The organism is Sessilibacter sp. MAH3 (assembly GCF_054658275.1).
Window position 1 is genome coordinate 1 of sequence record NZ_BAAGIE010000028.1, and the last position, 54,681, is coordinate 54,681.

Annotated in this window: 46 protein-coding genes; 28 read left to right on the forward strand and 18 right to left on the reverse strand. The window is 44.9% G+C overall.

From position 1 onward, the window contains the following. The first annotated feature begins 126 nt into the window (after window positions 1-126). Both ACYQ2C_RS15065 and ACYQ2C_RS15070 read left to right on the forward strand, forming a co-directional pair. Entirely contained in the window at window positions 127-318 is a 192-nt protein-coding gene (locus ACYQ2C_RS15065) for a hypothetical protein (RefSeq protein WP_460051887.1), read from the forward strand. Next, the gene (locus ACYQ2C_RS15070) at window positions 308-457 is read left to right on the forward strand and encodes a hypothetical protein (protein WP_460103938.1); all 150 of its coding nucleotides are present in this window, start codon (window positions 308-310) and stop codon (window positions 455-457) included. Before ACYQ2C_RS15065 ends, ACYQ2C_RS15070 begins: the two co-directional genes overlap by 11 nt. Window positions 458-743: 286 nt before the next feature. Here the strand turns inward: ACYQ2C_RS15070 and ACYQ2C_RS15075 are convergent, their stop codons facing one another. Both ACYQ2C_RS15075 and ACYQ2C_RS15080 read right to left on the reverse strand, forming a co-directional pair. Further along, the gene (locus tag ACYQ2C_RS15075) at window positions 744-1,118 is read right to left on the reverse strand and encodes a methylglyoxal synthase (RefSeq protein WP_460103939.1); all 375 of its coding nucleotides are present in this window, start codon (window positions 1,116-1,118) and stop codon (window positions 744-746) included. A gap of 19 nt (window positions 1,119-1,137) precedes the next feature. After that, window positions 1,138-2,166, reverse strand: a complete 1,029-nt coding sequence (locus ACYQ2C_RS15080; protein WP_460103940.1) for a LacI family DNA-binding transcriptional regulator — start codon at window positions 2,164-2,166, stop codon at window positions 1,138-1,140. Between the two features lie 290 nt (window positions 2,167-2,456). Here ACYQ2C_RS15080 and zwf point away from each other — a divergent pair, with 290 nt between their 5' ends. The 10 genes from zwf (at window position 2,457) to ACYQ2C_RS15130 (ending at window position 14,828) form a co-directional block, all read left to right on the forward strand. Next, a complete protein-coding gene (gene zwf, locus ACYQ2C_RS15085) occupies window positions 2,457-3,890 on the forward strand; it encodes a glucose-6-phosphate dehydrogenase (RefSeq protein WP_460103941.1) in 1,434 nt (477 codons plus the stop codon). 17 nt (window positions 3,891-3,907) lie between these two features. Next, window positions 3,908-4,624, forward strand: a complete 717-nt coding sequence (pgl, locus tag ACYQ2C_RS15090) for a 6-phosphogluconolactonase (protein WP_460103942.1) — start codon at window positions 3,908-3,910, stop codon at window positions 4,622-4,624. Window positions 4,625-4,637: 13 nt separating this feature from the next. Continuing rightward, window positions 4,638-6,464, forward strand: coding sequence for a phosphogluconate dehydratase (gene edd, locus ACYQ2C_RS15095; RefSeq protein WP_460103944.1), 1,827 nt, complete (start codon window positions 4,638-4,640; stop codon window positions 6,462-6,464). A gap of 1 nt (window position 6,465) precedes the next feature. After that, entirely contained in the window at window positions 6,466-7,473 is a 1,008-nt protein-coding gene (gene glk / locus ACYQ2C_RS15100; protein WP_460103945.1) for a glucokinase, read from the forward strand. A gap of 13 nt (window positions 7,474-7,486) precedes the next feature. After that, window positions 7,487-8,116 carry a bifunctional 4-hydroxy-2-oxoglutarate aldolase/2-dehydro-3-deoxy-phosphogluconate aldolase gene (locus ACYQ2C_RS15105; RefSeq protein WP_460103946.1) on the forward strand — a complete coding sequence of 210 codons (630 nt, stop codon included), beginning with the start codon at window positions 7,487-7,489 and terminating at the stop codon, window positions 8,114-8,116. Window positions 8,117-8,382: 266 nt separating this feature from the next. Continuing rightward, the gene (gap, locus tag ACYQ2C_RS15110; protein ID WP_460103947.1) at window positions 8,383-9,402 is read left to right on the forward strand and encodes a type I glyceraldehyde-3-phosphate dehydrogenase; all 1,020 of its coding nucleotides are present in this window, start codon (window positions 8,383-8,385) and stop codon (window positions 9,400-9,402) included. A gap of 31 nt (window positions 9,403-9,433) precedes the next feature. Continuing rightward, window positions 9,434-10,867 (forward strand): pyruvate kinase, encoded by a 1,434-nt coding sequence (pyk, locus tag ACYQ2C_RS15115; protein WP_460103948.1) that lies wholly within the window; start codon window positions 9,434-9,436, stop codon window positions 10,865-10,867. 67 nt (window positions 10,868-10,934) lie between these two features. Then, window positions 10,935-12,581 (forward strand): glucose-6-phosphate isomerase, encoded by a 1,647-nt coding sequence (gene pgi / locus ACYQ2C_RS15120; protein ID WP_460103949.1) that lies wholly within the window; start codon window positions 10,935-10,937, stop codon window positions 12,579-12,581. Continuing rightward, window positions 12,559-13,632, forward strand: coding sequence for a carbohydrate kinase family protein (locus ACYQ2C_RS15125; RefSeq protein WP_460103950.1), 1,074 nt, complete (start codon window positions 12,559-12,561; stop codon window positions 13,630-13,632). The genes pgi and ACYQ2C_RS15125 overlap by 23 nt, the downstream gene beginning before the upstream one ends. Before the next feature lie 152 nt (window positions 13,633-13,784). Continuing rightward, window positions 13,785-14,828, forward strand: a complete 1,044-nt coding sequence (locus ACYQ2C_RS15130) for a LacI family DNA-binding transcriptional regulator (RefSeq protein ID WP_460103951.1) — start codon at window positions 13,785-13,787, stop codon at window positions 14,826-14,828. An 18-nt stretch (window positions 14,829-14,846) separates the two neighbouring features. Here ACYQ2C_RS15130 and ACYQ2C_RS15135 read toward each other — a convergent pair whose 3' ends face one another. Next, window positions 14,847-15,812 carry a family 43 glycosylhydrolase gene (locus ACYQ2C_RS15135; RefSeq protein ID WP_460103952.1) on the reverse strand — a complete coding sequence of 322 codons (966 nt, stop codon included), beginning with the start codon at window positions 15,810-15,812 and terminating at the stop codon, window positions 14,847-14,849. Window positions 15,813-16,034: 222 nt separating this feature from the next. On the opposite strand from ACYQ2C_RS15135, the gene ACYQ2C_RS15140 reads away from it, so the two are divergent. Then, window positions 16,035-17,267, forward strand: a complete 1,233-nt coding sequence (locus ACYQ2C_RS15140; RefSeq protein ID WP_460051865.1) for an MFS transporter — start codon at window positions 16,035-16,037, stop codon at window positions 17,265-17,267. A gap of 151 nt (window positions 17,268-17,418) precedes the next feature. After that, entirely contained in the window at window positions 17,419-19,896 is a 2,478-nt protein-coding gene (locus tag ACYQ2C_RS15145; RefSeq protein WP_460051863.1) for a TonB-dependent receptor, read from the forward strand. A 245-nt stretch (window positions 19,897-20,141) separates the two neighbouring features. Here the strand turns inward: ACYQ2C_RS15145 and ACYQ2C_RS15150 are convergent, their stop codons facing one another. Continuing rightward, complete coding sequence (locus tag ACYQ2C_RS15150) at window positions 20,142-20,801, reverse strand: FMN-binding negative transcriptional regulator (protein ID WP_460103953.1); 660 nt, start codon at window positions 20,799-20,801, stop codon at window positions 20,142-20,144. Between the two features lie 49 nt (window positions 20,802-20,850). Then, window positions 20,851-21,132, reverse strand: a complete 282-nt coding sequence (locus tag ACYQ2C_RS15155) for a hypothetical protein (RefSeq protein WP_460103954.1) — start codon at window positions 21,130-21,132, stop codon at window positions 20,851-20,853. 435 nt (window positions 21,133-21,567) lie between these two features. Here ACYQ2C_RS15155 and ACYQ2C_RS15160 point away from each other — a divergent pair, with 435 nt between their 5' ends. Next, window positions 21,568-23,541 carry a methyl-accepting chemotaxis protein gene (locus ACYQ2C_RS15160; protein WP_460103956.1) on the forward strand — a complete coding sequence of 658 codons (1,974 nt, stop codon included), beginning with the start codon at window positions 21,568-21,570 and terminating at the stop codon, window positions 23,539-23,541. 84 nt (window positions 23,542-23,625) lie between these two features. Here ACYQ2C_RS15160 and ACYQ2C_RS15165 read toward each other — a convergent pair whose 3' ends face one another. From ACYQ2C_RS15165 to ACYQ2C_RS15195, 7 genes are all read right to left on the reverse strand, one after another. Next, window positions 23,626-24,714 carry a tryptophan 7-halogenase gene (locus tag ACYQ2C_RS15165; RefSeq protein WP_460103957.1) on the reverse strand — a complete coding sequence of 363 codons (1,089 nt, stop codon included), beginning with the start codon at window positions 24,712-24,714 and terminating at the stop codon, window positions 23,626-23,628. Then, on the reverse strand, window positions 24,707-26,521 hold the full coding sequence (locus ACYQ2C_RS15170; RefSeq protein ID WP_460103958.1) for a LodA/GoxA family CTQ-dependent oxidase: 1,815 nt from the start codon (window positions 26,519-26,521) through the stop codon (window positions 24,707-24,709). The genes ACYQ2C_RS15165 and ACYQ2C_RS15170 overlap by 8 nt, the downstream gene beginning before the upstream one ends. A gap of 25 nt (window positions 26,522-26,546) precedes the next feature. Then, window positions 26,547-27,752, reverse strand: coding sequence for a ferritin-like domain-containing protein (locus ACYQ2C_RS15175; protein WP_460103959.1), 1,206 nt, complete (start codon window positions 27,750-27,752; stop codon window positions 26,547-26,549). A 1,070-nt stretch (window positions 27,753-28,822) separates the two neighbouring features. Then, window positions 28,823-31,177 carry an efflux RND transporter permease subunit gene (locus ACYQ2C_RS15180; protein WP_460051852.1) on the reverse strand — a complete coding sequence of 785 codons (2,355 nt, stop codon included), beginning with the start codon at window positions 31,175-31,177 and terminating at the stop codon, window positions 28,823-28,825. Beyond that, window positions 31,177-32,262: a WD40/YVTN/BNR-like repeat-containing protein gene (locus ACYQ2C_RS15185; protein WP_460103960.1), complete on the reverse strand. Its 1,086-nt coding sequence runs from the start codon at window positions 32,260-32,262 to the stop codon at window positions 31,177-31,179. The genes ACYQ2C_RS15180 and ACYQ2C_RS15185 overlap by 1 nt, the downstream gene beginning before the upstream one ends. 372 nt (window positions 32,263-32,634) lie before the next feature. After that, window positions 32,635-33,090 carry a GNAT family N-acetyltransferase gene (locus tag ACYQ2C_RS15190; protein ID WP_460051849.1) on the reverse strand — a complete coding sequence of 152 codons (456 nt, stop codon included), beginning with the start codon at window positions 33,088-33,090 and terminating at the stop codon, window positions 32,635-32,637. 261 nt (window positions 33,091-33,351) lie between these two features. Then, on the reverse strand, window positions 33,352-35,373 hold the full coding sequence (locus tag ACYQ2C_RS15195) for an oxidoreductase (protein WP_460103963.1): 2,022 nt from the start codon (window positions 35,371-35,373) through the stop codon (window positions 33,352-33,354). Window positions 35,374-35,516: 143 nt separating this feature from the next. Here ACYQ2C_RS15195 and ACYQ2C_RS15200 point away from each other — a divergent pair, with 143 nt between their 5' ends. The 6 genes from ACYQ2C_RS15200 (at window position 35,517) to ACYQ2C_RS15225 (ending at window position 38,680) form a co-directional block, all read left to right on the forward strand. Next, window positions 35,517-36,119 (forward strand): TetR/AcrR family transcriptional regulator, encoded by a 603-nt coding sequence (locus ACYQ2C_RS15200; RefSeq protein WP_460103965.1) that lies wholly within the window; start codon window positions 35,517-35,519, stop codon window positions 36,117-36,119. A 551-nt stretch (window positions 36,120-36,670) separates the two neighbouring features. Continuing rightward, on the forward strand, window positions 36,671-37,120 hold the full coding sequence (locus ACYQ2C_RS15205) for a hypothetical protein (RefSeq protein WP_460103966.1): 450 nt from the start codon (window positions 36,671-36,673) through the stop codon (window positions 37,118-37,120). A 100-nt stretch (window positions 37,121-37,220) separates the two neighbouring features. After that, a complete protein-coding gene (locus ACYQ2C_RS15210) occupies window positions 37,221-37,499 on the forward strand; it encodes a hypothetical protein (protein ID WP_460103967.1) in 279 nt (92 codons plus the stop codon). A gap of 64 nt (window positions 37,500-37,563) precedes the next feature. Beyond that, window positions 37,564-37,842, forward strand: a complete 279-nt coding sequence (locus tag ACYQ2C_RS15215) for a DUF4160 domain-containing protein (RefSeq protein WP_460103968.1) — start codon at window positions 37,564-37,566, stop codon at window positions 37,840-37,842. Window positions 37,843-37,852: 10 nt separating this feature from the next. Then, window positions 37,853-38,134 carry a DUF2442 domain-containing protein gene (locus ACYQ2C_RS15220; RefSeq protein ID WP_460103970.1) on the forward strand — a complete coding sequence of 94 codons (282 nt, stop codon included), beginning with the start codon at window positions 37,853-37,855 and terminating at the stop codon, window positions 38,132-38,134. A 108-nt stretch (window positions 38,135-38,242) separates the two neighbouring features. Next, the gene (locus ACYQ2C_RS15225) at window positions 38,243-38,680 is read left to right on the forward strand and encodes a hypothetical protein (protein WP_460103971.1); all 438 of its coding nucleotides are present in this window, start codon (window positions 38,243-38,245) and stop codon (window positions 38,678-38,680) included. Window positions 38,681-39,466: 786 nt separating this feature from the next. On the opposite strand, the gene ACYQ2C_RS15230 is transcribed toward ACYQ2C_RS15225, so the two are convergent. Both ACYQ2C_RS15230 and ACYQ2C_RS15235 read right to left on the reverse strand, forming a co-directional pair. Further along, window positions 39,467-40,810 carry a DUF1329 domain-containing protein gene (locus ACYQ2C_RS15230; protein ID WP_460103972.1) on the reverse strand — a complete coding sequence of 448 codons (1,344 nt, stop codon included), beginning with the start codon at window positions 40,808-40,810 and terminating at the stop codon, window positions 39,467-39,469. 56 nt (window positions 40,811-40,866) lie between these two features. Then, window positions 40,867-42,774: a DUF1302 domain-containing protein gene (locus ACYQ2C_RS15235; RefSeq protein WP_460103973.1), complete on the reverse strand. Its 1,908-nt coding sequence runs from the start codon at window positions 42,772-42,774 to the stop codon at window positions 40,867-40,869. A gap of 330 nt (window positions 42,775-43,104) precedes the next feature. Between ACYQ2C_RS15235 and ACYQ2C_RS15240 the strand changes: the two genes are divergently transcribed. The 5 genes from ACYQ2C_RS15240 to ACYQ2C_RS15260 all read left to right on the forward strand — a co-directional run bounded on the left by ACYQ2C_RS15240 (window position 43,105) and on the right by ACYQ2C_RS15260 (window position 49,139). Next, window positions 43,105-44,169 carry an AraC family transcriptional regulator gene (locus tag ACYQ2C_RS15240; protein ID WP_460051838.1) on the forward strand — a complete coding sequence of 355 codons (1,065 nt, stop codon included), beginning with the start codon at window positions 43,105-43,107 and terminating at the stop codon, window positions 44,167-44,169. 171 nt (window positions 44,170-44,340) lie between these two features. After that, a complete protein-coding gene (locus tag ACYQ2C_RS15245) occupies window positions 44,341-46,119 on the forward strand; it encodes an acyl-CoA dehydrogenase (RefSeq protein ID WP_460103975.1) in 1,779 nt (592 codons plus the stop codon). A gap of 25 nt (window positions 46,120-46,144) precedes the next feature. Beyond that, window positions 46,145-47,797, forward strand: a complete 1,653-nt coding sequence (locus ACYQ2C_RS15250) for an electron transfer flavoprotein-ubiquinone oxidoreductase (RefSeq protein WP_460103982.1) — start codon at window positions 46,145-46,147, stop codon at window positions 47,795-47,797. An 88-nt stretch (window positions 47,798-47,885) separates the two neighbouring features. Further along, window positions 47,886-48,563, forward strand: coding sequence for an AHH domain-containing protein (locus ACYQ2C_RS15255; protein ID WP_460103977.1), 678 nt, complete (start codon window positions 47,886-47,888; stop codon window positions 48,561-48,563). 9 nt (window positions 48,564-48,572) lie between these two features. Next, complete coding sequence (locus ACYQ2C_RS15260; RefSeq protein ID WP_460103978.1) at window positions 48,573-49,139, forward strand: hypothetical protein; 567 nt, start codon at window positions 48,573-48,575, stop codon at window positions 49,137-49,139. Window position 49,140: 1 nt separating this feature from the next. Here the strand turns inward: ACYQ2C_RS15260 and ACYQ2C_RS15265 are convergent, their stop codons facing one another. Continuing rightward, window positions 49,141-49,530: a hypothetical protein gene (locus tag ACYQ2C_RS15265; protein ID WP_460103979.1), complete on the reverse strand. Its 390-nt coding sequence runs from the start codon at window positions 49,528-49,530 to the stop codon at window positions 49,141-49,143. Between the two features lie 26 nt (window positions 49,531-49,556). Beyond that, window positions 49,557-50,075 carry a Panacea domain-containing protein gene (locus tag ACYQ2C_RS15270; RefSeq protein ID WP_460103980.1) on the reverse strand — a complete coding sequence of 173 codons (519 nt, stop codon included), beginning with the start codon at window positions 50,073-50,075 and terminating at the stop codon, window positions 49,557-49,559. 822 nt (window positions 50,076-50,897) lie between these two features. Between ACYQ2C_RS15270 and ACYQ2C_RS15275 the strand changes: the two genes are divergently transcribed. Continuing rightward, window positions 50,898-51,584 carry a prolyl oligopeptidase family serine peptidase gene (locus tag ACYQ2C_RS15275; protein ID WP_460103981.1) on the forward strand — a complete coding sequence of 229 codons (687 nt, stop codon included), beginning with the start codon at window positions 50,898-50,900 and terminating at the stop codon, window positions 51,582-51,584. A 70-nt stretch (window positions 51,585-51,654) separates the two neighbouring features. Here the strand turns inward: ACYQ2C_RS15275 and ACYQ2C_RS15280 are convergent, their stop codons facing one another. Continuing rightward, a complete protein-coding gene (locus ACYQ2C_RS15280; RefSeq protein WP_460051828.1) occupies window positions 51,655-52,023 on the reverse strand; it encodes a 2Fe-2S iron-sulfur cluster binding domain-containing protein in 369 nt (122 codons plus the stop codon). Between the two features lie 417 nt (window positions 52,024-52,440). On the opposite strand from ACYQ2C_RS15280, the gene ACYQ2C_RS15285 reads away from it, so the two are divergent. Further along, window positions 52,441-53,589, forward strand: coding sequence for an FAD-dependent oxidoreductase (locus ACYQ2C_RS15285; RefSeq protein ID WP_460051826.1), 1,149 nt, complete (start codon window positions 52,441-52,443; stop codon window positions 53,587-53,589). Between the two features lie 248 nt (window positions 53,590-53,837). Here ACYQ2C_RS15285 and ACYQ2C_RS15290 read toward each other — a convergent pair whose 3' ends face one another. Continuing rightward, window positions 53,838-54,569, reverse strand: a complete 732-nt coding sequence (locus ACYQ2C_RS15290; RefSeq protein ID WP_460051825.1) for an NUDIX hydrolase — start codon at window positions 54,567-54,569, stop codon at window positions 53,838-53,840. Window positions 54,570-54,681: the final 112 nt, after the last annotated feature.

The window sequence follows — 54,681 nt, forward strand, 5'->3', positions numbered from 1 at the left end:
ATATTAGATTATTCATTGATAAACGGTATTCTCAAATAATAATCTAAATATTTTTAGGTTAATCAGAGGTTCCTATAGATTTAATAATTAAGAAAAGCATTATTACATAATGAAATTTGACTAAATGTGAATTTTAACAAAGATAAAGCTCTTTTTGATGCTCAAAAGCGTCTTGATGCGCGCCTAAAAGAAATTAATAAAAGGCATGAAAAAGGCATAGAGAACAGTACGGAAGAGCCTGATAGAATTCAATCGGGAAAATCACTAGATGAATTAGAAATTCGTCGTATTCAAAGGGAGCAGGAAGATGAAAACTAAAACAGTCTCAAGTTACGATATTCGAAAAGCTCTTGATGCTGCAATGAAACATGTTGATGCTAAAGAAGAAAGAATACGTAACAACACTGTTTCTGCGATTGCAAAGCGGAAAGTAATTCGCAACGGTAAATCCCTCTAAGGGCTTAAATGCTCTCTTCCCGACATACTTCAGATACCTCTGATTAAAGCGCGATTTAGTCAGAGGATAAAGATTTAAAATTTCTTCAAAATCTAAGTTGCTTATCGTTTTTGAAATTGATAACACATTTTTACATGGCTAGCAGTCGCTATTAATCAGAAGTTATTTATAAATAAAAAGCGTATTTTAATTTGCCTTTCTGTATGGTTTTTTTTTCGTAATTATTAGTCTGGCAGTTTGTTGATAATAATCATTATAAGGTTGTATTTGTTAAACCTTTTGATTTTTACGGCAGTAGGCTTTTTAGGGCATCGGCGCTTGCTGCGTTGCAGGCAAAGGGTACGTTGTAAAGAATGGCCAGTCTTAATAAGGCTTTTACGTCTACGTCGTGGGGATGCGGTGATAAAGGATCGATAAAGAATACCATTGCGTCTAAACGAGCTTCACAAATGGCCGCGCCGAGTTGTTGATCGCCGCCAAGGGGACCGCTTTTTAAGCGTGTTACGTTAAGTTGCGGGCATTTTTCTTGAATTAAACCGCCGGTAGTTCCTGTTGAAAGAATCGAAAGGTCTTTTAATTGGTGTTGATTTTTTTCAACCCAGCTTACTAGCTCGGGTTTTTTTTCGTCGTGGGCTACAAAGCCGATGGTTTTAATGGTCATGTTTTGGCTGCTCTGTTATTTATTTTATGTTTGCAACGGAATTTCGAAGAATTATCTTGTACGGGCATAACCCCGAGATTTTTTCTGGTGCTTGTTTTCGTATTGTTGCAATTAATGCATCGGCGCAGTTTCTTGCAATTTCTCGGGCCGGTAGTCTAACGGTGGTCAGTGGTGGCCAAAGGCGTTCAGCGGTGGGGCTGTCGTCAAAGCCAACGATGGATAAATCCTTCGGTAGGGTTAATCCTTGGGATAATGCGTATTGCATAGCGCCTGCGGCCATGGCGTCGTTGCAGGCGAATATGGCGGTGGGTGGATTGGGTAGTGCGAGCCATTGCTCGCAGCTGCCTTTACCGGATTTAAAATCAAAAATCCCGCGATGGCGGTAGGTATCGGGGCACGAAAATCCCGCCTCGGCCATAGCGTCTTCATAACCTTGCAAGCGCAAATAGGCGGCACCGTGGCTTGGATCGCCGCTGATAATGGCGATTTTTTCATGACCAAATTCAATTAGATGTCTGACTAATTCCCGAGCTGCGGCGCGCTCATCGATTCCGGTAAAGGGTGCGTTTGATGCGCTAGGGTCGCCCGGTTGCAAGCGGGCGAATGGCAACTGTTGTTGATCTAATGCCTGAATTAACGCTTGTGTGTCGCACATTGGCGGGGTTAATAAAATCCCATCGACCTTGCGCGATTCATACAATGCGAGCAACTCGCGAGTTAAGTGTGGATCGGTGTGATCGCAGGGATGAATAATTAATTCATAGCCCCATTTTTTGCAGGCCTCTAAAGCGCCAGATTGAGCATCAAATATGTAACTTGGGCTTGCGTTGGAATACACCAGTGCAATGTTAAACGTCAGGTTTCCGGCGAGACTTCTTGCGAAGTTGCTCGGTTGATAATTTAGCGCTTTGGCTGCGGTAAGCACTTTGTTAAGGGTGCTGGCACGGACGTTAGGTTCTTGGTTGATGACTCTCGATACTGTTTTGATCGAGACTTCAGCCAAGCGTGCAACGTCGCTGATGGTGGCTTTTTTTGATTCGTTTTCCATGAATGATAAATTTTCTAGGGTGGTTTAGGGCCTATTAACAGCGTTAGCGCAAATGCTCAGCCCAAAGCGTTGCGCCTCGATCGGGAGGTTTCCGGTGTAACCGAAACAGCCTGATGTATGTTAACCGGATCTAGAAAGTACTGCTCATTGACAGCGTTGTCAATTGAGAATAGGATGACAACGCTGTCATTACCATTGTGTGAAGATTAAATCGTTGCACAACGTGATTTATAAAGAATAACAATAGAACAATGAATCGCTGCGCCAGGCAGACTCAAGCGGAAAACATTATGAGAAGTGAAGCCGATATTATCGTATTCGGAGGTTTAGGAGATTTATCACTACGCAAGTTAATCCCCTCGCTGTACCGCAGCGTGGTTGCCAATCAACTGTCGGCGAACAGTCGAATTATTTTGGTTTCCCGAGAAGATGTCAGCCAACAACAGTGCCTTGAGCGAGCTGAAGCATCCCTGCGTGCGCACTTAAATGATGAGGAATTTGAGTCGAGTCACTGGAGCACGTTTTCCCAGCGGTTGTCATACTGTTTTCTCGATCTCGCGATCTGCGATGAGCGTTGGGATTCACTCAAAGAGCTCATTGGCAATGACGAAAGCCGCACACGAGTGTTTTATTTTGCCATTCCACCGGGCTTGTACGGTGACGTCTGTGCGCATCTTTCCAGTTGCCAACTGCTCAATAAAAATACCCGAGTGGTGGTCGAAAAACCCTTGGGTTACGACCGAGAATCCGCTGACTCCATTAATTCTCGAATCGCCGAGTTTTTGCCTGAAGAATCCATCTATCGAATCGACCATTATCTCGGTAAAGAAACCGTACAAAATCTAATGGCGTTGCGCTTTGGCAACGTTTTATTCGAGCCGCTGTGGGATTGTAAACGCATCGATAACGTGCAAATTACCATTGCCGAAACCGTGGGTTTAGAAGGCCGAGTCTCTTTTTACGATCGCGCCGGCGCTCTTCGAGATATGGTGCAAAATCATTTGTTGCAGATGATGTGTCTGCTGACTATGGAGCCGCCCACCAAGCTCAATGCTGATAATATTCGTGCGGAAAAATTAAAAGTATTGAAATCACTGCGCACTATCGATGCATCCAACGTTGCCGAAGACACAGTTCGCGGTCAGTACGGGCCTGGTGTGGTTGGCGGTAAAGTGGTGCCTGGCTATCAGGATGAACTCGGCGGAGCCAGCAGCACTGAGACCTTTGTCGCCATTCGCGCTCATATTGATAACTGGCGTTGGGCAGGGGTACCGTTTTATTTGCGCACCGGTAAACGTTTGGCCGAGCGTTTTGCGGAAATCGTCATTAACTACAAACCGGTCACTCACTGCGTGTTTGAACCCGATGCCGGGCCACTGCAACCGAATCGGTTGGTGATTCGTTTACAGCCCGATGAGCGCATTCAACTCACCTTAATGACTAAAGAATTGAATCGCCAAGGGATTCGTTTGAAACCGGCAACTCTTAATCTCAATTTTGCCGACACCTTTAAATACACCAAAAGTGATGGTTATCAGCGTTTGATTCTCGACGCTGTGCGCGGTGATCCCGCGTTATTCACGCATCGCGATGAGGTTGATCAAGCCTGGGCTTGGATCGACCCCATTATTGCCGCTTGGCAGAGCGAGCAGATTGACCCAGTGCAATACGCCGCGGGCAGTTGGGGACCAGACAAAAGTGTTGGTTGGTTTGGTGATCATTAACGGCGAGGTGCAAGACCATGGTTGAAGAGCACTTTTTTGCAGATCGCGACGAACTCATTCAAACCTTAGCGGCGCGCTGCGAAGCCCAATTACTTCACGCCATCGATCAACGCGGTAAGGCGTCGTTATTGGTCTCTGGTGGCTCCACACCGGCTCCGCTTTATCAAGAGCTTTCTCACCGCACACTCGACTGGTCGCGTGTTGGTGTGGGTTTGGTGGATGAGCGCTGGGTAAATGCCGATCACAGTGCCAGTAATGAACGTTTTATCCGTGAGCACCTATTATTTAATAAAGCCCGTGACGCTGCTTTTTATCCCATGAAACAAAACGGCATCAGTGCGCAGGCCGCGGCAGCAGATGTCGCCGAGTTGTATCAATCTAAGCTGAGTTGGCCTGCGGATTTGGTGATTTTAGGCATGGGAGCCGATGGCCATACCGCATCGTTATTTCCAAGAGCAGAGGGCTTGGAGCAGGGGTTAAATCCTGATAACCCGAGCGTTTGTTGCGCGATTAACGCGATCCGTTCGCCAGTGACCGGCGAGTATACCGAGCGGCTCAGTTTGACCTATGCAACCCTTTGCCGAGCCAAAGAGCTAGTGTTATTGATAACCGGCTCAGAAAAATTAGCGGTGTACCAAGCGGCGAAAACATGGCAAAACACCATTGACGATTGCCCGATAGCGGCGCTGTTGACAGATGCCAAAGTGACGGTTTCTGTCTTTTGGGCGCCTTGATAGAGGAATTCTTATGTTGCATGAATTGGTTAGCGAAGTAACAGAACGATTAAAAGAGCGCAGTGTTCGCACTCGCACAATCTATTTAGACCGAATTGAAAAAGCAGCGGGAGAAGGCCCAAGCCGTAAACGATTATCCTGCGGTAATCTCGCCCACGGTTTTGCCGCGTGCAACCCGTCCGATAAAGACGGATTAACCGGAGAGCAAAAGCCAAACGTGGGCATTGTGACCGCCTATAACGACATGTTATCGGCCCATCAGCCTTACGAAGACATGCCCAAGTTGATTCGCCAAGCCGTGCGTGATGCCGGTGGTGTTGCTCAAGTTGCCGGTGGTGTACCGGCCATGTGCGACGGCGTTACCCAGGGTCAAAGTGGCATGGAGTTGTCGCTGTTCAGTCGCGATGTGATTGCTATGTCCACTGCCGTGGCTTTGTCTCATGATATGTTTGATGCGGTTTTGTGTTTGGGTATTTGCGACAAGATCGTGCCGGGTTTGCTGATGGGCGCGCTGTCGTTTGGCCATTTACCGTGTATTTTTGTGCCCAGCGGGCCCATGACCACAGGCGCTTCTAACGACGAAAAACACCAAGTTCGCCAGCTCTACGCCGAGGGCAAGGTTGGTCGCGAAGAACTGTTGAAGATGGAATCAAAATCCTACCACGGGCCGGGTACCTGTACCTTTTATGGTACGGCGAACTCCAATCAAATGTTGGTAGAGATTATGGGTTTGCATTTGCCCGGTTCCTCGTTTGTCAATCCTAATACGCCGTTGCGCGAGGCGTTAACAATAGCTGCCGCTCAACAGGTGTTAAAGCTGACGGCACTCGGTGATGATTATCGTCCCATCGGTAAAGTGATAGACGAGCGGGCCATCATCAACGGCGTTGTTGGTTTGTTAGCAACCGGTGGCTCAACCAATCACACCATGCACCTAGTGGCCATTGCCAAGGCCGCTGGCATTCAATTGCAGTGGGACGATTTTTCTGAGCTGTCGAAAGTGATTCCGCTGTTGGCTCGCGTTTATCCAAACGGATCTGCCGATATCAATCACTTCCAGGCCGCAGGCGGCATGGGTTATTTAATGGCGAGCTTGATGGATGCGGGTTTGCTGCACACGGATATTCTGTCTGTGGCTGAAACCCCAGGGCTTCAAAGCTATCGCACCGAGCCATTCTTGGTGGGGGATAAAGTCGAATGGCGCCCAGCACCGGAAGTCTCGTTGGATTTGGATGTATTACGCCCGGCCAGTGAGCCGTTTTCCGAAGACGGCGGCCTAAAATTGCTAACCGGTAATATCGGCCGCGCGATCATCAAAACCTCTGCCGTAAAGCCAGAGCACTGGGTTATTGAAGCGCCTGCCATTGTGTTTGACGACCAAAACGAACTGGAGGCCGCGTTTAGAACCGGTGCTCTGGACAAAGATTTTGTCGCCGTCATTCGCTTTCAAGGTCCCAGAGCGAATGGTATGCCCGAGTTGCACAAACTCACGCCGGTGTTGAGTTCTTTGCAATCGCGCGGTTTTAAAGTGGCGTTGGTTACCGATGGTCGTATGTCTGGCGCATCTGGAAAAGTCCCCGCTGCCATACAGGTGACTCCAGAATGTGTTGCCGGTGGTTTGCTCAGTAAAGTAAACAACGGTGATGTCATTCGCTTAGATGCCAAGAATTGCACCTTAGAGTTGCTCGTGGAAGAGTCTGTCTTGGCCAATCGTATTACCGTCGTGCCCGACTTGAGCGCTCGCCAGAGTGGTACCGGACGAGAATTGTTCGGTTTGTTCAGAGCCAACGCCACAGACGCCGATCAAGGTGCCAGTGTGCTGCAACTGAGCGAGTACTGATGTGAACGCTGGAATCTCTGCTGCAATCTTAGTGGCCGATATTGGCGGCACCAACGCTCGGTTTGGTGTTGCCTGCGAAGACCCGGATTCCGGTGTAATCATCGTCAAACACCAACGCCAGTTTCTCTGTAGCGAATTTGACAGTGCCACCGAGGTTTTTGAGCATTACCGCCGAGAGTTAGACGCCGATTGGCCGACATTAGCGTGTGTGGGTGTTGCAGGCCCTGTGGTTTCTGATGTGGTGAAATTCATCAACCTCGATTGGCAAATCGATTACTCAACCCTTAAAGCTCAGTTTGGCTTCGACGAATTGCTGTTGGTGAATGATTTTGTCACCCAAGCCTACGCTGCCGTTCATTTGCCAGATGCGCAAATACAGTGTTTTCGTGCTGGAAAGCCCAAGTTGAGCACCCCAAGGTTGATTGTCGGCCCCGGCACCGGTTTGGGCGTTGCCGCACTAAAACCGCTGGGTAATGGCCGTTGGCTGGCAATTCCCGGTGAAGCCGGGCATGTCAGTTTTGCACCGTCCAATGAGCTTGAGCGTGAAATTCACCGTGTACTCAGTAATGAGTTGAGCTTTGTGGCAGTAGAAGATTTGATTTCGGGGCCGGGCCTTCAGAGGCTCTATCAGGCGCTGGCAAAAATCCGAGGCGAAACCGTGCGTTTACGCAGCGCGCCAGAGATCACCGCCGAGGCCTGCGAGCACCCTCAAGGTATTGCTTTTGAGACGGTGAATGTCTTTTTGAGTGCTCTGGGTGGTGCCGCCGGAAACGCCGCATTGACGCTTGGCGCCTTCGCGGGTGTTTATTTTGCCGGTGGTATTTTGCCGCAAATTCAATCGCTGATTGCCAACAGTGGTTTGATCTCAGCGTTTGAAAACAAAGGTCCATTACAACCGCTTTTATCGGAAACCCCGCTGCATCTGATCACCGGACAAACCCCGGCGTTGGTTGGTGCCGCACACTTACTTATCGACCAAATAGGTCTTACAAATACTTACTCCCGCTAACAGGAGACAAACAGTGAAAGCCTCACTCGAAGAAATTATGTCTGCATCTCCGGTCATTCCGGTCATTGTGATTGACGAAATATCTCAAGCATTACCGCTGGCCGAAGCACTCGTTGCCGGTGGTTTGAAGGTATTGGAGATCACCTTGCGCAGTGACTGTGCCATGGCTGCGATTGAGCTGATCGCCGAAAAAGTGCCAGGCGCATACGTCGGAGCCGGTACCGTGACCACGCCCGAACAGGTCACCGATGTTGTTAAAGCTGGCGCCTGTTTTATGGTGAGTCCAGGTTCCACCGAAAAACTGCTCGATGCTGCCGAGGCGTCACCCATCGAAATTTTACCGGGCGTTGCTACCGCCAGCGAAGCCATGCGCTTGAGAGAGCGTGGCATCACGCGCATGAAGTTTTTTCCCGCCGAGGCCGCCGGTGGTGTAGCTATGTTGAAATCGTTGGCAGGGCCCCTGCCGGATTTAAGGTTCTGCCCAACCGGTGGCATTACCCCAGAACTTGCCCCTAAATATTTGGCTTTGGCCAACGTTGCCTGTGTTGGCGGCTCTTGGATGGTGCCGAAAGATTTGGTCGCTGCGGGAGATTGGCAAGCCATCACCGAGTTGGCTAAAGAAGCCTCGAAATTAGCCCCTTAAGTATTCGAAAAAATCACAGAGGCGTTTAGCGCCTCGTTTGTAATCAAAAAATATCCGTTAAAAGCGCCCCTAAAAAATGCCCTGGGGCAGATAACTTAATGAGGCTCTGCGTTTTCAAACAATGCCGATAGCTCGATAGCTCGCGACGCTCAAACGACCAACTTTAAGCGCTGAACCTGTTGCTCGCGCGGGGTTTTGGCTCGGTTTGAGGTGGGCATACAAAAATAATAACGATAAAAATTAATTCAAATGTGTTGAGGTGAACAATGTCTACGCGTGTTGCAATCAATGGCTTTGGCCGTATTGGCCGAAATATTCTGCGTGCCTGCTACGAAGGTAACTACAAAGGTAACGACAACGATCAGATCGAAATCGTTGCCATTAACGACCTAGGCGATGCCAGTATTAACGCGCATCTGACCCAGTACGATAGTGTTCACGGTCGCTTTGCCGGAGACGTATCGGTAGAGGGCGATAGCCTGTTGGTCAACGGAGATCGAATCCGCTGTGTACAGGAGCGTTCCCCAAAAGACTTGCCTTGGAAAGAACTCGACGTCGATGTGGTGTTGGAGTGCACCGGATTATTTACCGATCGTGCAGCGGCTGCCGGACACATTGAGGCGGGTGCGAAAAAAGTCATTGTCTCGGCGCCGGGCAAAAACATGGATGCCACCGTGGTTTACGGTATTAATCACAAAGCGTTAAACCGCGATCATCAGATTATTTCCAACGCTTCTTGTACCACCAATTGCTTGGCGCCACTGGCGTCGGTACTCAATCGAGCCATCGGTATTGAACGCGGATTGATGACCACCATTCACAGCTACACCAACGATCAAAAGCTCAGTGATGTTTATCACACCGACTTGTACCGTGCACGCAGCGCTACGCAATCAATGATTCCCACCAAAACCGGCGCCGCTCAAGCGATTGGTTTGGTCTTGCCTGAATTGGCGGGCCGCTTGGATGGATTGGCGGTGCGAGTACCGACTATCAATGTCAGTTTGGTGGATTTCACCTTTGATGCGGCACGAGCAACCAGCGTTGATGAAATCAACAGCCTGATGGCCGAGGCCGCGCAGGGTGAACTTGGGTGTGTGCTCAATTACAGCGAAGCGCCCTTGGTCTCCATTGATTACAACCACAGCCTCGCGTCTTGTAATTTCGATGCCAGCCATACACGGGTGCAAGGTAATTTAGTGAAAGTACTCGCGTGGTACGACAACGAGTGGGGTTTTGCCAATCGCATGCTCGATAACACGCTGGCGTTAGCCAGTACGTTTTAAATTGGTCGGCACTGCACAGGTGAATTCGAACATGTTACGTAGAACCAAAATTGTAACCACGTTGGGTCCCGCAACGGATTCAGAACCGGTATTGCGCGCTCTTATTCAGGCGGGCGCCGATACGGTACGGCTGAATTTTTCCCACGGTAATCCAGAAGACCATCGCAACCGCGCCTGTTTAGTTCGCAAGCTAGCCGCTGAATGCAAGCGTTCAGTGGCGATTTTAGGGGATTTGCAAGGGCCAAAAATTCGCATTGCGCGCTTTAAAGACGGGCCCATCGAGTTGGCGGAGGGTGATTGTTTCGCGTTGGATGCCTCACTGGGACGCGACGACGGCGATATCGCGCAAGTGGGTATTGATTACCCTGAGCTGCCCAACGACTGCAAGGCTGACGATCTTCTTTTACTCGATGACGGACGCGTGGTTTTACGTGTTGAGCGTATCGCTGGCACTCGCCTCGAATGCATTGTGGTCAACGGCGGCCCCCTATCAAACAACAAGGGTATCAATCGCCAGGGCGGCGGCCTAAGCGCGCCGGCGCTGACCGAAAAAGACAGGGCCGATATCAAGCTCGCCGCTGAGATTGGGGTTGATTACGTTGCGGTATCGTTTCCACGCAGTGGTGAAGATATGAACCAAGCTCGACAGCTGCTAACCGCAGCGGGTTCTAAGGCGCACTTGGTGGCGAAAATCGAACGTGCCGAAGCGGTTGCCGATGCCGAAACCCTCGACGGTATTATCCTCGCCTCTGACGCGGTGATGGTGGCGCGTGGTGATCTTGGTGTTGAAATCGGTGACGCCGCATTAGTGGGGGTGCAAAAGCGCATTATCAGTCGCTCGCGTCAACTTAATCGCGCGGTGATTACCGCCACCCAAATGATGGAATCCATGATCAACAGCCCGCTGCCGACCCGTGCCGAAGTAATGGACGTCGCCAACGCTGTGCTCGACGGCACCGATGCGGTGATGTGTTCGGCGGAAACCGCGGCGGGCAAGTATCCGGTCAAAACCGTGGAGGCCATGGCGCGCGTGATTTTGGGGGCAGAGCGTGAGCGTAGCATTCAGCGCTCGGCGCACAGAATCCATCAAGAATTTTCCCACGCCGGTGAGTCCATTGCCATGGCGGCGATGTATACCGCCAATCATCTCAAGAATGTAAGAGCCATTGTTTGTTTAACGGAATCGGGCAATACACCGCTGTTGATGTCTAGAATCAGTTCAGGGTTGCCGATTTTTGCTTGCTCCAATCGGGCCGATACCTTAAGTCGTGTGGCCTTGTACCGAGGTGTGTACAGCTTGTGGTACGACGATGCTAACGGTCAACACACTACGGGCGAGTCGGTGGTGGAATTGCTGAAATCCCAAGGTATTGTTGCCCGCGGAGATTTTGTCTTGGTTTCTCAAGGTGATCAGGCCCATGTACAAGGCGGTACCAACACCTTAAAAATCCTGGCGGTGTCTTAGCCTGCCACTTATAAAAACCGCGTTGACCAACAGCGCTGTTGATGCTCATTATTTTTAGGCTCAAACCATGTCTATGCCAACGTTTATGCACAACGACGATCTGCTAGCGCTGCAAGAGGTGTTGGCGTCACAGTCGTTGCTCAGCTTGTTTGTTGAAGATGCCCAGCGTGTGGACCGATTTTCCTGCGAGGCCTCGGGGCTGTATTTGGATTATTCGAAGAACCGCGTCAACGAGCGGGTAATGGGCTTGTTGCTGGCAACTGTTCGAGAAAAGGGGCTGCCCGAGAAGATTCAAGCCTTGTTTTCGGGCGAGCTTGTCAATTACACCGAAAAACGCCCGGCGCTGCACACCGCATTGCGTGGCGCAATACAAACGCCCGTCGACAAGCAAACGCTCATCATGGCTGCGCAGGCCCAGATGGCGGCATTTGTGGACTCAGTCCACAGTGGGCGCTGGCTTGGGGCAACGGGTAAAACCATCACGGATGTTATTAACATCGGTATCGGCGGCTCGGATTTAGGCCCATTAATGGTCACCCAAGCATTAAGAGCCTATCGCCATAAAGGCATCCGCTGTCAGTTTGTCTCGAATGTGGATGCCGCCGATTTGCTTGCCAAGCTAGAAGTCGCTAATCCCGAATCGACCTTATTTGTGGTGGCGTCAAAAACCTTCACCACTCTAGAAACACTCACAAACGCCACGACCGCGCGCAGTTGGCTTATCGATGCCATGGGTGACAATGCCGATATCTCTAAACACTTTGTCGCCACCACATCCAACGTTGCCAATGCGGTAGCGTTTGGTATTTGCGAAGACAATGTCTTTCCCATGTGGGATTGGGTCGGTGGTCGTTATTCGTTGTGGTCGTCCATTGGTTTACCCATTGCGTTGGGTGTGGGCATGGATCACTTCAAAGCTCTCTTGGCCGGTGCCAGAGATATGGACACGCACTTTGCCAGCCAACCTTTTGAAAGCAACATGCCGGTCATTCTCGCGGTGCTTGGTGTTTGGTACGCCAATTACTGGGGAGCCGAGAGCCACGCGGTGATTCCCTACGCCCACGATTTGCGCACCTTTCCTAAGTATCTCCAGCAATTGGATATGGAAAGTAACGGCAAATCGGCGGGCCGTGATGGGCTTGTCAAATACACCACCGGGCCGATTATTTGGGGCGAAGCCGGTACCAATGGTCAGCACAGTTTTCATCAACTGCTACACCAAGGTACTCGGCTCGTACCGGTCGATTTTATTGCACCGATGAAGGCTAATCATGAGCACGGCGCGCATCAAATTCATTTATTTGCTAACTGTTTAAGCCAAAGTTACGCCTTGATGGTGGGCAAAACCCGAGAGCAAGCCAAGCAAGAGTTTTTAGACATTGGTTACAGCGAAGAAGAATCCGAGCGGCTCGCCGATCACAAGGTGATGGAAGGAAATCGCCCGACCAACACGATTTTGATGAATCAGCTGACGCCAAAAAACCTCGGGGCGTTAATCGCCTTGTACGAACACAAGGTGTTTGTGCAAAGTGTTCTGTGGGACATCAATCCCTTTGATCAATGGGGCGTTGAGTTGGGTAAAAAAATCAGCACCTTAATTTCAGCGGTCATGACGGATCTTGGTGATGCCGGAGACTTTGATGCCTCCACCCAAAACTTGATTCGGCGCTTCCAAACGGTTCAGGGAGACAATGATCACGAGAGTGACTCGTGATGTTAAACACTCATCTCCCGCTCATGGCAACCGAGCAATGGCGAACAACAGCACTACAATCGACAACATTAAAACCAACGAAACGACAACCGCAAGAGGTGCAACAGTGATAGGTATTATCGGCGAAGCATTGATGGATATGATGCTTGAAACCAATGGCACATTGTATCCGATGGTTGGCGGATCGCCGTTTAATGTGGTTCGTGCCCTTGGTCGATTGCGCGCACCGAGTTGTTATCTTTCACCGTTATCGCGCGACGCTTTTGGTGATCAACTAACAGCGGCATTGCTGCTTGAAGGTGTGCTCCTTAACGATGATTTTCGCTCGGATAAGCCGACGTCGCTAGCGGTGGTGAGCAAGAACGACCAAGGCCAGCCGAGCTACAGTTTATACCGCGACGGTGTTGCCGATCGCGATTTTACCGCCCAAGCGCTACTGGCAAATCTGCCGCAAGGTGTGCAGGTGATTCACACCGGTTCTTTGGCGATCGTGCCCGAAGAGGCGGAGAAAATTCGCGACATTTTAACCGTCGCGCGCGGACGCGGTATTTTGATCAGCATCGATATCAACATGCGTCCCGGCGTAGTTGCCGATACCGCCGGATACATCGCAGCGGTGAAATCGCTACTGCCTTTGTCTGACTTGGTGAAAGCCAGCGATGAAGATCTGATGTTGTTGGGATTAGACGGCTGTCCTGAACAACAATGTGAACAATTACGGAGCCACATGAACGGTGGCCTCGCGATCATCACGCTGGGATCAGAGGGTGCCATTGCGTTGAATTCGGCAGGTTTGGTTCGTTGTGCGGGTCTCAACGTCAGCAACGTTGTTGATACCGTTGGTGCCGGTGATTGTTTTCAGGCGGGGCTTTTGGCGTCGCTGTTTGCAAGTGGCTGCTTAACCTCAGAGCTTCTACCAAAAACCTCTTTAGACGTATTAGCGAAAGCCTTGCGTCAAGGATGCGCAGCCGCGGCGATAAACATCACTCGCAAAGGTTGCCAACCACCGAGTAAAACAGAACTCGATACATTACTTGAACAGCAAATATAACAACTCTGTAGAGTGTCAATGATTGGGCTTTTTACCGGCTTTGATCGCTTGCTGTGCACACGCTGGAAGGGCGGTGCTTTGTTGCAACTTCGCCCCCTTTTCTGTATACACCGTCAGTAACAGCAGTTCCACAGTCGGTTTTACAGCAGGATATGTCGTCGAAAACTAAGTCTCCCCAACTCACGCAAATGACCGATATCGCTCGGTTAGCCGGTGTGTCTGTGTCTACCGTTTCACGGGCGTTATCAGGCAGTGAGCTGGTCAACGAGAAAACCCGAGATTTGGTTAACCGAATCGCCCAAGAACACAATTATCGGGTCAATACCCGCGCGCGAAACTTCCGCAAAAAAGATTGCCTGACGTTTGCATTTCTGCTCCCTGCCGCCCATCGCGGTGATTGGAGTCTGTCCGATCCGTTCTTTATGGAAATTATGTCGTCGGTGGCCGAAGCCGTAGATAGTCGCGGGCACCAATTGTTGTTGGCCAGCACTCGGGCGATTTCGGGGGATTGGCTGAAAGACTTTGTGCAGTCTCATACTACCGACGGCGTGATTTTAATCGGCCAAGGTGGGCAGCATGTTCATATCAACGACATTGCCAAGAGCTTTCCATTTATCTCGGTTTGGGGTGCTAAGATTTCCGACGATCAAAGCTACTCAACCGTGGGTACCGATAACGAAGAGGGCGGCTTTAGAGCAACCAGTCATCTGTTGAATATTGGTCGCCGCCGCATCGCCTTTTTGGGCTATTCCAATCAGCCGGAAATCAAATTGCGCGACCAAGGTTATCGTCGCGCCCTGCGTGAATTCGGTTTAGATGTGTCACCGGGATTAGAGCGTATCGCACTGGCAGGTAAAGACGTGGGCTATCAAACCACACGCGAATTGATTCGCTCGGGAGTCGAGTTCGATGCCATCTTTGCGGTGAGTGATGTGTATGCCATTGCCGCGTTGCAGGCGCTGCAAGAAGAAGGACTTCGCGTACCGGAGGATGTGGCGATTGTTGGTTACGACGACATCGCTATGGCGTCTTTGTACAATCCATCGTTAACGACCATCCGCCAAAACCATATCGATGCCGGGCCTTTGCTGGTGGATAACGTGTTATCCGCCATGGCGGGCGAAAAGCCCAAGCACATTGAAATGGTGCCTGAGCTGGTTGTTCGCGCCTCTAGCGTTCCGTCTGTGAAAAAATAACGCTAAAGATCGGTTTGGCTACTCAGCCAAACTCAAGCTGCCATCGAGGTTTTGCTCAATTCGTTTGGGTGCACAAATACCGCTGACGAAGTTGCCGTTGCTGTCGAGATTTCTAAAGGCCATAAAGTACCAGTGTTTATCTGGGCCTTGAATAACTTTACCGGCATAAAGACTGCCAATGGTGTCTGCACCCAGAAAGCCGCTGCCCTCAACGGAAAAAGGGCCGAGAGGACTCGTCCCCGGAAAGTACTTCAATCCGGTTTGTGGATTCGAGTCATCAGCCGAAGCGTGGTACCTAACAGACACAGAACAAAATAAGTAATAACGCCCACCAATCAGCGCCACTTGCGGCACTTCCATCTCACCAAAAAGACCCGGTGCAAAAACCGGTGGTCCGGCTTCCCAGTGAATTAAATCTCGCGACGATGCATAACCAATAGCGCCACGCCCGGCGGGTTCGCCCTTATTGACCCGACAGGTAATCAACATGTGGTACAGATGTTCGTGTTCATCTTTGAATACCCAAGGATCACGCCAGGACTCGTCGTGCCAGAGATCAAGATTAATGCTGTCGTACCAGTGCGTATCGACACCGATCAACGGGTTGGCGGGGTGTTTTTGCCAAGTGATTAGATCGTGCGAAGTTGCCAAGCACACGCGCTGAATCAGGCCGTTTTCCGATTGTCGCCCACCGGTGTAAAAGAGATACCAAAGATCCCCTTCTTTAATAACAGAGCCAGTCCAAGTGGTTTTGGTATCGCCCGGCTCCTCCGTGTTTTCGTCCATAGGAGAAGGTGCAATAGCGTCGGGCAGAACCTGCCATTGGTTTAAATCTTGAGATATTGCGTGGCCGATACTGACATGCCAATGCCGATCATCAGGATGAAGTTTTCTATCTGATTGCAGATAAAACATATGGTAATCGTCGCCATCGACGGCAAACCAGAAATCCCAAACCCATTTATCGGTAAGATCAAAAGCCATGAAAGTATCCCTATAGATCGTAAGAGAATAGAAGTGAAACCGACGCGCTCGTTATTATTTAAATGTAAGTAGGGCGCCGTTAATGGCTCTAAGATAGATGGTCATGCAAACGATTGCAAAATTTTTTTGCAATCGTTTGCAATTTGTTCTGCAATACTGTGTAATGCACCACATAACAATAAAACGAGGGGTAGATAACACCCCCTAAATCGGAGGCTTCAAGTGTCTACTTCCAACCCGATTCCCGCCGCCAATGGAACTCTCATTCGTTGGTTGACCTATCTGATGTTCATGATGTTTGGCATGACCACAGACGCAGTTGGCGAAATCATCCCTGTCATTATTGAAGAATTTAATTTAAGTCTCACGGCCGCAAGCTCGTTCCATTACGCATCCATGGCAGCCATTGGTTTAAGTGGTTTATTACTCGGATTTTTAGCAGATCGCATCGGTAGAAAAGCCACCATAATTATAGGATTGGCCGTATTTGCGATAGCCTGTTGGCTATTTATGGTGGCGTCATCGTTTTATTCTTTCGTGGCTTTATTAGTATTTTGTGGCGTGGCTATTGGGATTTTTAAAACCGGCGCCTTGGCCATGGTTGGTGATATCTCCAGTTCAACTCGGGCACATTCCTCAAACATGAACATGGTAGAAGGCTTTTTTGGCGTTGGCGCTATTGTTGGCCCGGCGGTCGTTGCCTATCTATTGCAAAATGGCATGTCGTGGAAATATCTGTATTTAGTGGCTGGTGTTATTTGTTCAGCATTAATTATTGCCGCAGCTCTTGCGCGTTATCCGCAAACCATCAAAACCTGTTCAGAACCGGTGAGCTTTAAACAAACCCTACCCATGATGAAAAACCCTTACGCATTAGGTTTTTCGTTCGCGATTTTTTTATACGTGGCAACAGAAGTAGCAATTTATGTGTGGATGCCAACGCTTTTTCGCGGCTATGACGGCGAATACGGATGGATGGCGACCTACGCATTAACCGCATTTTTTATTGTGCGCGCTGCGGGTCGTTTTTTGGGGGCGTGGGTATTGCGATATTTTGATTGGACTCACGTAATGGCACTTTTCAGCGGTTGCATATTCGCGTGTTATTTGGGTGCCATGGTACTGGGTGTTGATTTTGCAATTTTCCTATTACCGTTATCCGGCGTATTTATGTCGATGATGTATCCAACGTTAAATTCCAAAGGCATCAGTTGTTTTCCAAAATCACAACACGGAACGGTTGCCGGTGTGATTTTATTTTTTACCGCATTATCTGCCGCTGTTTCGCCGTTATTAATGGGCGCAGTAAGTGACTGGTTTGGGCATGTTCGCTACGGTTTTTATTTTGCAGCGTTCATGGCTGGTCTATTATTTCTTGGTATGGTTTTAAATTTAATTCGCAACCCTGCTGCGAAACAATTAAACGCTCAAACGCTACAACAATTCAGCAGTTAAATTCGGTCTAAGAATAATAAAAGAAATCTACTCCAAAATTGCAATCGATTGTAATCCTCATTTCGATGCAAAAGTGAATCAACTGTGCCGGTGGTTGTTCGCTATCAAATAACTCAGGTCATTCAATAAACCGGTATGAGAGGAACTAATAATGATAAATAAAATTAACCGATTGAATACCCGAAAAACTCTATTGGCGTGTGCGGTTGCCTCGTTCTCAAGCGGTGCGTTTGCACAAGTTCTTGAAGAGGTTGTGGTTACCGCAGCACCAAAGGGAAAAAGTCAAATTGAGGCCAGTGTTTCGGTAAGTGCTTTAGGCACCGAAGAAATTGGAAAATTTGCGCCGCGTTCTACCGCAGAAATTTTTCGAGCGCTGCCGGGTATTCGTGCGGAATCCTCTGGGGGCGGTGGTAACGCCAATATCACCGTTCGCGGTTTACCCTTAGCAACCGGCGGTTCCAAATTCTTGCAAATTCACGAAGACGGATTACCGGTATTAGAATTTGGTGATATTAATTTTGGTAATGCCGATAATTTCTTGCGCTTTGATCAATCGGTTGCGCGTATTGAATCCGTTCGCGGCGGTTCAGCATCTACCTTCGCCAGTAATTCTCCCGGTGGCGTCATTAACTTAATCAGTAAAACCGGCGACGAAGAAGGCGGCTCTTTTGGTGTTACCTCCGGGCTTGATTACGATGAGTTCCGAACCGATTTTTCCTACGGATCTCCCATCAACGATACTACCTATTTTCATGTTGCCGGATTTTTTCATGATGGCGAAGGTGTGCGTGATACCGGATTCAACGGCGAAAACGGCGGACAAATTAAAATTAACATCACTAAAGAATTAGAGAACGGTTTTTTACGGGTTCATTTCAAAAACCTAGATGACAAAGTAACGACCTATTTACCGGCGCCGGTGCGCGTTAATGGCGGTGGCAGTTATGGCAGTGTTGCTAATTTTGATGCTCGTTCAGAAACCTTGCACTCACCCAGTACCACCAATATTTCTACGTTTGATTCGTTTGGTAATCCGCAAAATCGAGATTTAACCGACGGTATTGAATCGAAGGTAACGTCAATTGGTTTTGAATTCGAACAAGAAATTGATGAAGGCTTAGTTTTAAACAATAAATTCAGAACCTCTGATATTAGTGGTGGATTTATTTCGCCGTTTACCGACACACTCGGAAATCTAGGTCCGCAAGCCGCATCGGGAATAGCGACCAATTTATGTAATTCGGCGTTAGACGGTGACGGTAATCCGTTTGACTGCTCCTCAACATCGGTCACTATCGCCGAAACCGGTGAGAGTTACGATGGTCTAGCATTTACTAATTTATTGTTTGATGCGCGCATTCACGATTTAGGCAATACCATTAATGATCTTAATTTAACAAAAAGCTTCGATAACGGTGTAACCCTAACGTTTGGTTACTATTATTCTAAACAAAATATCGAAACCAGTTGGGCCAGCTGGCAAGCATTTATTCAAACCGTCGATGGCAGTAATTCCCAATATTTAAATATCGAAGACGCCGCCGGTAATGCACTGGTTGATAATGGTTTATTATCGCCAAGCTTTTTATCGTTTGAATGGGATTTACAATACACCACCACCGCACCTTATATTAACGTCGGCTTTGAAGTTGGCGAAAAATGGTTGTTCGATATAAGCGCGCGTTACAATCAAGTACAAGCCAACGGGGAATTAATTTCTAGCTGCTGCGGTGGCAATACCGATTTCGATCTGAACGGTGACGGTATCATCAGTGGCAATACCGAAGATGCTTCTTCAACCAATGCATTTGGCTTTGGTGGCGGTGTTATTAATTTAAATCGTGCAGGAGCAAATATTCAGCGCGTTAATTACGATACCGACGAAGTATCTTTCTCATTGGGTGGTACTTACCTGTTAACGAACTACTCCACCGTTTTTGCGCGTTACAGTGAAGGTGTTCGTGCGGTAGCCGATCGCTTATTGCAAATTCCGGGCGCCTTAAATACCAATGGATCATTGGCAAGCACTACCGATGGATTTGATACCGTTAAGCAATTAGAAATCGGATACAAATATTTGGGTGAATGGTACGACTTAAATGCAACCTTCTTCGATTCAAATACCGAAGATACACAAGCAGAAGTCACCAGCGGCGCGACCTTTATTCGTGAATACGATGCCACCGGTATTGAACTGGAAGGTAATTTAAACTTTGAAGGTGGCTTTAAACTGTCGGGTAACCTAACGTGGACCGATGCCGAAATTGTCTCTGATCGACTCAATCCAGAAATTGAAGGCAACACGCCACGACGACAAGCCGATTTTATTTGGACAATAACGCCTGAATATTCCACCGACTCCTTCGGCGTTGGCGCGACACTTCAAGGTTCAACCGACTATTACGTGCAAGACAACAATGATCTTGAACAAGAAGCCTATACCATTGTTAATTTATTCGCTAATTGGCACATCAACGATTCGTTTACCGCAACCGTGACCATGAATAATGCCTTCAATGAATTCGTAATTACCGAATCCGAAGAAGGCAGCGCAGAAGTTGGCGATATTATCAGAGCACGTGCACTTAACGGTCGCTCCACCGTATTAGCAATTAATTACCGTTTCTAGTCTCTAACTTCACGGTTTTCCAACAGCTCTCAGTGTTATTAGTCTTCACTTGGGGGTTGTTGGCTTTTTTTAGCATCTCTTTTTGATTCTTTTGTTGTTATCTCGTCATTATTGAATTTAAAAATAGGCTTTATTGGAAACTCAACTAGCGTATTTTTGATTTAATCAGTAGAACGTATTGGAATGTTGATTAGTTCATTTTCTCGGTAAAGTTTTTAGGAACCTCTGATTAAATCAAGGATGAGTTAATCAGAGGTTCCTTTAGTTTCTGTCATTGACTGTTGAAGTAACCGGTCGTTCTCGCTCGGTGAATTTCGCAATCCTTCTATAACACCAGCGTAGTCGGTATCCGATTTATTTTGGCTGTGTTTAAAATTTCCAACCATTTCTGAAGCGGTGATTTCAATTCCAACCACGGCTTGCAGCATTTTTTTAATATAATCTTTAGGTGCATCATTGACGGACCAAGGTTGTGTCTGTGAATGTGCCTCGTGAAAATCAGACAGCTGCTGAATATGGTTTAACAGCCATTGTTGATCATGAATAAATCGTATGGTGCCTTTAACGTGTACCGCAGAGTAGTTCCAAGTAGGTACCGCTTTTCCTGTTGCTAATTTTGACGGATAAAAATTCGGGCTGATATAACCATTAGGGCCGTGAAATACCACTAATACAGATTGATTATCTTGGCTGTTGCCGACCAAGCTGTTGTTGTGCGCAACGTGACCTTCGAGTTTTATCGTTAGATTACCGTTTTGATCTTTAATAGTTTGAACCAAAAACGGAATGTGGTTGGCATCTAACTCTGAATCATTATTAACAATGAGTGTTCCCAACGAATATTGTCGAATAAATTCAATTAATAATTGGCTGTCGGTTATTTTAAATTTAGATGGAATGTTCATGTCTTTTAAAATTTATGTGCCTTCAAATTTCGTTGTTTAAAATAAATAATTAACCGGCAAGGGCAATGCTGGCTAATTTAAAAGTCATTAAGAGGGTCATAATTGACAGAAAAATAAATAAAATACCGTTAATCATAAAAACAGCGCGAATACATTTTATTTTAATTTTCTGCCACAGTGAGTTTTTTATCTCAATTTCTGGCGGCAAGTTTTTAAACTGACCTATTAGCGTCAGTACCAAACAACTCCACAATAATCCCAACAGTGAAAAAGTTAATACCTGGTCATCGGCCAGATTACTTATACCTAATATGCTGGCAATCAATAACACAAAAAAGCCAATGCCCGATATTACAAAAACGGGCTGAAGCTTATTAAGAACTTGCGCAAGTTTAACGAGTTTCTCAATCATTACTGGAGTTGGCCGTTAACAGTGAATGTTTAATAGTTTTTAAAATAGCAGCTTCTTAACTAGAAAAAAATATACAAGTGTTAACTAACTTATAATTACTAATGATTCTTCTAGACTTAAAGAACCTCTGATTAACTCATCCTTGATTTAATCAGAGCACAGAAATTGAAAACGCGATTTCCAATTTCTACACAATTTCAATCACTTACAGTTTTTGAAGTTGACGACACATCCTTGTACCGCTGGAAAATCTGAGTTAATCAGAGTTTCCCCTAAGACGAGTTGTAGGCTTGTTCGGGAACTAAGCAGGTTACCACAAGCAGTATTCGAGTTGTCTCAGAAGAGAATTTAAGAATGAGTATTCGTAATCAAATATGGTCGATTGGCGCGGTGATGTTGCTGAGTGCGGCTTTTGTTATTTATGGCTTGGCGGTATTTTTGGTCAAACCACAGTTGTATGAAGAAGAGGCGCAGGCGGCTCAGGTTCGAGTTGAGTTGATCGCCACTGACATCAACATTGCGCTCAAAGAAACGGCAACATTAACCAACAGTCTCGCCACTATTACCGAGTCGAACGCAACGAACAGAACATTATTAATTGATCTGCTTAAGGGCGTGATCGACAACTACGGCGCACTTGAAATCGCCGGTGGTGGCGTTTGGCCTGAACCGGGCAAGCTTATTCCGTCTACACAGCGAGCGTCTTTATTTTGGGCCAGAAATCAAAATGGCAAACTCGATTTATTAAACGACTATAACGATCCAAGTGGTAGTGGTTATCATCAAGAGTCATGGTACACGGTTGGTAAAAGCCTAAAGAGTGGGCAATGCGCTTGGTCAGAGGCTTATTCAGATCCCGTATCAGGCACGCCCATGGTGACCTGCACGGTTGCGATTAAGCCCAATGGCGAGTTTTGGGGTGTTGCTACCATCGATTTGATGCTCAATGGTTTGCGTGAATTGCTCACTCGTCAGCAAGAGGCTTCTCGTGGCTATCCCTACGTTATCGATCAAAAGGGGTTAATTGTTGCCGCGCCGAAGTTACGCGAGCAAAGTTTAGCGATGCAATCGTTAGAAGAAGTCGCACGAGCAGATGCAAGCTTATTACCTTTGGCAAAAGCTGTGCGTGAAGGTCAATCAAAATTAGATTTGCCCAGTAACGTGTTAAAAGAAGGTAAATCGTTATTGGTGCAAACGGATTTATTTAACGGTCAGTGGAAAGTTGGTTTATTAACGCCGCATTCGGTTGCTCTAGCGACATCCAATAAAATTATTACCAATTTATATTTAACGCTAATTCCGTTAATTGCCATTTTTGTGGCGGTACTTATTTTCTCTGGTAAAGGTATTCTTGAGCGATTAGAAGAAACGACTACGCAAATTCGTACGCTTATTAACGGACAAATTAATCGCCGTTTACCGGTAAATTCCGATAACGAAATCGGTCAATTACGAAAAACCGTTAACGACTACGCGGATTATTTTGGCAGTATTTTAAACAGTATCGCTAACGAAGCTGAAGGTGTGCACAGTGGCTCGAATACACTCAATGAATTGAGTGTCGCTTTGAATACACGGGCTACTGCACAACTTAAAGAAAATAATGTCTTGTCCGAATTTATTGATGACATGGCAACGAGTTCACGTAATGTTGCCAGTGATACCACACAAGCCGCAACCACCGCAGAAGAATCCGCAGAAATTGTTCGCCAGGGCCAACAAGTTGTAGCGTCAAGTAACGAGGCGATCAATCGCTTGGCTGACGCCTTGGGCAATACTGCCAAGGTCATTGAGCGCCTTGCCGCAGATTCTCATCAAGTGGGCGAAGTACTGGCAGTCATTAAAGCCATTTCAGAGCAAACCAATCTATTAGCACTTAACGCCGCCATTGAGGCCGCAAGAGCCGGTGAACAGGGCAGAGGATTTGCCGTTGTCGCTGATGAGGTAAGAACGCTGGCGGGGCGAACTCAAACCTCGGCGCAAGAAATTGAAAAAATGATTTCACAGCTGCAAGAAGCGGCGCAATCGGGTGTTGCAGTGATTCAAAGCAGTGGTGATTTATCGGCAAAAGCGCTGGAAAGTGCCGAAGAAACCCGAAAAAACTTCGAAAATATCGTGTCGGCTTTCGATAACATTCGCGCCCGTGCTAACAGTATCGCCGATGCCGTTGAAGAGCAAAGTCAGGTAACCGAAGCTATCAATAAAAAAATGGAATTGATTCGATCAATCTCTAACGAAAATGCTCAAGCCGCCAACGATTTAACCGACATGAGTCGAAATTACACCGAGGTTGCCGATCGACTACGAAATATCAGTCGTCAAACCTAATCTCTATTCGTACTTGGGCTTAATTTATCAAGCGCCTAAAAAGCTTCAATTAGGCGCTTTTTTATTTATCCAACCACAAAGTATTTATTGCGATTGCCTGCGCTGCCAAAATTCATTGTCTTGCCAGCGCTTTTCTAAACCGTAATACCACCGCGATTCTTGCAAGTACCGCTGTATTCCCGAATCTGCTCTAACAGCGTATTTTTCTGCCGGAGCTAAGTCTTGATTGTTTAACCAGCCGATAATAGTGGGTACCGCTGCAAGAGCATCACCCAGTGCGTTTGAAATACCAGACGATGTTAAAGGATCAAATGACGCCAGTGCATCGCCTATGGCAATCCAACCGGGACCGGCCGCTTGGGTTAAAAACCCTGCCTGCGCTGCGTAGGTTTGCGTGCTTACATTGTTTACTGTATCGACAGAAAAATACTCTTTTATTAACTCGGTTTTTTGTAACTCTTTAAGTAATCGAGCAAGGTCTTGCCATTGATGCTTACGAATTTGATCGGCATCGGTCATTAACGTAATTAATCCCTCGCCGGTGGGCAGTTGACTGGCATACCACCACCCGTCCGAAAAAGATTCCACGAGGGTTCGCCCTTTTAACGACAGCACGTTTTGGGTTTTAAACGCGATAGCGGTAAGGGTATCCAATTGTTTGCGCTGGGCATTTAATTTACGCGCTATAAGTGACCGTCTGCCACTGGCGTCAACTAGGTATTTACCTTTTAGCGTGTATTGATGATCGTTTTGAGTTAGGTTTAAACACCATAAGTTGCCGTCGTGAATAAACCTATTTAATGTTGTTTCTAACAATAAATGTGCGCCGAGCTTTTGAGCGTGATCAGCTAGGTCTTGATCAAAACAGTTGCGATTTAAATGCCAGGCTTGCCCACGCCCGTGTAATAAAAAATCGGTATGATTTTTTTGCTCGGCCCAATAGGAAATATTGCCGTGGTAGGGTGCATGTCCGCGATTTTTTAAATTAATTTCAAAACCCAAACGTCTTAATTTTGCGGTTACATCGGGCGCGGCCGATTCGCCTATTTTAAAACGCTGTGGCTTGGGTTTATCTATAATCGCAACACGTTCGACCCCCTCGTTAAGCAACGCTAAGGCTGTGGCGCAACCCGCAGGGCCTGCGCCACAAATAATTACGTCGAACTCAGTCATTGGGTGAAAACGGTCTTGGTAGAGTGCGCGCAACTTCTACAAAACGCTGCTCTTGCTCAATTTCTTTTTCCATAATAAATCCCAATTGCGACCAGTATTGAACCATGTAAATGTCGTCAGAAAAGGCGATAAAATCATTGCGCTTTTGATCAAAGTCGGTGCCTACCCAAGCCACCTGATGTTTGGTATCAAGCGAGGGCGTGGGTACGCTGGTTAAGGCAGTATTTTCAAGACTTCGTGAATTAATTAACTGCGCCTGTGCCGGATCTAAATAAATAAATTCCGGTCTTTGCGCGGGCCACCACCACAGTACGCGCTCGCCAATGGGTTGTGATGAGCATTCATTAAAATCGGCTTGCCAAGGAATAGCCATATAGCGAGTTAAATCGCCGGGCTCCATTGCCGAAGGGTTAAAGTTGAGTTGCAGTGGTCCCTGGGTCGCCGGTGCTGCATTAATTCGAAATGGATCATCGGGCCAATAAATTGATCGGTTGCGAGAAATCCAAGTTAATTCAATGCCCGGAGAAAACGCACCGCCTACGCAGTTTTCTAACACGTTACGCGTTAAATCGAGTGGACCTTGATCGGTTACGGGTTCATTCACAAAATGACCCGCGGCCCATTGTTCTAAAAAGAAAAATTGCGTATCGGTTAAGCGTAAATAGGTTGAGGTTAACGTGCCTTCAATTAAGCAATTGTCACCGGCTAAATACGGCATCATGGTTGCACCGCGTGGCGAAATTAAGGTGTTTTCCTCGGCTGGTGGTCTTAATATGTCAAAGATCCAATTACGCAAACCGTAAAAAGTATCGTCTTCGGCAGACGCGGGTACCTGACCAAGCTTGGCCATATCAAAGGTGTGAGGTTTGGGTGGAATTGCAGCAACCCACGTGTAGGTGGTGCCGCGTTCTAATAGCGGTAGAATTTCTCTTTGGAAATTTGGCAGATAGCCATTGGGCCCTTTTTGCCACAGACCCTGGTTGTTAATTTCTGGAAATTCACCGGCGCGCACGGCGCTATCGAAAATGGTATCCCATAAGGTTACGAGATTCGCGATTTCTGGCGCATAGGATGGCGGTGCAACCGACACCCAAGCCGAATCAACGGTGGTATCGTTATCGTAGCCATCTTGCCACTCAATCACCGCCGTTACCGGGCCATCGCCGGTATCGTCCCACCAACCGTCGTTGTTCGCGTATTGTTTGATAACGGGATTAGGGTCTTCGCTGCCAGCAATTCCAAGCCCGCCGAGAACCAGTAGCCGACCGTCTGCATCGGTGCGTAATTCACCCAAGGTATCGATCATTTCTTCGGTAGGATACAACAAACCGTCTGGGAAATTCGCACCTTGATAACCGCTCGGTACAGAATTTCTATCCATCGCGACAGGCCCAATATTACTGCCTGAAATTTGCCGTGGGCCGGGATCGATAATTAATTTAAGACGATCGTCGCCGGTAATGTGCGCATTTCTTAGAGGATGATTGCTGGCGTAACCGTGTTCGCCTTCGTTGGTTGCAAACTCGTACCAGCTGGATTTTTTATTGGCCATGTGTACCGTCCAGGTAATGGATTTTACACCCGGCGTGCTTAAGGTAATTTCTTGGCCGTCGTTGGCAAAAATTTTAAATCGAGCGGCTTGGCGACACATACGACCTTGATCATCGCGAAAGTCATTTTCAGTAAAGGTGCTGCCATCTGGATTTATGGGTAACCCGCGGTAGGCTTCTGGGCCGATATAAAATTTTTCTGTTGCATTTCCAACGCGAGCAATACCGATTGGCGGATAAATTTTGTAGTCAGACATTATAAATTCCTTCTCGCTAAAGCGCTTATAGGTCTAGCTTTTCGGTAATGGATAAGATTTCTTGGCAACCGGCCAAGGCCGATTTAAGGTGCAAACGAATTTGATCTTCTTGTTGACCGTTGGCTAATTGATCCATGGTTTCTTGAAGATTGAGAGCAACTTGTTTTTGTTTAATCGATTCGTCGTTCACATAAATCCAAGCCGGAGCTGCGGTTGGTCCAACGGATGAATTACCGCCATTAAAGGCTGGTGTTTGCATCAATGAGCGCGCTAAATCGGGAAGTACACGATGCATAATGGATAGCACTACACCAAAGTAAGGATCGGCCTCGCTAGCGTTAAAGGATTTTTCGAAAGCTCGCAGCATGATGCTGTATTGTTGATCGAATGTAGTGGCTAGCTGAATTGCGGTTGGGTTGGTGTAATCGCTGGTTACTGGGTTAGAAATAACGGGGTAAGTATCGGGAAATACCGTCGGTTCTAAAGACACTTTGCGGAATTTAGCAAAATGACTGAGCTCGTAGGGAGTTCCTAAAATTGGGCCATAGGTTCCATCGGTTCGGTGCCCATAATGATTGTAAGTACCTGTAGCTTCAAAGGGCACTAAAGGTGCTTCGGCAGGAACGGTGCCTTCGCCTTGTTTAACAATTTCATTAACCGCCGTCATAAAAGATTCTTTGTCGATAACCGGTTGCACGTCGCCGCCAAATTTACCGATGTAAATATCGGTACGTTGTCGCCCAGGACCGGTATTCGTAAAAGGATTTTCGGGATAAGCCGTTACCGCATCCACAAACGCCGCATACAACTGCGCAATACTGTCGTAATTATTACCTTGAGGCGGAGCGCCAAACTCGGCGGGACTTTCTATTCCCGCAAATACATCGCCAAATACAGACGGCGACGCTCTAAATAAACCAATATGTGGCGTGGTATTTGGATTGGCTTGCGGCAGATAACCCGGATAAACAGGCACCGCTGAATCGGTAAATTTAGGCAGTGCGCCCAAAGCAACAATAATATTTGCTGCTTGATTAACATGAAACATTTCCTCAATGGCAACGCTTCGCAACGCTTGATACGCGTAGCTGTCGGTATTTGCGATGGAGTACAGCGCCGATAAATAAACAGGAATCGTAGAAAATTCGACCTGTAAAGCCAGTTGCGCCGTTTGTTGTAAATCCGTAATTGTTGGAGCGTTGGATAATCTTGAAAAGAGTCCTTCAGTCATTTCGTCGCCTCTTGATTCGACATGGATAACCCTCTTTTTTATTGCAATTAAAATCGAGCAATTAACGAAGGAAGAAAATATGCGTATTTAAATAAAGGAAATTCTAATGCACGTAGAATTTATGGTGATAAAATTAAAATCCTTGAATCAGTTTTTCTTTTGATTAAATTCGGGCGAATTAAGCAAAAGTTTTTAAAATTTAATTGTAGCCAGTAAAGTGGTGTATAAATTACGTGTGTCGATAAATTTTAAAATTTATATTTCTGACCAATAATCTGCTAATAACAAAAAGGCTTTGCAAATAAGTAATGAAAACTCCGATTAACTCAGAGTTTCTGCGACACAATAATATGTCGCCAATTTCTGTCCTTAGATTAATTATTGGTTTAAATGAATATGTTAACTGAACAGTACATTGGTACGGTTGTGATACAAAGTTAATTTTGTTGATAATTTAGCCATATTAAACCCCGAAAAATTCTGAGTTAAGCAGAGGTTTCTATCAACAAAAACTCAAATGAATCAAACGTAATCGTGAAAAACTAATGTAATTATTGTTATCAATTTTTAATTGGTTTTATGGCTAGGCTTTTTTAAGCTGCTGTTTCGGGAAACTCTAATGGCTAAGAATTTTATTAAATAGTGTCGAAATTAACAGGTTGCTGAAAAAGGCTTTGTTTGACGTTTAGTAGATATTTCTTTCTGTTTTCAAAAGATTTTTCGATAGAAAAAAAAGAAATTTTATGAAAGGAATAAAAAAGAAAAGATTAATCGGTAAATTGCCGCTACAGAAGCTCTAAAAATCTTGTTAATCTCGTCATGGCTCGCGGTAAATGTCCTTAATCATGGGCATCAAGAAGATTCAATTTATGTGGTTGTGACCTTAAAAATAATTTCTAAGATTATTGTAGGAGTCTCTGACTAACTCATTGCTGAGCTAATCAGAGAACGGAAATCGACAATAGGATTACCAATTTTTTGCCAATTTCAATTACTTACCGTTCTTGAAATTGTTGATACATCCCTGTGTCGCGGGAAACTCTAGGTTAACCGGAGTTTCGCATATGTTGTTATGCGTTATTGGTAATTTTTTCTGGGTGTAATAATCGAGCAATTGCCGGTAATAAAATAAGCGCACCAAGCATGTTCCAGATAAACATAAAGGTTAACAAAATACCCATGTCGGCTTGGAATTTAATGGGCGAGAATACCCACAAGACCACACCAATTGCCAATGTTAAACCTGTAAAGGCAACGGATTTACCCGTGCTTTGTAGGGTTTCTAAATACGCGTGTGCCAATGAGTGACCTTGTTTTAAATAGGTCTGCATTTTTGAATAGATGTAAATGCCGTAATCGACACCAATACCCACACCCAAAGCAATTACTGGCAAGGTCGCAACCTTAACACCAATACCCAGTTGAGCCATTAATGCTTGGCAGAGAATAGAGGTAATTGCCAACGGTGCGATAATACAAATAACCGTGCGAATGGAGCGGAAGGTTAATAAGCATAAAATACTTACTACCGAATATACCCAAATCAGCATTTCGTATTGGGCTTTTTCGATAACCTCATTGGTTGCCGCTTCAAAACCGGCTTTACCGGCGGCCATCAAAATATCAATACCGTCGGTTTTATTGTTGTCGATAAATCCTTCAATGGCAGCGGTAATATCTTTTAGGGTTTCGGCCTTGTGATCATCCAAGAAGATAATCACCGGTAATAACGAGCAGCTGCTGTTCATTAATCCAGACGGCACGTAAGCCAGCGAGGCATTAATAACAAATTGGTTTCGGCTCACCGATTGCCACTTTAAATTTCGCTCATTAAGACCGCTGGTAACCCGCTCAGATACATCGGCTAGCGAAATACTCGATTGCACACCGGGTATGCCTTCTAAATAAAATTGAAAGCGATCCACCAGCGACAGCGTATTAAAGCTTGAGCATTGATCGCTTTGTGTAGCCACCATAACCACAAATACATCGCTTGAGGTCGAATAGTTATCGCCAATAAATGCGTTGTCTTGGTTGTAGCGCGAATGTATTCGCAATTCGGGTGCGCCCTCATCAAGGTCACCAATTTTTATATCTTTGCCTAAATACAAGCCGCCCACTAAAAATACCAACGCGGTAATAACGGCAATGCCAGCACCTTTGGGCGTGGCAAAAACAGACAATAGCTGCCAGCGAGTTTTTTGTTTGGCGATGGCTTTTTGGGCGCGTTTTATTGCCGTATTACCCACACCAAAAAAGCTCAGTAGCAACGGCAACAGCATTAAATTGGTTAAGACAATAACGGCAACACCAATAGATGCCGTTACTGCAAGATCTTTAATGACCTGAATCTCAATCACCATTAGGGTGATAAAACCAATACCGTCGGAAATAAGCGCGGTTAAGCCGGGAATATAAATGGTTTTGAAGGCATGTTTTGCCGCTTCAATTTTGTCGTCGCCATTGGCCGAAGCAAGCGTCACGGTATTTACAATTTGCACACCGTGACTTACGGCAATAGCAAACACCAAAAACGGCACCAGCATAGAGTAGGGATCAAGCCCGTAACCCAAAATGTTCAAAATACCTAACTGCCAAATTACGGCAATCAGCGAGCAAATCAGCGGAAAAATAGTACCGGCAATACTGCGCGAATAAATAAACAGCAATACCAAGGTGATGACAATGGCGATGGCAAAAAATATCGCAACCTCTACGGCGCCTGCAATTAAATCACCAATGATTTTTGCAAAGCCGGTGATGTGAATATCAATAGCATTAGAGCTGTATTTATCGCGCACCAAGGTTTCTAATTGTTCAGAAAACACTTGGTAATCGAGTTTTTCGCCGGTATCGGGATTTTTATCAAACAGGGGTACCTGAATCATGGCCGAGCGAAAATTATTCGCCACCAAAATACCAACCTGACCAGAGCGTAAAATATTGGTGCGGATGTCTTCTAAACTTTGTTCAGAACCGTCGTAGCTGTCGGGAATAACTGGCCCGCCCACAAAGCCCTCTTCGGTAACTTCTGTCCAGCGTACGTTAGGTGTCCAAATGGATTTTAATGACGAGCGATCAACACCGGGAATAAAAAATAATTCATCGGTCACTTGCTTTAAAATTTCTTGGAATTCGGCGGTAAAAATATCGCCATCTTTTGCGGCAACAACAACATTGATGCTGTTGCCCAATCCCGATAAATCATCGCGATAACGTAAATAATTCTCAACATAGGGATGCGACGACGGAATCATTTTTACAAAACTGGCATCTGGGCGAATTTGTGTTGCCTGCCAGCCAAGTACGAGAGTAATAATTGCAAATAAGGCTAAAACAAATTTGCGATAATTAAATAAAAGATATTCTGCGAGCTTTTCGCTGGCTTGAAACGGCCACAACAGCGCTGCCGACAAAGACTTCATTATAATTCCCCAGCAGCAATTTGATTTTTAGTGAGAGCAATACGTTCAACACCGGCCTCGCCGGTGACAATCAAATAATCACCGGCAAGTGATACCGATGAAAACGAGCGCAATTCACGGTTACCCACTTGGTGAAAATCGTCACCGTTTTGTTTTAAAACCACACCGCCTTGGCCGACCAGAATTAATTCATTATTGGCTACCGTCGCATCACTGATGGTTGCTTCTGTGGGTAGGTCGATGGTTTGCCACTCTTGGTTGTTTTCATCAAAACGAAAGGCGTTACCGCGTAAACCAAAAATATACAGAGAATCGGTTTCTGCGGCGGCAAAGAATGAGCCTTGGTAGGGCGAGTCTAGCTCGTACCAGTTTGCTCCGTCGTCGTCGCTTGCCAATAACAAACCGGCTTCACCAAGAAGTACTAAACGCCCGGAAGTTTGTTGATAAATACGATTCAGATGCAAGCCGTCTGGGTTTGGCAGGCTAAAGCCGCGATGTTGCCAGTTTTCACCGCCGTTTTGGGTCTCAAGTATCATGCCGTAGGCGCCAATTAGGAAGCCGTGCTGGGGGGTAATGAACAATAAATCCAGCACCGGTGAACTTGGCCCTTCTTCAAGCGCAAGCTGTGCATCTTCAAGCTTATAACCCAACTCTTCGCGCACAAAGTCGTCGGTTTCGACTGTGATGGCGTGTTCTAAGGATTCGATATTCAACGCAAGAATGTCTGCTCCCGTAAGCACGGTACGCCAAGCAGTACCGCCATCGACGGATTTTAAGACTACGCCGTCATGCCCGGCTGCCCATGCCGTGCTGTCGTCGGAGAATTTCACCGTGGTGAGTAACACGCTTGAAGGTACCGGTGCTTGTTCCCAGCTGGCTCCAGCGTTGTTTGAGGTAAGAATGACTCCCTGTTCGCCCACGGCGATACGCTGCTCATTTTGTGCTGCCTGAGCCAGTAACAGCGCCTGTTCAACCTTGGCGTGTTCTATTGCAGGTTGCTGAATGCGGTCGGCGAGTAATTGTGGTGGTTGGATGAGAATAACTGTCGTACAAAAAAGCTGTACGAGTTTGGATTTCGGTAACATTGAATAACCTTTAATTATTGTTATTGGCATCGATTTACCGGTGCTTAAATTGGATCGTAAATTCAAGATAAACCAGAAAAAACATCAATTTAGACAACGGTTTTATGACTCAAAGCTTGCGATATTAGATGTCGTTACGCCAATAACAAAACATACCAGTTTTGCTGACAAAATATTTCAGTCGGTTGAAAAGCCCAACAGTGTAAGGGAAAACAGTTTTAGAGAATTCCTGTAAATTTCCTTCATATCGATGCAAATCAAAAAAACGATTTGGCAATATCGACGAAACAACCTTAAAAACACGTAACCGCGTACTACAGGTTTGAGACTGGTATGTTGGAAATCCGCTGAGTACGGAGTTTTAAAGAATCGCTAGTGATGTGCGGTGCTGTAGGTATAAAAATGCCAAACACGCTGCTGGGCATCAAGGGAGTTATAGAGCGCTTGAGCTAGGCTATTATCCGGCGCCGTTACCCACTGTAATCGTGTCGCGCCGTGTTTGGCTGCGTATTGTCGAGCGTGTTCGATTAGGGCTCGGCCAACGCCCTTGCTGCGAGATTCTGCAAGCGTGTACAAATCATTAAGCACGCCAACCTTTGCCGCAATGGTGGAAGAAAAGGTCAGATAAACCGTGGCAAAACCTAAAACCCGATTGGTTTCGTTATCGCGGTATAAAAACTGGCAGCCCGCCGGATTAGCCTCACCAAACTGAGCAAAAAACTCGGCGTTTTTCGCGTCAGAAATATCCGCAATTTTATAAAACTCTTGGTATTGGCGAATTAAGGGTAAGACTTCGGGTAGGGTTTGGGCAGATACGGCTTCGATCATAACAATAATTTCCATTCAGGCTTAAAACGTTGTTAGGAGCAAAGAGTTACAAACAAAGAGTCTCGAACAGAGAATCTCGAACAAACTGTTGAGAACAAATTGCCGCCAACAACAATACTGATAGAACCCAATATACCGTTATGAGCCGTATTTTTCGATGCAAAATCAAGACATTACGACAAAGCTCCGGTTTATTCACATCTCGATGGAATGAACCGGAGCATTTAGTGGCTAGATATCTGCGCAAAGGCGGGTGTGTTTTTACAACTGGCTCGCCAAAACGGTTCCTTGATGAATAGCGCGCTTGGCATCAAGCTCAGAGGCAACATCAGCGCCGCCAATAAGGTGAACATTGGTACCGCTGAGCTGTTCGGTCAAATCTCGATTCGGCTCTTGTCCAGCGCATATCACCACGTTATCCACAGGTAATAACTGTGCTTCGCCATTCACAGTAATGTGTAAACCCTGATCATCGATTTTTAAATAATCGCAATTGCTCAGCATGACCACACCTTTTTGTGCGAGGTCGGCGCGATGCACCCAGCCGGTGGTTTTGCCAAGATTTGCGCCCATCTTGCTGCGTTTGCGTTGCAGTAAATAAACTTGTCGAGCAGCGGCGCTGGCTTCGGGTTGTATACCTTCAATACCGCCGCGCGCGGTTAATGACATATCCACACCCCAGCGCTTCATAAACACGTTTATGTCGGTACTGGGTGATTTGCCGGAGTGAATCAGGTATTCGCTGATGTCAAAACCAATACCGCCAGCGCCAATAACGGCAACGGTTTTACCCACGCTGGCGCCGTTCATAACGTCTATATAACTCAACACTTTCGCGTGGTTGATGCCTTCGATGTCGGGCATTCTTGGGTGAATTCCTGTGGCCAGCACAATTTCATCAAAGCCTTGGTGTTGCAAAACTTCGGCATCCACCCGAGTGTTTAGCAGAAGGTTAACGCCGGTGAGTTCAAGCTGCTTGTTAAAATAGCGCAGGGTTTCGTAGAACTCTTCTTTACCGGGAATACGCTTGGCGATATTAAACTGGCCACCGATTTCGCTGCCCGCATCAAACAAGGTGACCTTGTGACCGCGTTTGGCGGCGGTGGTCGCGAAAGCCAGGCCTGCTGGACCTGCACCCACAACGGCGATGTTCTTGATGGCTGTGGCGGGTGTAATCAGAAGTTCGGTTTCGTGACCGGCTCTTGGGTTAACCAAACAGCTGGTGAGCTTGCCCGCGAAAATATGATCCAAACAAGCTTGGTTACAGCCAATGCAGGTATTGATTTCGTCGCGACGATTTTGCTGAGTCTTAATCACAAACTCTGGGTCTGCCAAGAAGGGTCGCGCCATTGACACCATATCAGCATCGCCGCGCGCCAAAATGTCTTCGGCTACTTCCGGCATATTAATGCGATTACAGGTAATCACCGGCACCGATAAATGCTCGCGAACCTTAGCCGTAACCCACGTAAACGCTGCGCGTGGTACTTTCGTTGAAATGGTCGGAATCCGCGCCTCGTGCCAGCCAATTCCGGTATTGATAAGCGTTGCGCCGGCGGCCTCAATGGCTTTGGCAAGGGCGATAATTTCATCGAGATTGCTGCCGCCATCGACTAAATCGAGCATAGACAGACGGTAAATAATAATAAATTGCTGGCCGACCTGCTCGCGAACTCGCCGTACCGACTCAACGGCAAAACGAATGCGATTTTCAAAGCTGCCGCCCCATTGGTCATCGCGTTGGTTGGTGCGTGCAGCAATAAACTGATTGATCAAGTAGCCTTCCGAACCCATTACTTCTACGCCGTCGTAGCCGGCCTCTTTGGCCAAGGCAGCACAGCGAACAAAGTCACTCAGTTGTTGCTCAATCTCGTCGTGAGTTAAGGCTTTAGGCGTGAATGGGTTGATCGGCGCTTGCAGAGCAGAAGGTGCAACCTGTTTAGGGTTATAGGCATATCGACCGGTGTGCAGAATCTGCATACAAATTTTGCCGCCTTCGCCGTGAACGGCTTGGGTAATAATCTTGTGGTTAGCAACGTCTTGATCACTTGCCATTAGTGCCGCGTGAGCATGCACGGCGCCCTCGGCATTGGGGCCAATACCACCGGTAACAATCAGTGCAACACCGCCTTGAGCGCGTAAACGATAAAACTCCGCCAGCCGCTGAAAGCCGTCTTTAGCTTCTTCTAAGCCCAAATGCATCGAGCCCATAAGCACGCGATTTTTTAATGTGGTGAAGCCTAAATCTAAGGGCTCAAATAAATGCGGATATCGCTCAGACATGGTGGCAGGTTCCTCTTTGCAGGGCAGAACGGTGAATAAATTGTTTTATTGTTATGTGTGCGAGTCGAAGATGAATCCATCTAGACGGTGTCAAGATAGATTTCAATTTTGACGCTGTCAAGATGTACTGATAAATTCCCGCCATGACCACTAAACCCTACCATCACGGCGATCTACGCCAAACGCTTCTACTCACCGCTACGGACATCATTGCCGAAGGCGGCATAGAAAGCCTATCGATTCGTAAACTGGCCGAACGCGCCGAGGTTTCACGAACCGCGCCCTATCATCACTTTAAAGACAAAAATGCACTTTTGTGCGCGATTGCCGAGCAAGGATTTTTAAATCAAAACCAATTGGTAGAACAAGCCGTTCTAGAAACCCAAGCACTATCGCCGCAACAAGCGTTTGAGCATTACGTGCTCGTGTACATCAACTTCGCCGAACAAAATCAGCAAACCTACGATTTAATGTACGGCCGCGACATCTGGAAAACCGGCAACGCCAGCGAATCGCTACAAAAAATTGCCTACAACAGCTTTCAAGTATGGTTAAAGTGGATTGAACAACTGCAAAACCAAAAACTGTTCGACCAACAACTGCCAACCCTAAGAATCGCCCAAGCCACCTGGGCATCACTACACGGCTTATGCCGATTATTTATCGACGGCATATACGTTAACCGCGAAGACTTCGAAGCCATCGCCAAAACCACCGTGCAATTGTTAATAAATCAACATCGTTAAAAACTATTTTCAATTGTAATAAATTTAAGAGCTTAGGATTAATTCTTAAGTGATTTAATTTGAGGAATAAATCGAAAATAAAACGCCTCATGATTTTCATAAAAAATCTGATTTGAAATTAACAAAAAAATCTTTTATCAATAAAAGTTTAGAGTTAACAAAAATTGTTTTTGAGTTTTTCTGATAAAATTTTTACTACCATAAATTATTAAAAATAAAAGCTTTTTATAAAAGCAAAAAATGTTTGAAAAGTCGGATGTTTTATAAAAATAAAAAACGTTAAATAACCAACCACTCGTTTATTGCAAAACCACGCAAAAAACCATAAAAATGAATAATGCGCCAAGTTCCAGCAAACATTGACCTTATAAGATTTTCGAGATAGCGTTCAGAAAAATTTAACTGAGGTAGATATCACCATGACGGTAAATTCTGGAAAAGCATTGTTAAGGCATCTATTTAACTGCTAGGAATTAAAAAGCTATGTTCGATTTTAACGATGAAGATGAAGAGAAAAAAGAGCTAAATGGTATGCGCCTCTTGGCGAGTTCATGTTGCTTTTTTCAAATATAGAATTTATTTGCGCCGAGTGGATAGATATGCTCAGTGATAGTAAAGTTATGTCTAATCATATCAAGGGGTTATGGTCCTTTGAAAAAAGAGTTGGCCTTATCATAAAATTAATTCCCGAATATGATGTAAGTGAAGATAAAAAGAAGTTATGGCTCGAGCTATGGGAATCTGTAAATTCTAAAATCCCGCTTAGGAATACGGTCGCCCACAATCCACCTTTTGATAACCACAGAATCGAATTCGATTTAAACTTGATAGATAAAGACATTAATAGAGTTATTGAAATTCACCGTCTCAATAAACCGCTTGGAGTGCCAGGTTCAGGGGTTACTCTAGAGAAGTTATTAAATTGTAATAGTGAGCTAAGAAAGATCCTAATTGCCCTAGACTATGAGAGCAGCGGTGAAGCCGGGAGATATTATTATTAAAATTCATAACAAACCGCTTAAATCATTTTCAGTATTAAAAAGTTTGGCCTCAATCGGACTCACTAACGCTCTCCGTTTGGTGGTAGTTATTTGATCTGATATGGATAAACCAATAATTAAAGTAGACTTTAATGAACTTATAGAGAAAGATTTAATTCTCCTCTCCAAGACAGACGAAGTCGAAGATTCAGTAGGTCGAAAAATTACATTACAGGTCGGCATGCCTGTAGCAATATACGAATATAATCATTATGAAAATGGTGAAAAGGAATATTTGCTGGCAGAAGGAATTGCTGTTTTGAATGAAACTCTGCAAAGTCCTATTGCGAAATGGTGTTGCCGTATAAATCCGCATGGAATTAAGGTGGTAAACACATAACAATACGCTCAAGTGATACTCACTTCGTTCGCTTTAAATTTAAACACCATTATAGGAGAGAAACATGCCAGAGATATGTAGGTTTTTAGGTATTATTATTTACATGTATAGAGAAATTGGAGGAAGGCATCACTATCCTCATATACACGCGGATTACGCTGGGCAGAAAGCAGTCTTTAACATTGCAACTGCTGAGTTAATGGAGGGTAGTTTCCCAAAAAAGGAAAGAAAACTCGTAGAAGCTTGGATAGAGCTGAGGAAAACACAGCTAAATGCTAACTGGAACAAATTAAATGTTTCTTCTGGAACGCCTTCATTCTTTAAAGTTGAACCTCTTAGATAAGGATATAATTATGTCAAACATAGAAAAATGGGTTGTAAAGAATTTTAAAATTATCGGTGATTACACAATTGAATTGGTTTTTATAGATGGCAAGCAGCAAACAATTGACTTCGAACCTGTCATTGGCAAAGGATGGATGACAAAACTCAAAGACGTAGCATATTTCAAAAAAGTAAAATTAAATGATGGGGGTAATCTTGAGTGGCCCGATGGTCAGGATTTTAACCCTGAAGCGCTTTATGACTGGTCAAAATTTGAGAAAGCGTATATCGATGATATGAAATCGATGTAAAAATCTAACAAGCTCATCTACGTGCTCCGCGCTGGACTCGCTGCGCGGTGCCTCGGTCGCGGCATAGTGCGGCGGTAAGTTTACTTAAATAACTTAGGGAGTATTATATTGACGGGCATGGCATGTGAGATATGTGGAGAAAAAGTTACAGCGTGGTCTGCACGTTATGATGCAAGTATTGTTCACTGCAAAAAATGTTTTAAAACTTCGATAGCTAAAGAATTTATAAACAAAAAGCTAAGTGATCCTTCCATTTTGAATTCCTCGCCACCTGATAATTCTACATTGAAAGAAAGTAATGATGGACACTCATTTTTATCCTTACTTTTCTTTTTTTTGGCGGGTTTATCTTTATTGGGCGGTCTAATATTGTGTGCGCTGCTTTGGCCTGGTAACCCCGGAGGAGACGAATGGAGCACCTTAGCATATATACCTGCCATTACTTCATTTACTATAGGGCTAGTTCAATTCGCTTTATTCGCTGCTTTCGGGCAAGGATTACATTATTTAAGTCAAATAGCTTTAAACACAAAAAAAGCACAATAGATTAATTCAGTAGCTTGCTTAAGCGGCGACTGATTGAGACATTATTGTTAGGTAAAATTTCAGAAACTATTTGAGAGTGTTTTATCAAGGATGATACAGGTTTTAACAAAAAAATAAATGCTGCCGAAATGGCTGTGTTTATAGTGACAGATATCTTATCTGATGTTTGGTTCGTAATATAGAAATTACATAATAAAAACCCTACTTCTAAACTCATAATTTTGTGCTCTGTGCTCTGTGCTCTGTGCTCTGTGCTCTGTGCTCTGTGCTCTGCGTTGCTTAGCTTTATAAAAATCACTTTATACTGTGCATTAGGTTCTAGAGAAAACAGTACGCTCAAGAAGGCCACTATTTCCCTACACTTACGGAGAAGATTGCTGTTCATTAATTAGTTGCTAATTTGAAGCGAGTATCTGACTAATAAGAAATGTAGAGCGTGTATTATGATTGGGTTTATGAGATTTTCTCATGTAGGTGAAATAATTAATCACAATGCCAATTCACTTAATGATAAAGAGATATTGTTGTTAATTAATACCTTCCTACAAACGGGAGATGATGCTTATGCTTTTTGTAAGTATGCATATTTTACTAGAATGACGGTTGCTGAGACTTTTAGTTGGAATTAATTTTGGTCGATTTTTTAATTTAGTGAAATAAGTTTTGTGAGCGGTGAGTATTAGAGCCAATATTTTACTAGTGCTTACTCAAGAACGATCTTCCTAAATAAAAAAGCCATTCTATTAAGAATGGCTTTTTTTGTTACTGAATTTAGAAAAGTTTAGCTTATCGACCCTGACGGCGAATGGCCTGTGGGGTAAAGTCGCTAAATTTGAAGGTTTGGGTAAAGTCGTAGCCGGGGCCTTCTTCGTTGGTTAGGCTGCCCGCTAGGTAGCGGCCAGATTGAAGGTCGTACAGCATTTCACCGGTAAGTAACGGCACATCGACATCGCGGAATTGGAAGTGATGAGCTTCACCCACACGCCATAGTTCGCCGCGGCCATCGTAGTGATCGACAATGGCAACCTGCCAGCTGTCTTCATCAATAAAGAATACGCGTTTGGCGTAAATGTGGCGCTCGCCTTCTTTTAGGGTTGCTTCAACTTTCCACACGCGGTGTAGCTCATAGCGAGTGTGGTCTGGGTTGATATGGCCCGGCTTTAATACGTCGTCGTACTTAAGCTCGCGGCTGGCAAGTTTGTAGCTGTTGTAGGGAATATACAGCTCTTGTTTGCCGACTAGTTTCCAGTCATAGCGATCGGGTGCGCCGTTGTATAGGTCGGAGTTATCCGAGGTACGCTGGCCGTCACTGGCGGTTCCCGGTGCATCGTAGGCAACCTGTGGTGCGCGACGAACACGGCGTTGGCCGGAGTTGTAGGTCCACGCTTGGCGCGGTTGGATGATTTGGTTTAGGGTCTCGTGTACCAATAAGATATTACCGGTAAGTCGGGCCGGAGCGGTTACTTCCTGAACAAAATACAGTAAGATATTATCTTTATCTTCGGCACCGTCGGTATCGTTAAGGTACTGCGGGCGACTCAGTTTTTCGGTGATTTTAACCGCTGTGTAAGCGCCGTTCGATTTAACCGGTACCTGCGCAAACGAGCGTTCTAGCGCACCGCCACGGTAGCGAGTTAAGTGGTTCCAAATAACTTCTAGGCCGTTTTCTGGAATGGGAAAGGGCACCGCTTCTACGTAATTAACAACGCCGTTACCGTCTTCGCTGAGCGTTGTGTTGGTCGCGTTAGCTTTGGCGGCGTCATACACTTTTTGCGGCAGTTTTGAGGTGCGATGACTTGGGTAAACCGGCAGTTTGTAGGTGTCGGGATATTTTTTAAACATCGCTAATTGGCCGGGCGATAAATTATCTTTGTATTGCTCGGCATTATTTGCATCAATGATAAACAGTGGTTTCTCACTGGCAAATGGATCGGTATAGCGATCGGCAGAGGTCTCTAAACCACCAGTCCATGCGGGAATGGTTCCGGCGGCGTTACCGGCCTTTTCGGCGCCCACGGGTGTTAATGTGGTGCCAAGTTTGGCGGCGTTTTCTGCGGTTGTTGCGGCTTGCACAAGCGTGGATGCTAAAAATAAAGCAGCACCCAAGGCTATTTTTTTCGTTGTTATCATAAATTTTTCTCCATCTCTAAATGCTCGATTTTGAAATTTCTTAAACTAAAACGTGTTTAGAAAGAAACCGACGCGCTCAGAGAAATAAAGTCGCGATCTTCCAGTGCGTTGAAATCGCCGCCGGAATAATTGGTGTACGACATTTGAACCAAATATTTATTCAAATATTCTGCGCTTAAACTCAAGCCCAGTACTTTTTCGTCTTCATTAAACGAAGCACCCGGTTGAACCCCGTAACCTTCAAGACCATGACTGAAACTGATTTGCGGTGTTAGCGTTGCACCAAACAAGGCATTTGGATATTCCAAGTTAGCGCGTACTACATAGCCGTAAGTATCTTCGGTGACAAAACCATCGGTTTCGCCAGCGGCGTAACCAAACACACCGTTGCGACCGTATTTCAGTGCATCGGCGCTTTCATCTAGATCGTTGATGTGTGTCCACGCAACTTCACCCACCAAGGTTAAACGGCTGGCGCCGAGTACCTGATCAAAGAATTTTACGAAGCTGGTTTGTACCTGAGTGACATCGAACAAGTTATAACCTTGTACAACATTGCCAGCGCCACTTTGCGCAACTAGGCTATCGGCTGCAGCATTACCCGAACCGCCAGCGTATTGTTGCAAAATGGCCGCAACCAAAAGCGGGCCGTTGATTTGCAGTGGTACGTCGCGCTTGTAACTGATCTCACCCGACCAAGCCAAATCACCCACGTTGGTGTTAAAGCTCAAACCGTACAGTTCGATGTCTTCGGTGTAACTGGTGAAGTAGGTGGTATCAACCAGAGTACCAATAGAGTTGATGGTTGCGGCGCGAGCTTGTTCTGGTGTTGGTGCAAATGGGTTGCCACCCAAAGCGATAATGGTACCGGCGAACGTATTCAAAAACGTAGCCGCATCGGTATTGGTATTCACCGCACTAATTACCGGTACGCGAGAATGATAGTTGGCGTAATAGAAACCGAATTCGGTGTCGTTTAAATTCTCGGCAAAATACCGGAACGAAACACCAAATTGACCACTGTCGCCGGGTTCACGACGGCCATTGCCGGTGCTGCGTCGAATCACCGGATCGTAACCCAACGCAAATGCGGTAAAGCCTTGATTGAAATATTGCTGATCGGTTAGCGGTAGGGTAATACGAATACCATCACAGCCTTCGGCAACGAAATCGTCATTCGAGAAGTAGGTACCGCAACCGTCAATGGCGGTTTCTTCCCACTGGATTTGGTAAAAACCTTCAACGCTTAAATTGTCGGTTAAACCAAACGACGCAAATGCCATATTTAAAGGCAATAAGCCTTCTTTAATTTCCGCACCGGGTCGGCGGAAGGCATTTACATCAACAGGGTTAATAGAGTTAAGGCCGCCTTGAATAAAGGTACTTTCACCCCAGTTGATAACTTGGCGACCTACTCTTAAATCGAGCGGGCGGTTGCTAACTTCGTAAGAACCATACCAGTAGGCGTCGAGTAATTCAAAACCCGAAAAACGCGAGAAACGATTGAAGTGGCCGTCGTTAAGTTCTTCATTGGGTGTGTAGCCATTTGCCGCATGGCCGTGTTCGCGAGAGCCGTTTTCAAGCTCGTTGTCGTACCAATATTTGGCGCGAACAAAAACGCCGACATTTTGGTAACTGAACTCTAGGTCGTGAACACCTTTGACAATTTCGGAGAAAGTTTCGCCTTTTTCGAAATTTTGAGTGCCGTCGTCATAGCTGCCGGAGCCAACTCCGGTGCCGCCATTTACCGCAGAAATCAATTGCGAATCAGGATCATCCAGTCGCCAGCTTGCACCGACCGAAATTTGTGAATCGAAGCGAGCTTCGATATTTCCGATATTAAATTCAAGCGCATTGGACTGCTGTGCATATAAAGCGCTGCCAATTAATACTGGTAGAAGTCGGCGGGCAAGTGCCGGAGTGCGGATTTTGCTGCATTGCAAAAGTCCATTTTTTATTGCCATATCGTTCACCTAAATTTTTATTGTTTTTGAAGGTGTTGACCGACCGGAACAGAAAGTAAGTCAATTTATCAAAAAACGCTGATTTTATAGACTTTTAAGGCGTATACTCAGGTCTTTCAATAGCATCTATGATGTTTGGCCTGTGTACAAGTCTCAATGACATATGTCGCCAAGGTTACTAACAAAATAGCTCTTATATGTATTCAAAACCAGCATTGCAAGAAAAAAATAAAAAACGCGAGCTATCACAATAAAAAAGTCTAGAAATTAATTTAATTATGCCGTACTTCTATATAGCAGCAAATCTGTTGATTAAAAGGTGAAAAATTCATGGAACGCAAAATTACTGTGCCCGCGGGTTATGTTCGCCAATTACTGCAGCAAGTCCGGGATCAGGGGTTTAATGTTGATGAATTATTAAATTATGTTGGCATCGATTTAAAAGAAATTGACAGTAAAAAGGAATTTCCCGCTGAAAAATTAGGGCGTTTATATCAAAGTATTTATTACATTGCCCAAGATGAATTTTTTGGTATGGCAAACGTCGGTAAAGTGCCTAATGGCACATTTCGTATGATGTGTCATTGCATTATTCACTGCGAAACATTAGCAAAAGCCATTTATCGAGCCAGTGATTTTCACGAAATTTGTCGTGGTGCAAAGGTAAAACCGTTGCTAACGCGTAAAGGTCGATACGCAAAAGTCAGTTTTACCACCACCGAAGGGTCTGAATACCCCATCGAAGAAATTTTTCACAACGAAAATCCCATAAAAATACGCACATCGTTATCTATGTGGCATCACTTTCTGTGTTGGCTCATTGGTAAACGCTTAGAATTAAAAGCGGCTTATTTTTCGTTTTCAGAACCCGAAGACGTCAGCCAATATAAAACCTTATTTCAGTCGGAAGTAAAGTTCGATCAACACGACAATGCCTTTGTATTTCCGGCCAGTTATCTAGATTATCCCGTGGTGCAAACGCCCGAGAGTTTGCGCTCGTTCCTAAAAACCGCGCCTTATCAATTGATTGTAATGGTTGATGACGATGCCAGCTTAAAATCTCAAGTTATAGCGCTCATTGGTAAGGATTTTAGTCAAACGCTGCCCAGCGCCGAAGGGGTTGCCAAACGTTTGCACATGTCGGTATCGACTTTACGCAGACGTTTGCTCGAAGAAGGTGAGTCTTACCAGCAAATTAAAGACGAATGTCGTAAGGTTGCGGCGCTGAATTATATGAACTCACCGCAGCTTTCCATCAACGATGTGGCTAGCCTAATGGGTTTCGATGAGTCGTCGGCGTTTTTTCGGTCTTTCAAAAAATGGACGGGTATGACACCCGGTGAATACCGTCGCAGTGAAAACTATTGCCAGCATTTACCAGAGCGTAAACATTAACTAGACGCCTTATAAAATAAGGGTTAGAGTTTTTTGTGATGCTTTTTGTTAGCTAAACCGATGACTTTTGTTATTGTGTCTATTGCTAGGCTCTACCAATATTAAAAGCCTATAACTCTAATATCCAAAATAATAACCATCGTGCATGCCTGCCGTTTATGGAGCTGAACCATGAGTGATTACCGTTACCCGTATCAAGACGGAATCTTTGTACTGAATGAATTAATTGGTCTTGAAGACATTTGTAAGCAAGCAGGCCTTGAAGACGTGGCCGAAGGTTTGGCCGAAGCGATTCTAGATGAAGCTGCAAAGATGGGCAGCGAAGTACTTGCGCCATTAAATGGCTTTGGTGATAAAAATCCGCCGCAATTAAAAGATCAAAAAGTGATTGAGACCGAAGGTTTCTCACAAGCTTACCAGCAATTTTGCGAGGCTGGCTGGCCATCGGTGGGCGCCGAAGAAGAGTTTGGCGGCCAAGGTTTACCCGCAACAATCGCCGTTGCCGCCAATGAAATTTGGCAGTCGGCTAACCTCTCTTGGGCGCTGTGCCCTTTATTAACCCAAGGCTCTATTGAGGCAATCTCTGCTCACGGCAGCGCGCAATTAAAAACAACCTATTTGCCAAGGCTGATCAGCGGTGAATGGACTGGCACCATGAATCTTACCGAGCCAGACGCAGGCACCGATTTAGCGGCACTAAAAACCCGTGCCGTGCGTGAAGGTGATCATTACCGAATTACAGGGCAGAAAATATTCATTACCTGGGGTGATCATCAAATGACCGAGAACATCGTGCATTTGGTGCTGGCGCGTTTGCCCGATGCACCGGCGGGTGTAAAAGGCATTTCGCTGTTTGTGGTGCCCAAATTCTTGCTCGATGAAAACGGCAATACAACCGATCAACGCAACGATGTGTTTGCGGTCTCGCTGGAACACAAGCTGGGTATTCACGCCAGTCCAACCTGTGTGATGAGCTTTGGTGATAACGGCGGCGCCGTTGGCTACTTGGTTGGTGAAGAAAACCAAGGTTTGGCCTGCATGTTCACCATGATGAACGATGCTCGCCAAGGTGTTGGTTTGCAAGGCTTGGCGATTTCTGAGCGCGCTTATCAGCACGCGCTTACCTACGCCAAAGAGCGTGTGCAGGGCACTCAGCGTGATGGTTCGCGTGTAACCATTATCAACCATCCCGATGTGCGTCGCATGTTGCTGCAAATGAAATCGGCCACCGAAGCCATGCGTGCACTTGCTTATGTGGCGAAAGCCGAAGCTGACAAATACCGTTTTACCGACGATGCCGAAGCCAAGCGTCGTCATCGTGCCAGAACCGATTTGTACACGCCCATTGTTAAAGGCTGGATTACCGAATTGGCTCAAGAGGTTACTTATCTTGCCGTGCAAATCCACGGCGGTATGGGCTTTATCGAAGAAACCGGCGTTGCGCAGCATTATCGTGACGCACGGATTTTAACCATTTACGAAGGCACTACGGGTATTCAAGCGCTTGATTTAGTGGGCCGTAAAACGTTGGCCGACGATGGTAAAGCTCTTAACGATCTATTGATCGAAATGGATGCGGATTTTATGGAAATCACCGATCCAGAATTGTTCGATATCGTGTCTGCAAATCGCAATGCGCTTACTTGTGCGATGACCGCGAAAAACTGGGTGACCGATCAAGGCTCACAAAATATGGCCGACGCCGGTGCCGCAAGCGTTAGTTTTATGATGCTAATGGGTTACATGTGCGGCGGTTGGTTGATGGCGAAATCCGCCAATATTGCCTTAAAACAATTGGCCGATAATCCCGAGAACGCTGATTTCTTAAAAACCAAAATCCAAACGGCACGTGGTTTTTGTGAACAACTCTTGCCGCGAGTAGATGGCTTGGTGAAATCCGTCTGCGCCGGTGGTGATACCGCAATGTCATTGTCGGAAGACCAGTTTTAGGTTTTAGGAGAGAATCATGAGCGAAATCGAACGCGAATCCATGGAGTTTGATGTTGTTATTGTTGGTGCGGGGCCCAGTGGTTTAGCGGCAGCGTGTCGGCTTATGCAGCAGGCCCAAGATAACGACCAAGAAATAACCGTTTGTGTGGTAGAAAAAGGCTCGGAAGTTGGCGCGCACATTTTATCGGGTGCCGTGGTTGAGCCGCGCGCCCTTGATGAGCTGTTTCCCAATTGGAAAGAATTGGGGGCGCCGTTAAATGTGCCGGTTAAAGAAGATCAAATTTATCTACTGAAAAACGAACAAAGCGCTAAATTACTGCCCAATGCATTAGTGCCGAAAACCATGCACAACCACGGCAACTACATTGTGAGCCTTGGTAATTTGTGCCGCTGGTTGGCCGAGCAGGCAGAAGGCCTAGGCGTAGAAATATTTCCGGGTTTTAGTGCTGCCAGTGTTCTTTACAACGACGATGGTAGTGTTGCCGGTATTGTTACCGGCGATATGGGTATCGACAGTGAAGGTAATCAGAAAGACGGCTACATGCCGGGCATGGAATTGCGCGCAAAATACACGATATTTTCAGAAGGTTGTCGCGGTCATTTGGGTAAAGAATTAATTCAAAAATTCAACCTAGATGAAAAAGCCGATGCTCAACACTATGGTATTGGTATCAAAGAATTGTGGGATATTGATCCTGCAAAACATCAGCCCGGTTTGGTTGTGCACGGATCGGGTTGGCCATTAAGCCAAGGCACCAGCGGTGGTTTCTTTTTGTATCACGGTGAAGACAATCAAGTGGTTGTAGGTTTAATTATCGATTTAAATTACGAAAACCCGTATTTAAGTCCGTTTGATGAATTCCAACGCTTAAAACATCATCCCGTACTTAAGCAATATTTAGACGGTGGTAAACGTGTTTCTTATGGCGCGCGTGCAATTACCAAAGGTGGATTTAATTCCTTGCCCAAAATGACCTTTCCGGGTGGAATTATTTCTGGCTGTAACGCGGGTACCTTAAATTTCGCAAAAATTAAAGGTACGCACACGGCCATGAAATCGGGAATGCTTGCGGGAGAAGCCATTTTTGAGGCCTTGCAAAACCCAGAATCAGCCGAAAAAGAATTAACGAGCTTTCACGATAAATTCAAAAATTCTTGGTTGTACGACGAGTTATTCAGTGCGCGCAATTTTGGCCCAGCAATGCATAAGTTTGGTCCAATTGTGGGTGGCGCCTTTAATTTTATCGACCAAAATTTATTTGGTGGTAAAATTCCGGTAACCTTGCGCGATACTAAAGAAGATTACGAGCAACTAAAACCTGCGAACGAAAGTGTAAAAATTCACTACCCAAAACCCGACGGCGTAATTAGTTTTGATAAATTAACGTCGGTATTTTTATCCAATACCAACCACGAAGAAAATCAGCCCTGCCATTTACAACTACAAAATGACCACATTCCGATAAATGTGAATTTACCCAAATACGCAGAACCCGCGCAGCGTTATTGCCCGGCAGGTGTATACGAAGTGGTTGACGACGAATCGGGTAATCCGCGTTTGCAAATTAACGCACAGAACTGCTTACACTGTAAAACCTGTGATATTAAAGATCCGTCACAAAATATTCGCTGGGTTGTACCAGAAGGCTCCGGCGGACCAAATTATCCGAATATGTAAAATATCTAGTTGGTATTTTGACAGAGTAACTTTAGTAATATATGTTCCAGCTGAATCATTAATTTGAACTTTTCTAAGGTGATTAATAATGAAAAAGGAAGTTAATTACTATATAGATCAAAGTGTTGCAGATAGAGAGTTGGATAAGGTCATAGCGGAACTGAATTCAATTCGTGCGAATGTCGCAGAAAGTGTTGATGTCAGAGCCGAAAAGGAACGAGAATTTGTCGCCAAACAAACCACTCGGCTAACAGCTATGTTTGATTTGGAAGAAAAGCTATTAAAATATAGACTTGACAACTCCGGATCTAATCAAGACATAGTTAAACTTAAAAGACAGGAGGCGTTGAAAAAAAATAACTCCACTATGTTGGCTAAGTTTATGTATTCTATTGGTAAGGTTCGTCCTCCGTCTGGCGAGTGGGAAGCTCATCATATCATTTGCAGCAAGCATGCCTCTCATCTACGATCAAAATTAAGGTTGTTTAAGAACGGGATGGGTATTAATGATCCAAGTAACGGATGTTGGCTTCCTGTGGATCATAAATCTGCGAAGGGTTCCTTATATCCTTCAGCAGTTGGCCATAAATATTTGCATACAAAAAAGTATGCGGAGCATGTATTGGAGACTGTTGGTCCTGCAAGGAATAAAAGCGCGATGTCACAGTCTCTTAAAAAGTTAGAGAAGCAATTGTTATCAGCGAGAGATAACGAAATTATAGCTAATTTACTGACTAAAAAAGGAAAAAAGGATTTGCTGTCTTGAGATATAAAAATGACATCTATTTATAAAATAAAAATCGATTTAGATAATTTCATGTATTTTATATTTGATGAAGAGTCTTTATTTTCCGAAATGGAAGATTTCGATCCGGATAATATAGGACTTCCTTTCGAATTCGAGTGGGTGGCTCCAAAATCAAATTTTTTGAAAAGCGACTCCGGTTCTACTGTATTGCCTCAAGTTTGTTGTTGGGGGTTGAATGATCTTGTGATTGAATCAGGTGCTTTTGCTATTCTGAGTGATGTGTTGTCAAAAGATATATGTGAAACATATCCTCTAAAAGGTGAAGCAAAAGATTACTTGTATATTAATCCGATAAAACGCTACGGAAATGAAGCTATAAATTTAGATAAAACTACTTACGAATATTTTGATGACGGCTCCGTTGATTGCATAAAAAATTTAGTTTTTAAAACAGATCACGGGATCACATCGCCTATATTTACTCTCGAAATTGATGGCGGCATCTATCTGTATTGCATAGAAAATTTTAAAGAAAAAATCGATAAAAATGGAATTTCTGGATTGTTATTTGATGCTATAGATGTTTCAGATTAAATTATTTTTTTCGATAAAACAAATAATTTAGTACCGAAATAAACAAACCTAAAACCGTAGCAGTGGTGGTTGTTAATAGGGTAATAACTACGGAGTTATCCAACGAGAACGGAATAATAGCTATGCCGTTTGCGATCACCATTAAAATAACCACGGCAAGCCAAATAACACTTAGGCGATAAATTTTATTGGCGTATTTAATTCGCTCTTGATGCTCGTCACGCTCGTGCTTAATTTTCTGCGCGTGGTGTTGGTGCTCCAGATCTTCTTTGTGCTGGCGGGTGTAGGCATCTGGCTCTGACGAGCTTGCCAGCGGTGGAATGTCTTTAAGATTGTTAAAACTGACAGGCAATCGAGAACCAGATTTTGAATCGTCGTTGAACAGAGACATTCTGCGCCTTAGGCTAACTAGCCGATCTAAATGCCTGCGGGCAGAACATCTTTAAGTTGATTAGCAAAGTACTGCTTAATCATGTTTTCTTCTATATCAATACCCTTGGGCATACGGCTAACACCGCCGTAACGCTCCATGGTTTCTGTCCATGGTGTGCCGGGCTCATGGGTTTGATTAGAGAGCTGTACGCCATCGTAACGGCTGTATTGCTTCCATATCCAGTGCACAAGATCGTTAAGATCGGCATTGCGCATGCTGGTTAAGTCAACGCGCTGTATATTGCCCTCTTCGTCACTCAAATCACCAACAATATTGGTGTTACCAAAGTGTTTAGACGCGTGGTAAATGCTTGGTACCACAGGGCCGTAACGCCATGCCTCAACGGTTTCGTCGATCAAGGGTTCGTTTCTTAATGCTAAATACCAACCATGGGCAAAATACACCAGCTTTAACAGCTTCATGGGTGTTAGGGGTGTAGGAGCACCTTCTTTGCGGCCGACCTCAAGGAAGGCATTAGCAATTGCTATCGAAGGATAACTCAAGATAGACCTCCTATTTATTAGAGAACGGTTAATAAGATTGGAAAATGACTTTGATTCTAGCATAACAATTTTTTGAATCACATAGGTACAAATAGGTATCAACCTACAAATATCAAGCATTCAAAAAATTAAAAAAATATGCTTAGGTTTTTAATAATAAAGCCTGTCAAGTATGACATCGCTTTGACAGAACTACGGTATTTAAAAGATTAAATCGTTAAGTTAACAACATAACTTAGTGTCCTTCTGAAGCCTTAGATCTCAGTTTTTATTAACCAGTTCACACCTCTCTAATTTTTTAATGCTGACTTACAATTTCTTAACACTTTTAAACTTTGAGTTATATATTTATACGCTTTTTATACAGGAAGTGAATTGCGCAGCCGTGGTGCAAATTCAAAGACAATGCGCTTTAAATAAACTGAAAAACAAAAAAACAGTTAAATAACGAGTAAAAATACTGGCAAACAATTCGCTTGGTCAACCGAAGAACTCCATGAGTTAATCAGGGGTTCCTAAAAGAATTTCCTAAAAGAGTTTCCTAAATAAATTTAACATTTTTGGGTAGATAGCTAATCGTTTCGTTGTGAAAATCTGAAATAGACGAGAAAACCCGAAAAGAAATTAAATATAAGGTCGTGGCAAATAACACGATTTTATAAGAACGTAAAAGGTGAATAGAACTTGATAACACTTTACTTGATAACACTTTATAAGTTAACAAAAAAAATTAAACGAGCTTTTTTACAAATAATATTGCTAACCGTCAATGTGTTGTTTTTATGCAATCTGGCGTATGCCCAAGATGTTAGTGAGCTTACCGTGGAAGAAAGTAATCAAGGTAAAAGCTTACACATTGTACTGACAACCAATGAGTTGCTGGGAGTTGAGACCGCTAAGCGCTACGAAAATATTTTGAATCTAGACGAGCCTATATCTTGGGAAGTTTATGTGCCTAAAAATTATTCCACAGAGAATCCACCGGGCTTATTGGTTTATATCAGCCCAAGAAACAGTGGTGAGTTACCCATAGAATGGCAAGAGTTAATGGATAATAATAATTTAATTTGGGTGGGTGCTAACGAATCGGGTAATAAAATTGATACCTTTAAGCGAATGACCTATGCGCTATTCGCAACCAATATGATTGGTAAACAATATTCAGTTGATGCGTCACGTATTTATTTGTCGGGTTTCTCAGGTGGTGGCCGTGTAGCGAGTTTATTGGCCGCGGATTATCCACAAATATTTAAGGGTGCTATCTATAATAGCGGCGTGAACAAGTGGGGTAATATGACCGACGAAAAACTTGCGTTGATGCAATCAAATCGCTATGTATTTATTGCCGGTCGTGAAGATTTTAATTTAAACGATACTAAAAAGATTTATCGTGTGTACAAAAAAGAAGGCATTAAAAATATAGATTTAAAAATTATCAGCCGCATGGGCCATGAAATACCGAGTGCTAAAAATTATGGCGAGGCAATTAGTTTTCTGGATGGAAATTAATACTTACAATTTAATAGGTAGAACGGGTCGCCAACCAAAAAATACCCGGCAAAAGCCGGGCACAGTTATATTATGCGCCGCCAGGTTCGCCGGTGAAGTCAATCAAAAGATCTTCGTCGGTAACAATGGTTTGGCAAGCAAGACGATAAGTTGGCGGAATATCACGCACTGCGGCGCGTTCTTCTTCGTTGACAGGTAATTTACCAATAGACTTAAGAACATTACGCTCCTTGTCTGTAAGAGCCATGCCTTTAACGCGAAAACCGTCTAAATGGGTAACTTTTACTAGGCAAGAGCCACATTTGCCATCACCGCACTCAAAGGGAATTTTAACGTTGTTTTCTTTGGCAACACCTAAAAGCGTGGTGCGTTTACCTGCAACCGCTTCAACTTTCATGTTGCGCGACATTATTGGGGAAGAAAAATATAAAATAGCCACGATCTAATCTCCAAAGTAGTTTTATGATCAAGCAAAAGCTTTGGAGCAACGAGTCAGCCAAATCTAAAAATCAGTAACCGTTTGTTATCTAACGCGAAAGACAAAACTAAAAAAGAGATAAATACAACAATGTAAGAAATACATCGTGATTTTGTCGGAAGCGTTAAAACCCTGTTTATTTATTCGGTGCAGTTGCCACAAAAAATACAAAAACAATTTTTTGAAATGAGAATAAGTTTTTATTTTTGCCTTCGAATAGATCAAATTTAAGAGAGAAAAATTAAAAAAACTGGTAGTAGTGCTGAAGTTTTATGAAAGAATAAATCTTCAATAAATATGGTATAGGAATCTCTGACTAACTTAGAGGTTCCAAGAGTTTCTTATCAAAAAACCGATTTAATCATTAGAGGCAAGGTTATGCAACGGCGTCAGTTTATTCGTCAATCCACAAAAATCGGTTTGGCGGTGGCAGGAGCAAACGCAGGTTTAGTTGGCTGTGCGGGCAGCATTCAAGAAAAACCCAACACTAATATCAGCAAAAATAATCCCTACGGATATTTTCCGGTAAAGGCGTCAATGGACCGAGTGATAAATACCGTAGTAGGTTTGCGTCCATTCAGAACAACAGGTTATCGTCTTGAAGCGGAACAGTTGGGTGATACGTTTATCGTACACAACTATGGTCACGGTGGTGGTGGTATTAGCTTATCGTGGGGTACATCTCGACAAGCTGCCGATATGGTACTGCAACAAAAGCCAAAATCCGTAGCAGTGCTAGGTGCCGGTGTGATGGGGTTAACCACCGCGTTAATTTTGGCGAGAAAAGGTATGTCGGTAACCGTGTATTCCGATAAATTTCTGCCCAATACCACCTCAAACATCGCCGCTGCACTTTGGTTGCCCACGAGTTATTACGACAAATCTGAGGTTAGCGATGCATTTTTAGCAGCAGATAAAAATATATCGCGTGAGGCCTTTAAAGGGTTTTTACCCTATACAAACCGACCTGATTACGGCGTTTATTGGAATCGATACCATTTGGTATTGCAAAACAAGCCCGAACAACCCGTGCAATTACCCGGTGGCAATGATCTATACCCGGAGCTTAAAGAAACCACAACAGATACTTTATTTGGAATGCCCTTTGACCGTAGCTGCCAAGGTTTAATTATCGACCCCAATTTTTATTTAGAAGAAATTAAAAACGACGCCTTAATTGCAGGTGTAAAATTTGTACCCAAAAAATTCGATAGTCAAACCGATATCTTAGCGTTGGCAGAAAAAACCGTGGTAAATTGTACCGGATTAGGTGCAAAAACCTTATTTAATGACGAAAAGTTGATGCCTCTGCAAGGGCAGTTAACGCACTTGTTGCCGCAACCAGAAATTAATTACTCTTACGTAGTACCAACAGACACGGGCTTTTTGTACATGTTTCCACGTAAGGGCGCCATAGTGTTAGGCGGAACCACAATTCGCGGTGCATACAGCACCGTACCCGATATGGAATTAGCAAAGCAAATGATTGCAGGCCATAAAAACCTAGCGGAACGTCTTGTCTCTTAAGGGAAATTTTTAAAAGAAGCTCTGATTAGCCTAGAGTTTCCAACGGCACAAGGATGTGTCGTCAATTTCAAGAGCTATTTCAATAACAGTTTCAAGAGCTGTACGTAATTGAAATAGAGAAAAACTTGGAAATCACATTGTCGATTTCTGTCGTCTAAATAAATCAGAGATTCCTAAACAAATAATTCACCGTTATATTTTTTTAAAATGCATGAGTGATTTGCACACAAAAAAGAAGGCTTAATTATTTATCGAGCGCCTTCAATATTACGGTTAAAAAAATGATTGTTTTTATTGCCGTTATATCGATACAGTTTTGCCGGGCGATTATTACCGGTTTTCATTTCTCCAGTCTCTTTCAGAATTCCTGCGTCTAATATTCTGCGCCGAAAGGATTTTTTCTCTAACGTTGTTCCCAGAATAATTTCAAAGGCTTGCTGTAATTCTGTGAGCGTGAAAGATTCTGCCAATAGATGCACCGGCAGAGAGGTATATTCAACCTTACTGCGCAGGCGATCTTTACAGGCATTAATAATATCTAAATGATCAAAAGCGAGTTCGTCTGTTTGAGTTAACTCATCAATGCCAAACCATTGAATCTGCTCAGACGCATTTTGTGTATGAAGATTTAATAAATCCGCCGACACCAACGCCATATACACCACCGTAATCGACCAGCTGCGCGGGTCTCGGCTGTTGTTACCAACCGTATAAATCTGCTCCAAATAGGGTGTTTTAACGCCGGTCTTTTCAAACAGCTTTCTATGTGCAGTATTTTCAAGAGTTGCGTCTTGCTTAACATCCACAAAGCCACCGGGTAACGCCCAAGCGCCTTTAAAAGGGTGTTTATCACGCTTCGCCAACATCACCTTTAATTGCTGCTCGTGCAGCGTAACTATCGCGATATCAACGGTGGTGATGGGAGTTTGGTACTTACTTGAATCGTACTTGTTTAAATAATCTATTTCGTCTTGATTCATCAAAGGTAGTCACTCACGCGCGAAGTCTGAGTATAGTTTATAGGAAACTCTGATTAACCTAGAGTTTCTCGCGACACAAGGATGTGTCGCCAATTTCAAGAACGGTAAGTGA

What these genes read in the sequence shown, in the direction of transcription:
- ACYQ2C_RS15195 (WP_460103963.1), bottom strand. Translation starts at nt 35,373, where the DNA reads ATGTCTGAGCGATATCCGCATTTATTTGAGCCCTTAGATTTAGGCTTC.
- ACYQ2C_RS15170 (WP_460103958.1), bottom strand. Translation starts at nt 26,521, where the DNA reads ATGTCTGACTACAAAATTTATCCGCCAATCGGTATTGCTCGCGTTGGA.
- ACYQ2C_RS15220 (WP_460103970.1), top strand. Translation starts at nt 37,853, where the DNA reads ATGTCAAACATAGAAAAATGGGTTGTAAAGAATTTTAAAATTATCGGT.
- ACYQ2C_RS15215 (WP_460103968.1), top strand. Translation starts at nt 37,564, where the DNA reads ATGCCAGAGATATGTAGGTTTTTAGGTATTATTATTTACATGTATAGA.
- ACYQ2C_RS15290 (WP_460051825.1), bottom strand. Translation starts at nt 54,569, where the DNA reads ATGAATCAAGACGAAATAGATTATTTAAACAAGTACGATTCAAGTAAG.
- ACYQ2C_RS15175 (WP_460103959.1), bottom strand. Translation starts at nt 27,752, where the DNA reads ATGACTGAAGGACTCTTTTCAAGATTATCCAACGCTCCAACAATTACG.
- ACYQ2C_RS15190 (WP_460051849.1), bottom strand. Translation starts at nt 33,090, where the DNA reads ATGATCGAAGCCGTATCTGCCCAAACCCTACCCGAAGTCTTACCCTTA.
- edd (WP_460103944.1), top strand. Translation starts at nt 4,638, where the DNA reads ATGTTGCATGAATTGGTTAGCGAAGTAACAGAACGATTAAAAGAGCGC.
- ACYQ2C_RS15075 (WP_460103939.1), bottom strand. Translation starts at nt 1,118, where the DNA reads ATGACCATTAAAACCATCGGCTTTGTAGCCCACGACGAAAAAAAACCC.
- ACYQ2C_RS15245 (WP_460103975.1), top strand. Translation starts at nt 44,341, where the DNA reads ATGAGTGATTACCGTTACCCGTATCAAGACGGAATCTTTGTACTGAAT.
- ACYQ2C_RS15265 (WP_460103979.1), bottom strand. Translation starts at nt 49,530, where the DNA reads ATGTCTCTGTTCAACGACGATTCAAAATCTGGTTCTCGATTGCCTGTC.
- ACYQ2C_RS15145 (WP_460051863.1), top strand. Translation starts at nt 17,419, where the DNA reads ATGATAAATAAAATTAACCGATTGAATACCCGAAAAACTCTATTGGCG.
- ACYQ2C_RS15185 (WP_460103960.1), bottom strand. Translation starts at nt 32,262, where the DNA reads ATGTTACCGAAATCCAAACTCGTACAGCTTTTTTGTACGACAGTTATT.
- ACYQ2C_RS15160 (WP_460103956.1), top strand. Translation starts at nt 21,568, where the DNA reads ATGAGTATTCGTAATCAAATATGGTCGATTGGCGCGGTGATGTTGCTG.
- ACYQ2C_RS15080 (WP_460103940.1), bottom strand. Translation starts at nt 2,166, where the DNA reads ATGGAAAACGAATCAAAAAAAGCCACCATCAGCGACGTTGCACGCTTG.
- ACYQ2C_RS15150 (WP_460103953.1), bottom strand. Translation starts at nt 20,801, where the DNA reads ATGAACATTCCATCTAAATTTAAAATAACCGACAGCCAATTATTAATT.
- ACYQ2C_RS15165 (WP_460103957.1), bottom strand. Translation starts at nt 24,714, where the DNA reads ATGACTGAGTTCGACGTAATTATTTGTGGCGCAGGCCCTGCGGGTTGC.
- ACYQ2C_RS15070 (WP_460103938.1), top strand. Translation starts at nt 308, where the DNA reads ATGAAAACTAAAACAGTCTCAAGTTACGATATTCGAAAAGCTCTTGAT.
- ACYQ2C_RS15135 (WP_460103952.1), bottom strand. Translation starts at nt 15,812, where the DNA reads ATGGCTTTTGATCTTACCGATAAATGGGTTTGGGATTTCTGGTTTGCC.
- zwf (WP_460103941.1), top strand. Translation starts at nt 2,457, where the DNA reads ATGAGAAGTGAAGCCGATATTATCGTATTCGGAGGTTTAGGAGATTTA.
- ACYQ2C_RS15180 (WP_460051852.1), bottom strand. Translation starts at nt 31,177, where the DNA reads ATGAAGTCTTTGTCGGCAGCGCTGTTGTGGCCGTTTCAAGCCAGCGAA.
- ACYQ2C_RS15285 (WP_460051826.1), top strand. Translation starts at nt 52,441, where the DNA reads ATGCAACGGCGTCAGTTTATTCGTCAATCCACAAAAATCGGTTTGGCG.
- pyk (WP_460103948.1), top strand. Translation starts at nt 9,434, where the DNA reads ATGTTACGTAGAACCAAAATTGTAACCACGTTGGGTCCCGCAACGGAT.
- ACYQ2C_RS15260 (WP_460103978.1), top strand. Translation starts at nt 48,573, where the DNA reads ATGACATCTATTTATAAAATAAAAATCGATTTAGATAATTTCATGTAT.
- ACYQ2C_RS15235 (WP_460103973.1), bottom strand. Translation starts at nt 42,774, where the DNA reads ATGGCAATAAAAAATGGACTTTTGCAATGCAGCAAAATCCGCACTCCG.
- ACYQ2C_RS15210 (WP_460103967.1), top strand. Translation starts at nt 37,221, where the DNA reads ATGGATAAACCAATAATTAAAGTAGACTTTAATGAACTTATAGAGAAA.
- gap (WP_460103947.1), top strand. Translation starts at nt 8,383, where the DNA reads ATGTCTACGCGTGTTGCAATCAATGGCTTTGGCCGTATTGGCCGAAAT.
- ACYQ2C_RS15130 (WP_460103951.1), top strand. Translation starts at nt 13,785, where the DNA reads ATGTCGTCGAAAACTAAGTCTCCCCAACTCACGCAAATGACCGATATC.
- ACYQ2C_RS15200 (WP_460103965.1), top strand. Translation starts at nt 35,517, where the DNA reads ATGACCACTAAACCCTACCATCACGGCGATCTACGCCAAACGCTTCTA.
- ACYQ2C_RS15125 (WP_460103950.1), top strand. Translation starts at nt 12,559, where the DNA reads ATGATCACGAGAGTGACTCGTGATGTTAAACACTCATCTCCCGCTCAT.
- ACYQ2C_RS15205 (WP_460103966.1), top strand. Translation starts at nt 36,671, where the DNA reads ATGTTGCTTTTTTCAAATATAGAATTTATTTGCGCCGAGTGGATAGAT.
- ACYQ2C_RS15240 (WP_460051838.1), top strand. Translation starts at nt 43,105, where the DNA reads ATGGAACGCAAAATTACTGTGCCCGCGGGTTATGTTCGCCAATTACTG.
- pgi (WP_460103949.1), top strand. Translation starts at nt 10,935, where the DNA reads ATGTCTATGCCAACGTTTATGCACAACGACGATCTGCTAGCGCTGCAA.
- ACYQ2C_RS15255 (WP_460103977.1), top strand. Translation starts at nt 47,886, where the DNA reads ATGAAAAAGGAAGTTAATTACTATATAGATCAAAGTGTTGCAGATAGA.
- ACYQ2C_RS15230 (WP_460103972.1), bottom strand. Translation starts at nt 40,810, where the DNA reads ATGATAACAACGAAAAAAATAGCCTTGGGTGCTGCTTTATTTTTAGCA.
- pgl (WP_460103942.1), top strand. Translation starts at nt 3,908, where the DNA reads ATGGTTGAAGAGCACTTTTTTGCAGATCGCGACGAACTCATTCAAACC.